Origin of the sequence: Pseudomonas sp. 478, from assembly GCF_003254125.1 — a bacterium.
Taxonomy (GTDB): domain Bacteria; phylum Pseudomonadota; class Gammaproteobacteria; order Pseudomonadales; family Pseudomonadaceae; genus Aquipseudomonas.
Genome location: NZ_QKZG01000014.1, coordinates 115,344 through 167,831, shown reverse-complemented (window position 1 = coordinate 167,831; position 52,488 = coordinate 115,344). Strand labels below are relative to the sequence as shown.

Here is a 52,488-nt window from a genome sequence, read left to right as displayed (position 1 = left end):
CCCACGGTCTGTACTGCGTCAACAGTCAGAATCGAGCCTTGTCCCTCCTCCTCCCTTCAAGTCCTACCATACAAGCGAGCCTGCTCGCGATAGCGGTGTATCAGTCAACATCAATATCGACTGATACACCGCTATCGCGAGCAGGCTCGCTCCCACATGGAAAAACAAAAGGCCGCTTGGCGGTTATGCCAAGCGGCCTTGAGAAGTGCTGACCAGACGCGTCAGCTCAAATCATTTAGTCCAATCTGCAACGCGTTCCGGGTGTTTGGCGACCCAATCCTTTGCAGCGGCTTCAGGTTTGGCACCATCCTGAATCGCCAGCATGACTTCGCCGATTTCGTCTTTCGACGCCCACTGGAAGTTCTTCATGAACTTGGCAACTTCCGGAGCCTTGGTTGCCAGTTCTTTACTGCCGATGTTGTTTACAGTTTCAGCCGCGCCATAAACGCCTTTCGGGTCGTCCAGGAAGCGCAGTTTCCACTTGGCGAACATCCAGTGCGGCACCCAACCGGTGACAGCAATGGATTCGTTTTTCTTCTCGGCACGGGTCAGCTCGGCAATCATGCCGGCGCCGGAACTGGCCTTGAGTTGATAGCCGGTCAGATCGTAGTCCTTGATGGCCTGCTCGGTCTTGAGCATCACACCCGAACCGGCGTCGATGCCGACAATGCGACCTTTGAAGCTGTCGTCGGTTTTCAGATCGGCAATACTTTTAGCTTTGACGTACTCCGGCACGATCAGGCCAATTCTTGCGTCCTTGAAGTTCGGACCGTAATCGACGACTTGATCCTTGTTCTTGGTCCAGTATTCACCATGAGTCACGGGCAGCCACGCAGACATCATGGCATCGAGCTTGCCTGTGGCCACACCCTGCCACATGATCCCGGTGGCGACTGCTTGCAGTTTCACGTCATAACCGAGTTTCTGCCTGATCACTTCAGCAGCCACGTTGGTCGTGGCAACACTGTCCGACCAGCCGTCAACATAACCGATAGTCACTGCCTTGCCTTCAGCGCTGGCCACAGTAGAACTGATCGCCAGCACCAAAGCGGCACCTGCGCCCAAGAGTCGTCGCATCTTCATCGTTACTTCCCCGAAAGTGCTGCGCTCGACGGATGCCGAGTCGCGTCAACGTATTGTTATGGTGCACAGCGCCCCCATCACGCCCACCGCAAACTCATCCGAACATCAGCGGAGTACTGACGTCTCGATAATCAACCTCAAGACAATGGCGACCTTCTCTGCCAGCGACCTCAAGGCATCGAGAAACGACATCAGAACGCCATTAATTTAGACCACCGGAAGTCTGCCCGCCAATCCGCCCAAACTTTGCATGTCAAAAGTATGCAGGCCACCAAGCACGCGGCAAATGAAGGTAACATGCGCGGCTTTGCTCCCAGACGGCCTGACCATGCCCGCGACATCCCGCTTTCCTTTTTTTGCTTATCTATTCGCCTGCCTGCTGGGGCTTTTTGCCCTGGGTGGCTTCTGGTACGGCCTCGGTAAACCGGTGGTGCTGCCGGATGTGGCCAGCGCGACGCACAAGCTGCAATGCGCCTCCTACACCCCGTTCGACAAGGACCAATCGCCGTTCGATCAGCCGTTCAAGCTGCGCCCCGAGCGCATGGACGCCGACCTCGCGCTGCTGGCCAAAAGCTTCGAATGCATCCGCACCTATTCCATGACCGGCCTCGAGGCCCTGCCCGACCTGGCGCGCAAGCACGGGCTGAAACTGATGATCGGCGCCTGGGTCAACAGCAACCCGGTTGACACCGCCAAGGAAGTCGACCTGCTGATTGCCTCGGCCAACGCCAACGCGGACGTGGTGACCTCGGTGATCGTCGGCAACGAAACCCTGTTGCGCAAGGAAGTCACTGGCGCGCAATTGGCCAAGCTCATTAATAAAGTCAAAAGCCAGGTCAAACAACCTGTCACTTACGCCGACGTCTGGGAGTTCTGGCTCAAGCACCCGGAAATCGCCCCGGCGGTGGATTACCTGACCATCCATTTGTTGCCGTACTGGGAAGATGACCCGTCGAATATCGACGCCGCCCTGCAGCATGTGGCCGAGGTACGTCAGGTGTTCGGCAACAAGTTCGCACCCAAGGACGTGATGATTGGCGAAACCGGCTGGCCCAGCGAAGGCCGTCAGCGTGAAACCGCCCTGCCGAGCCGGGTCAATGAAGCCAAGTTCATTCGTGCTTTTGTCATCATGGCGGAGCAGCAAGGCTGGCATTACAACCTGATCGAAGCCTTCGACCAGCCATGGAAACGCGCAAGCGAAGGTGCGGTCGGTGGCTACTGGGGGCTGTTCGATGCCGATCGCCAGGACAAGGGCGTGCTCGCCGGTCCTGTGTCGAACGTGCCTTACTGGACGCAGTGGCTGGTGGTGGGTGGTTTGATTTTCCTTGGCACGTTAATCCTCGGCGGCCGTGTCCGCAGCACTCGCGCAGCGCTGGTTCTACCGCTGCTCGGTGCGCTGGCCGCTTGCTCGATTGGCGCCTGGGGCGACCTGGCCCGTGTCACTACGCGGTTTACCAGTGAGTGGTTGTGGGTCGCTTTGCTGACGGCGCTGAATGTGTTGGTGCTGGCCCATGCGGCACTGACCCTGAGCGCTCGCACCGGCTGGCGCGGACGCGCGTTCAATGCATTGGAACGTCGGGCGGGCTGGTTGCTCGCGGTGGCCGGGTTTGCCGCTGCGGTGACGATGCTGGAGCTGGTGTTCGACCCGCGTTATCGCAGTTTCCCGAGTGTCGCGTTCATCCTGCCGGCGCTGGTCTATCTGTGCCGCCCGGTGAGCGTGCCGCGTCGGGAGATTGCCCTGCTGACCTTCATCATCGGTGCCGGCATTGCGCCGCAGCTTTATCGTGAAGGCTTGCAGAATCAGCAGGCCTGGGGTTGGGCGCTGGTGAGTGTGTTGATGGTTGCAGCGTTGTGGCGCAGTTTGCGGGTTCGTAAAAGCTGATCTTCATTGCGGCTGCCGGCCTCTTCGCGAGCAAGCCCGCTCCCACAGGGATCTTTGTCGTACACAAATTCTGTGTTCGCTGAAGAACCCTGTGGGAGCGGGCTTGCTCGCGAAGACTGACCATCAGACGCTACGGGAAGCCCGAACCAGACGCAATCCAGCAATGACCACCGCAAAAACAGCCAACGTCGTGTTGTACAACGCCAACGCCGGAAACCCGAACACCAGCGCCAGCACCGCCAACCACCACCCGGCCCGGCCCGGCAGCACAAACCCGATAACGGCCGCCGCCAATGCCGCTAAGCCCAAGACATTGAAGTGAATCATCAAGCCTAGGCTCGAACGAACCTGGCATTCCCAGCGGCTCGCTTCGTCCACGCAGATGCCGACCCATTGAGCATCCTCCATAAAGCCATAACGCGCGCCATAACTGGCGGCCAGCCATAACGGCAGGAGAACGAGCAGCAGAATCACAGGCAGACGGCGGGACATGAAGCACTCCAATAAACGAAAACGGCGGCCAGCTTAATCCCCCGCCAGCGCTAAGCAAACGCATGTGACAGATAATTGGCCACCAAATCGCTGCAAAGTGTATCGTCCAGCTACTATTACTCCGAATTTAGCCCTGATTGGTGCCGACCCATGGCACTTTGGCGCAAACCCCGTGGTCATAGCCTGCGAACTTCATTTGGCACCTTTCTCTAAGGGATCTAGTCATGCTCCGTTCCTTGCGCTTCGCCGCCCTGTTTGGCGGCCTTATTTTGAGTGCGTCCGCACTGGCGGCGGACATCGACGCCGCCAGTTATGGCTACCCCTTGACCAACCCGTTCGAGGCGACCATCGCGACGACACCGCCGGACCTGCGTCCGGACTTGCCGCTGGACGATGACATCAATCAGGAAACCCGCAGCGTCAGGTTACGCCCGGAGCGTGAATTCGATTTGCCGGACAACTTCTGGCCAGTGAAGAAACTCACCTACCGCATCGCCACCCAGGATAAAGCCGCTCCGCTGATTTTCCTGATCGCCGGCACCGGCGCGCGCTATGACAGCAGCCTTAACGAATACCTGAAGAAGCTCTACTACAAGGCCGGCTACCACGTGGTGCAACTGTCGTCGCCCACCAGCTTCGACTTCATGAGCGCCGCCTCACGCTTTGCCACACCCGGCATCACCAAGGAAGACGCCGAAGACATGTACCGGGTGATGCAGGCCGTGCGGGCACAAAACCCGCATGTGGACGTTACCGATTACTACCTGACCGGCTACAGCCTGGGCGCACTGGATGCGGCGTTCGTCGCGCACCTGGATGAAACCCGCCGCAGCTTCAACTTCAAGAAAGTCTTGCTGCTCAACCCGCCGGTCAACCTCTACACCTCGATCACCAACCTCGACAAGCTGGTCCAGACCGAGGTCAAGGGCATCAACAACAGCACAACGTTCTATGAGCTGGTGCTGAACAAACTGACTCGCTACTTCCAGCAGAAAGGCTACATCGACCTCAACGATGCCCTGCTCTACGACTTCCAGCAGTCCAAGCAGCACCTGAGCAACGAACAGATGGCCATGCTGATCGGCACTTCGTTCCGCTTCTCGGCAGCCGACATTGCCTTCACCTCGGACCTGATCAACCGCCGCGGTCTGATCACTCCCCCGAAATACCCGATCACCGAAGGCACCACCCTCACGCCGTTCCTCAAACGCGCGCTGCAGTGCGATTTCGACTGTTACATCACCGAACAGGTCATCCCGATGTGGCGCGCCCGCACCGACGGCGGCAGCCTGCTGCAACTGATCGACCAGGTCAGTTTGTACGCGCTCAAGGATTACCTGCACGACAGCCCGAAAATCGCCGTCATGCACAACGCCGACGACGTGATTCTCGGCCCTGGCGACCTTGGCTTCCTGCGCAAGACTTTTGGCGATCGTTTAACCGTTTATCCACTGGGCGGCCATTGCGGCAACCTTAATTACCGCGTCAACAGCGACGCCATGCTGGAGTTCTTCCGTGGCTAAATACCTCCTGCTTATCGCAGCGATACTCTGCGCAGGCGTCGCCAATGCCGACAACAGCAAAGCCAACGCACCGGTTGTGATTGACAGTGACGGCTTCAAGGAGCCGCTGAGCAAACTCAAATTCAACCCGGGGCTGGATCAGCGCGAGTTCGAACGCTCGACGCTTAGCGCGCTGGCCGTCTACGACCCGCTGGAAGAGTGGAACCGCCGCGTCTACCACTTCAATTACCGTTTCGACCAATGGGTGTTCCTGCCGGTGGTCAATGGCTATCGCTACATCACGCCAAGTTTCCTGCGCACCGGTGTCAGCAACTTCTTCAATAACCTCGGTGATGTGCCGAACCTGGTGAACAGCTTGCTGCAGTTCAAGGGGCAGCGTTCGATGGAAACCACCGCACGCCTGCTGCTCAACACCACCGTGGGCATCGCCGGCCTGTGGGACCCGGCCACCGCCATGGGTCTGCCGCGCCAGAGCGAAGACTTCGGCCAGACGCTGGGTTTCTACGGCGTGCCGGGCGGCGCTTACTTCGTGTTGCCGATCCTCGGCCCTTCGAACATCCGCGACACCGGGGGCCTGGCGGTCGATTTCACCGCAGAGTCGGCGATCAACTTCCTGAACGTCTCCGAAGTCAGCGAAAACCACCCGGAAATCTGGGTCCTGCGTGGCATCGACAAGCGCCACCAGAACAGCTTCCGCTATGGCCAACTGAACTCGCCATTCGAGTACGAGAAAGTGCGCTACGTCTACACCGAGTCGCGAAAGTTGCAGATCGCCGAGTAAGTCATCGGCAACAAAAAAGGCCATTCGATGCGAATCGAATGGCCTTTTTCATGCCCGATGGATCAGACACCACCCTCTCCTGTAGGAGCCTAGCTTGCTCGCGATAGCGGTGTAACAGCCAACATAGATGTTGAATGTTATGGCCTCATCGCGAGCAAGCTCAGCTCCTACAGGTTCAGTTTTTGACTGCACGCCAGATTTTGCTCGCCACCATGACGCCGGCCAACACCACCGCACCCGCGACAATCCCCGCCACCGCATTCAGCAACGTCGGCACGATAAACCCGGCACCGCCCGCCCCTGCGCTGACGCTCTCAATCCAGTGATGAACCAGCGGTACGCCGTGGGTGAGAATCCCGCCACCCACCAGGAACATCGCCGCCGTGCCGATCACCGACAGGCTTTTCATCATGTACGGCGCCGCACGCAGAATCCCGGTGCCGATACTTTTGGCCATCTGCCCAGGCTTCTGGGTCAGCCACAAACCGAGGTCGTCGAGCTTGACGATGCCGGCCACCAGACCATACACACCGATGGTCATGACGATGGCAATGCCCGAAAGCACGATGACTTGCTGGGTCAGCGAGGCATCTGCCACGGTCCCCAGAGTGATGGCGATGATTTCCGCCGACAGAATGAAGTCGGTGCGGATGGCGCCTTTGATCTTGTCCTGCTCGAACGCCACCAGATCGACCGCCGGATTGGCTACAGCCTCGACCAGCTCAGCATGTTCGGCTTGATCTTCAGCCTTGCTGTGCAGGAATTTGTGGGCCAGCTTCTCGAAACCTTCGAAACACAGATAGGCGCCACCGACCATCAATAGCGGCGTGACCAGCCACGGAATGAACGCGCTAATGGCCAACGCCGAGGGCACCAGGATCAGCTTGTTGAGAAACGAGCCCTTGGCCACCGCCCATACCACCGGGATTTCCCGCTCGGCACGCACGCCGGAAACCTGCTGGGCGTTGAGCGCCAGATCGTCACCGAGCACGCCGGCGGTCTTCTTGGCAGCCATTTTGGTCATCAATGCCACGTCGTCGAGTACCGCGGCAATGTCGTCGATCAGCAACAGCAAACTGCTTCCTGCCATGAATCAGGCTTCCTTCGAATAATGAATGCCGCGCAGCATAGCGCGGCCTAACGTGCCGTGGGGCATTCTTGAGCGTCGCGCGAGGCCGGTGCTACCATGCGCAACCGCCAGAACAGGCAAGGAACCCCCTGGTTTATGAGCACTATCCGCGAGCGCAACAAACAACTGATCCTGCGTGCCGCCAGTGAAGAATTTGCCGACAAGGGCTTCGCTGCGACCAAAACCAGTGACATCGCAGCCAAGGCGGGATTGCCCAAGCCCAACGTCTACTACTACTTCAAATCCAAGGAAAACCTCTACCGCGAGGTCCTGGAAAGCATCATCGAGCCAATTCTGCAGGCCTCGACACCGTTCAACGCCGACGGCGTGCCCAGTGAAGTGCTGAGCGGCTACATTCGCTCGAAAATCCGTATCTCCCGCGACCTGCCCTTCGCCTCCAAGGTGTTCGCCAGCGAAATCATGCACGGCGCGCCACACCTGAGCGCCGATCTGGTTGAACGGCTCAACGGCCAGGCCAAGCACAACATCGACTGCATCCAGACCTGGATCGACCGCAGCCAGATCGCCCCGATCGACCCCAACCACCTGATGTTCAGCATCTGGGCCGCGACCCAGACCTATGCCGACTTCGACTGGCAGATTTCTGCGGTGACCGGAAAGGCCAAGCTCGATGAGGCCGACTATGAAGCGGCGGCGCAGACGATTATCCGGTTGGTGTTGAAAGGGTGTGAGCCGGACCGTTAAACCGTGGTGCGCCTTTCGCGAGCAAGCCCGCTCCCACAAGGGATCTTCGGTGTGTTGGAGATCGAGTGTGGGAGCGGGCTTGCTCGCGAAGAAGGCGACTCGATATCGCCTCAAACCCAGATCGCATCCCACAGCGGATAGTCGCCAAGTTTCCCAACCAGTCCCGCCCGCAATGGGTTGGCGACAACATATCGGGCGAGCTTCACCAAATCCTCATCTCGGCGCAAAGCATGATCATGAAAACTCTGCTGCCAAAGGCTGCCTGTTCTCCCCGTGCCGGCATTGATAGTTCGAGTACTCAACGATTTGGCCTGACACATCAATTGACCCAATGACCCTTTTTGCAACTGGATCAACCAGTGAAAGTGATCGGGCATGACTACAAAAGCCAAGGTCTCGGCAAACCCGTGATCCTGTGCTTGTTTGAATTGGTGAACGACCATCCTGCCCAAGGTGTAATCCCTGAAAACAGGCTCTCGCTTGAGGGTGTTGGCAGTCAGAAGATAAATGCGGTTTTGCTCGGCATAGCGACCGATGCGCAAGCGGTGTGAAGCTGACAGCTCAGGCATTCCTTTGCCTCTCTCATGGATGAATTCATGAAAAGGCTAGATCAGCGAACCGGGAACTGAGGGGCGGACTTTTAGCTGGATGTGTCTGAAGGATCGCTTTCGCGAGCAAGCCCGCTCCCACAGTGGGTGAGCGGTGTTCAGACATTTTATGTCTTCCACCGAACCATTGTGGGAGCGGGCTTGCTCGCGAAGGCGTTAGATCAATCAACACATAATCAAGCAGTCACCCCCGCATCCGCCCGCAACCCCAGCGCCTCGATTGCGTTGATCGCACATTGCTCATCAACATCAGAAAGATCACCGCTGATACCAACAGCCCCCAGCACGTTCCCATCCTGATCCCGAATCAACACCCCACCCGGTGCCGGGACGACGCTGCCCTGCCCCAGACTGTTCAAAGCGGCGATAAACGCCGGTCGTTGTTGTGCGTCCAGCGCCAGCAGGCGTGAGCCCTTACCCAGGGCGATAGCGCCCCAGGCTTTGCCGATGGCGATCTGCGGGCGCAGCAGGCTGGCGCCGTCTTCACGCTGCAGGGTGACCAGGTGTCCGCCCGCATCCAGTACTGCAATGGTCAATGGAGCCGCCGAGATTGCACGCCCTGCGGAGATAGCCTGATTGGCCAGGTTGACTGCGACTTTCAAGGTTAAAGCGCTCATGGTGCCGTCCTCATTTTGTTATAGGGAAAGCTGCTGGACTGTGTTTTGTTCCGAAGTCCGATGCGACAAATAGAACACAATGAGTTATTTTTTTGTATACAATAATTCTCGAAAAGCGCCACATGCGACGAAAAGCCACAGTAGATTGGGCTTCCGACGAATGAAACGGCCGCTTGAGAAAATGGATTGACCTGCGCCGTCCGCCGTGAATACACTCTGCGCAAAGCCACTTGTATACAATTACAAAACGTAAGAGGCACCAAAACCATGAGCAAAATGAGAGCAATCGAAGCCGCCGTTCTGGTGATGCGCCGTGAAGGGGTTGATACCGCTTTTGGCATCCCGGGCGCCGCGATCAACCCGCTGTACTCCGCCTTGCAGAAGGTCGGTGGCATCGATCACGTCCTCGCTCGCCACGTTGAAGGCGCCTCGCACATGGCCGAGGGCTACACCCGCACCAAGGCCGGCAACATCGGCGTGTGCATCGGCACTTCGGGACCTGCCGGTACCGACATGGTCACCGGGCTCTACAGCGCCTCGGCCGACTCGATCCCGATTCTTTGCATTACCGGCCAGGCGCCCCGCGCCCGTATGCACAAGGAAGACTTCCAGGCGGTCGACATCACCTCGATCGTCAAGCCAGTGACCAAGTGGGCAACCACCGTCATGGAACCGGGTCAGGTGCCTTACGCGTTCCAGAAAGCCTTCTACGAAATGCGCTCCGGCCGTCCAGGCCCGGTGCTGATCGATCTGCCGTTCGACGTGCAGATGGCTGAAATCGAATTCGACATCGACGCCTATGAACCACTGCCGCTGGCCAAACCAACCGCTAACTGCGTGCAAATCGAGAAGGCCCTGGCCATGCTCGATCAGGCCGAGCGTCCGTTGTTGGTGGCCGGTGGTGGCATCATCAATGCCGACGCCAGCGAGTTGCTGGTGGAGTTCGCCGAGTTGACCGGTATTCCGGTGGTCCCGACCCTGATGGGCTGGGGCACCATTCCAGACGATCACCCGTTGATGGTCGGCATGGTCGGTCTGCAAACCTCGCACCGCTACGGCAACGCGACGATGCTCAAATCCGACCTGGTGCTGGGTGTCGGTAACCGCTGGGCCAACCGTCACACCGGTTCGATCGACGTTTACACCGAAGGCCGCAAATTCATTCACGTTGACATCGAACCGACCCAGATCGGCCGCGTGTTCACCCCGGACCTGGGCATCGTTTCCGACGCCGCTGCCGCGCTGACCGTGTTCATCGAAGTCGCTCGCGAATGGCAAGCCGCCGGCAAGCTGAAAAACCGCAGTGCCTGGCTGCAAGACTGCCAGCAGCGCAAGTCCAGCCTGCAGCGCAAGACTCACTTCGACAACGTGCCGGTCAAACCGCAGCGGGTTTACGAAGAGATGAACCAGGTGTTCGGCAAGGACACGTGCTACGTCAGCACCATCGGTCTGTCGCAGATTGCCGGCGCGCAGTTTCTGCACGTCTACAAACCGCGTCACTGGATCAACTGCGGTCAGGCCGGTCCGTTGGGCTGGACCATTCCGGCAGCGCTGGGTGTGGTCAAGGCTGATCCGACCCGCAAGGTTGTGGCGTTGTCGGGCGACTATGACTTTCAGTTCATGATCGAAGAGTTGGCGGTGGGCGCGCAGTTCAAGCTGCCGTACATCCACGTGGTGGTGAACAACTCGTACCTGGGGCTGATTCGCCAGGCTCAGCGCGGTTTCGACATGGACTACTGCGTGCAGCTGTCTTTCGACAACCTGAACGCTCCGGAACTCAACGGTTACGGTGTCGACCACGTCGCGGTCGCTGAAGGCCTGGGCTGCAAGGCGCTGCGTGTATTCGAACCGAGTCAGATCCAGCCTGCCCTGCGCAGGGCTCAGGAGCTGATCGAAGAGTTCAAGGTGCCGGTGATCGTCGAGATTATTCTGGAGCGTGTGACCAACATTTCCATGGGCACCGAGATCAACGCCGTCAACGAATTCGAAGACCTGGCGCTGGTCGGCAACGATGCGCCAACCGCGATTTCGTTGCTCGATTGATGATCGTTCCCCCTGTGGGAGCGGGCTTGCTCGCGAAGGCGTCGGCACAGTCAACATTGATGTCGCCTGATACACCGCTTTCGCGAGCAAGCCCGCTCCCACAGGGACCCCACACATATACGGGAGACCACCATGCCGCGTTTCGCAGCCAACCTGTCCATGCTGTTCACCGAGCAGGATTTTCTTGCCCGTTTTGAAGCTGCCGCCAAGGCCGGCTTCAGTGGTGTCGAATACCTGTTCCCTTACGACTTCAGCTCCGCCGAGATCAAAGCCAAGCTCGATGCCAATGGCTTGACCCAGGTGCTGTTCAACCTGCCGGCCGGTGACTGGGCCAAGGGCGAACGCGGTATCGCGTGCCTGCCGGACCGGGTTGAAGAGTTCCGCGCCGGTGTCGACCTGGCGATTGCCTACGCGAAAGTGTTGGGCAATACCCAGGTCAACTGCCTGGCCGGTATTCGTCCACAAGGCGTCGACGATGCCACCGTGGAAAAAACCTTCGTCAGCAACCTCAAGTACGCGGCCGACAAGCTGCAAGCGGCGGGCATCAAACTGGTGATGGAAGCGATCAACACCCGCGACATCCCGGGTTTCTACCTGAACAACACCGCGCAAGCCCTGTCGATTCGCGAACAGGTCGGCAGCGCCAACCTGTTCCTGCAATACGACATCTACCACATGCAAATCATGGAGGGCGACCTGGCCCGCACCATGGCTGCGCACCTGGGCGAGATCAACCACATCCAGTTGGCCGATAACCCAGGGCGCAACGAACCGGGCACCGGTGAGATCAACTACCACTTCCTGTTCGAACACCTGGACCGCATCGGTTATCAGGGTTGGGTTGGCTGCGAATATAAGCCGCTGACCACCACTGAAGCGGGTTTGGGCTGGCTCAAAACCCATAACGCAATCTGACGCAGATCCCTGTGGGAGTGAGCCTGCTCGCGATGAGGCCAGCACATTCAACGTTGACGTTGTCTGGCCTACCGCTATCGCGAGCAGGCTCACTCCTACAAAAAGCTATGCACCCATTTGCTTGAGCAACACAAAAACAAGAGGACTTTCTCATGGCTAAAATCGGATTTATCGGCACCGGCATCATGGGCCACCCAATGGCGTTGAACCTGCAGAAAGCCGGTCACAGCCTGTTCCTGTCGGCGCACCACGACGCTGCGCCTGCTGACCTGATTGCCGGTGGCGCCATCGCCCTGGCGAACCCGAAAGAAGTCGCGCAAGAAGCCGAGTTCATCATCGTCATGGTGCCGGATACCCCGCAGGTCGATGACGTGCTGTTCCGCGCCGACGGCATTGCGGCCGGTGTTGGCAAAGGCAAAGTCGTGATCGACATGAGCTCGATCTCGCCGACGGCCACCAAAGCCTTCGCCGCCAAAATCAACGAAAAAGGTGCTCAGTACCTCGACGCGCCAGTGTCCGGCGGTGAAGTCGGCGCCAAGGCTGCGACCCTGAGCATCATGGTCGGCGGCGAGGCCGATGCCTTCGAACGCGTTCTGCCACTGTTCCAGGCGATGGGCAAGAACATCACCCTGGTCGGCGGCAACGGCGACGGTCAAACCGCCAAAGTGGCGAACCAGATCATCGTGGCACTGAACATTCAGGCCGTGGCCGAAGCCCTGCTGTTTGCTTCGAAAAACGGTGCCGATCCGGCCAAGGTGCGCGAAGCACTGATGGGTGGTTTCGCGTCCTCGAAGATCCTCGAAGTGCACGGCGAGCGCATGATCAAAGGCACCTTCGACCCAGGCTTCCGCATCAGCCTGCACCAGAAGGACCTGAACCTGGCCCTGGCCGGCGCGCGCGAACTGGGCATCAACCTGCCGAACACCGCCAACACCCAGCAAGTGTTCAGCACCTGCGCGGCCATCGGCGGCAGCAACTGGGACCACTCGGCGCTGATCAAGGGCCTGGAACACATGGCGAATTTCTCGATTCGCGATAAGTAAGCCCTGCACAAAACCCTGTGGGAGCGGGCTTGCTCGCGAAGGCGGTGTGCCTGCCAATACAAATGGCGCCTGATACACCGCTTTCGCGAGCAAGCCCGCTCCCACAGGGGAACCGAGTCGCCCTCCAAATAACAAGAAATCCGGGAGCCCGCCATGTCGGTCAATCCGCAACAATTCCTGCGCGAGCTGTTTGCCACAGCCATCGACGCGGCCCATCCGCAGCAAGTCCTCGAAGCCCATTTGCCCAAAGACCGCAGCGGTCGGGTGATCGTCATCGGCGCCGGCAAAGCCGCCGCGGCCATGGCTCAAGTGGTGGAGCGTTGCTGGCAGGGTGAAGTATCCGGTTTAGTGGTGACGCGTTACGGTCACGGCGCCCCGTGTGAAAAAATCGAAGTGGTCGAAGCCGCTCACCCGGTGCCTGATGCTGCCGGCCTGGCGGTGGCCAAACGCGTACTGGAACTGGTCAGCAACCTGACCGAAGACGACCGTGTGATCTTCCTGCTCTCGGGCGGCGGCTCTGCCCTGCTGGCGTTGCCCGCGGCCGGCATCACCCTGGCCGACAAGCAATCGATCAACAAAGCCCTGCTCAAATCCGGCGCCACCATCGGCGAGATGAATTGCGTGCGCAAGCACCTCTCCGCGATCAAGGGCGGTCGTCTCGGCAAAGCCTGCTGGCCTGCCACTGTTTATACCTATGCGATTTCCGATGTACCGGGCGACCTCGCCACGGTCATCGCCTCCGGCCCCACCGTGGCCGACCCGAGCACTTCCGCCGAAGCTCTGGCGATCCTCAAGCGTTACGCCATTGAAGTCCCGGCCTCGGTGCGCAACTGGCTGCAGAACCCGGAATCAGAGACGGTCAAACCCGGCGACCCGAGCCTGGCGCGCAGTCACTTCCAGCTGATCGCCCGCCCACAACAGTCGCTTGAAGCCGCTGCGGTGAAAGCACGCCAGGCCGGTTTCAGCCCGCTGATCCTCGGCGACCTGGAAGGCGAATCCCGCGAAGTGGCCAAGGTTCACGCCGGCATCGCCCGTCAGGTCGTGCTGCACGGTCAACCATTGGCGGCGCCCTGCGTGATCCTCTCGGGCGGTGAAACCACGGTCACCGTACGCGGCAATGGCCGTGGCGGACGCAACGCCGAATTCCTGCTGAGCCTGACCGACAGCCTCAAAGGCCTGCCCGGCGTCTACGCGCTGGCCGGCGACACCGATGGCATCGACGGTTCCGAAGACAATGCCGGCGCAATCATGACCCCGGACAGCTACGTCCGCGCCGCCGCCCTCGGCCTGAGTGCCAGCGACGAGTTGGACAACAACAATGGCTACGGCTATTTCGAGGCGCTGGACGCGCTGATCGTCACTGAACCGACCCGCACCAACGTCAACGACTTCCGTGCCATCCTGATTCTCGAGAGCCCTAAAAATGACGCCTGACAAGAAGGTCAAAATCCTCGCCACCCTCGGTCCTGCCACTCACGGGATCGACGACATCCGTGAACTGGTGCAGGCCGGGGTCAATATCTTTCGCCTGAACTTCAGCCACGGCGATCACGCCGACCACGCTCAGCGCTATCAGTGGATTCGTGAAGTCGAGCGCCAGCTGAATTATCCGCTGGGCATCCTGATGGACCTGCAAGGCCCGAAACTGCGGGTCGGCAAGTTCGCCGAGGGCAAGGTGCAACTGCATCGCGGTCAGGCCTTGCGTCTGGATCTTGACCCGACGCCGGGGGATGAGCGCCGGGTCAACCTGCCTCACCCGGAAATCATCGCCGCACTCGAGCCGGGCATGGACCTGCTGCTGGATGACGGCAAGCTGCGTCTTCGCGTGGTGACAAAGTACGCCGACGCCATCGACACCACCGTGCTCAATGGCGGCGAACTCTCGGACCGCAAAGGCGTGAACGTGCCGCAAGCGGTGCTGGAACTGAGCCCGCTGACCGCCAAGGACCGTCGCGATTTGAGCTTTGGTCTGGAGCTGGGTGTGGACTGGGTCGCGCTGTCGTTTGTGCAGCGCCCGGAAGACATCCGCGAAGCGCGCGAACTGATCGGCGACAAAGCGTTTTTGATGGCCAAGATCGAGAAGCCTTCGGCGGTGACGCAACTGCGCGAGATCGCCGAATTGAGCGATGCGATTATGGTCGCTCGCGGTGACCTGGGCGTGGAAGTACCGGCCGAAAGCGTGCCGCAGATTCAGAAAAACATCATCACCATCTGCCGTCAGCTCGGCAAACCGGTGGTGGTGGCGACGCAGATGCTCGAGTCGATGCGCTTCTCCCCTGCCCCGACCCGTGCCGAGGTGACCGATGTTGCCAATGCCGTGGCCGAAGGTGCGGATGCGGTGATGCTGTCGGCGGAAACCGCGTCCGGTGAGTACCCGCTGGAAGCCGTGCAGATGATGAGCAAGATCATTCGTCAGGTGGAAAATGGTCCGGACTATCAGGCGCAACTGGACGTCAGCCGACCCAAGGCTGAAGCGACTGTTTCCGATGCGATCAGCTGCGCGATTCGTCGCATCAGCAATGTGCTGCCGGTGGCGGTCCTGGTGAATTACAGCGAATCCGGCACCTCGAGTTTGCGTGCGGCGCGGGAGCGGCCAACGGTGCCGATCCTCAACCTGACGCCGAACCTGCAGACCGCTCGCCGGTTGACGGTGGCGTGGGGCGTGCACTCGGTGGTCAATGATCGGCTGCGGCAGGTGGATGAGGTGTGCTCGACGGCGCTGGAGATTGCCCAGGCGCAGGGCATGGCCAAGCGTGGCGACACCTTATTGATCACTGCGGGTGTGCCGTTTGGGCAGCCGGGGTCGACTAACTCACTGCGTATCGAAACATTGATTTAGCGCCTGTACCGGCTTCTTCGCGAGCAAGCCCGCTCCCACATTAGTTTTGTGTCTATCACAGATTAAATGTGGGAGCGGGCTTGCTCGCGAATGGGGCGACTCGGTGCCCCAGACACACTACAGACCTCATCATGCCTGCCAACCACTTCAACACCCACTGCCCCGACTGGGCCACTGCCCTGCTCAACGGTTTCAGTCAGATCTTTCTCCAGCGCCATCCGCTGTGCGGTCTGCTGTGCCTGTTGGCCATTCTGTTCACCGCGCCCGCCCTGCTCGGCGGTGCACTGCTGGGCGGTGTCGCCGGGTTGCTCACCGCGCAACGACGCGGCTATGCCAAGGCCGATCGACAGGCCGGACTCTTCAGTTACAACGGTGTTCTGCTCGGTTTGCTGCTGAGCCTCTACTTCCCCTGGTCAGCGCTGTTACCGCCGCTGATCATCGCCGCTGGCGGCCTGAGCGCGATGTTCACTCAACAATGGCTCAAGCGCGTCCGGGTCAGCCACTACCTGCCTGCCTATACGGCGCCCTTCGTGGGGCTGGGCTGGTTGCTGCTGTGCTTCGCCACGCCCTCGACCAATGCGCACTTGATCGAAATCAATACGCTGAACATGCTCGCAGCGCCACTCAAAGGCCTCGGCCAGGTGATGTTCCTCGGTCATCCGCTGGCCGGTGCGATGATTGCCGTGGGTTTGCTGATCGCTGATCGCCGCGCATTCTGCTGGGCATTGTTGGCGTCTGTCGCGGGCATGGGCTGGAGCATGCTGCATCACGACTTCTACACCGCATTGATCGGCCTCGGTGGCTATAACGCCGTCCTCGCCGCCCTCGCCCTCAGCTCGCAGCGCCAGAAGCCTTGGCTGCCGCTGGCCGGTATTGCATCAGCGCTGTTGCTGACGCCGATGTTTGCCACCATCGGTCTGCCAACGCTGACCGCGCCGTTCATCCTCTCCTGCTGGCTGATCCGTGCCGGTAATCGAGTGCTACGCCAGACCGCTGTCGACAGTGCGCCTTGTGCTATTGAGCGCCAAACCAAGGGTGGCGCCTGATAGGGCTGAATCTGCATTCAGCGCAATGGATCAGTCTCGCAAGCCAATGGCAGATTCGATCGCGCGCCCCAGCTTTCATCGTATCCCTGATCGTGGGTGGCGAGGCTTTCGACGACTTCCAGGCAGTTGCCCTGAAGCTGCGTGGTATAGACCCGGAGCATTTGAGGCGGCACGACCTTGTCATTCAAACCGATGAAATGACGTTGCGGGAGCGCCCGCAACTTGTCGCGAAACGCCAGAGGTGTCACCGGCTTCGAGAATGGCGCGAGCTGCATCAGCTCCGCCCACTTTACCGGGTCGAGATTGCCGGCAATCGTTTGCACCTGAGTGACGTCGTTACGAGAACCCGCAAGGATCAAGGCAATCGCCGCGCCACCCGAGTATCCGACCAGTTCGAACTGCTCCACGGCAAAGCGGCTTTTCAGACGATCAAGGGCCGCGCTCATGGTCTCTATGACTGATGAGTTGAAACGACCGGAAGTCCACACATCAGGGTTGCAGCCTGGTGATGTCACGAACTGACAAGGGCGCGCCAGATAGGCACTGGGCCCTCGATCTCCAGCGGCCAATCTCGCCATCAAGGACACGCGAGGGGTCGGATCGATACTCGGTTGAGATCGTGTCGCCCACGCCCGACCATCGCCTTCAATGTAAACACGCAGATGCTTATAGCTCCCTGGTGGCGGGAGCAAGGCCATGAGTGTGTAAGGTGAACTATCGAGCGTTCCAGGAGTAAGCGAAGAACTGTGGCTTAGCGCCTGCAAATCGACTTTACCCGCGCACCCGCTGAGCCCGAGGAGCGCGAAGCCGATGGCGGCCAGTGCTTTAAACATGGTTTTAACCTGTTGATCAGACGCAACGGCCCACCCGCGCGAACCGTTGCAATCCAGTCGATCAAAAAGCGTAGCGCGCTTCAAGGGTAAAGGTGTCGGCGTTAAAACCGGTCTTCGCTTGATAGCTGTAATGGGTCCCCAGGGTTAGAGCATCAATTTGATACTTCACCCCTATGCGACCTTCATAACTATCACGTACCGGACCGGCTCCCGAGACAATGAAAGGCGAGCCCCCCAAGGTGAAACTGGAGGTCTGATTGATCCGGTCACCGATGAAGTCATGGTAAGCCATCACACTCGCTTCAGGTGTAAGGGTGCCATTGAGCAATGGCACGTCAGCGGCCATTCGCAACCCGGCACCCAGCTCGCCGATTTCGAAGCGCTGGGCATTGGAGTGCAGGGCGGCCGAAGAGCCATGCTCATTAAAGCTGTCCAGCTGAATATTGGTGTAACGTGCGGCAACACGGGGTTCGACAATCAGTTGGTCAGAGAGTTTGAAGGTATAACCGCTCAAGGCGCTCAGAGCCCATGCGTCACTGTTGTAGCTGCCTTTGGCCACGCTGTCGGCGATGTAACGTTTGCTGTCATTGTCATTGCGTCCGTAACTGAGGCTGCCATCGACAAACCAGTTGCGCAGATCCCAGCTACCGTACAGCGTCAATGCGCTGCCCTGTACATCGGTTTTATCTCCAGTATCGGAAGTGACGTTAGTGTTCAGATACGAATAGGCCAGACCCACGGTGGTATTAGTATTCAACTTGCCATCCGCCCCGACAGCAACACCGCTGCTGTTGGCCGAATAACCGGCGACCGCATCACGACTGTCCTGATCCTGGTTGCTGCTCAACCCCTGAATCCATACGCCGGTCTCTGCCAGCGAATCCCCTGATGAGAGCCCCGAGCGCAGACCGGAAACGCGGTTGCTGATCGCGCCATTCATCATCGCCTGACCCGACACTGTCGCATTGACCGCCCCACCGCTGACGTCCGGAGCCAGTTGCTCACCCAGCTTTGCCAGTTCCTCTTGGGAGGAGGCGTTGGCAAAGGCTTTGAAGACTGCATCATCACTGTTCAATTGCCCCAGCGGACCATTCTTGAAGCGATTGAGAATCTTGCGGGTGCTGCTGGAAGTACCGATGCTCCCCTGCTCTTCATCCACCTGACGGTCACTTTTCAGTGTGACCAGCGCGTTAACCGTCTGGGCATCGGTTGTATAGCTGGCGACATTCAACAACGAAGACGAACTGCTGACGCTCAACCCGTTGTTCTGCAGGCTACTGGCCTTGACCAGTGTGTATTGAGTGCCGGCAGCGGTCGGCGTGAAATCACCTGGTTTGGCATTCAATGTCACGTTGGAGGACTTGGCAAAGGTGGCCTTGCCGTCCACCGTCAAATAAGGCGTGGCGGGTGTGACGCGATCCGAAAGCAACATATCGATGCCACTGTTGGCACCGACGTTCAAGTCGCCAGTGATCACGACCCCCTGATTTTGCAGATTCAGAGAGCCCGACGTCACAGAAACCGTGCTGCCGATTTTGCTACCGGTGTAATTGGCCTGACCCGCGACATTCACCCCATTGAGGTTGAGCAGATCGCCCTTGATCGCACCGCCGGTCCAGTTCAGTTGCGCCAACCCTGCGCCATCGATGGCCGCCGCATGATTGCTGCGAATTTCACCACCTTGCTGGTTGATCTCGAACGCTGATGTCTGGTCCGCATCGACCCGGATCGCAACACCGTCTGCAGTGATATTGCCGGCGTTGATAATGCCCCGAGCGCCAGGCACAGCATTCTGCGTGAAAGTGGCCCCGCCGAGCTTGATGCCAACGGCGTCTTCACCCGATGCCTCAATAGTCCCGGTGTTGAGCAAATAATCGACTGAACCCTCCAAAAAACCGATGGCCTCGGAGTTCTTGCCGACGCTCATGATCGAGCCGCTGTTCTCGATCCTCAACGCGCCGGTTTGGGTTTCGACGTGAAAAGCGGAGGCGTTCTGACCCGTGGCACGAATCGTCCCTGAGTTGAGAAGCCTGCCGGCGATGCTCACGGGATGCCCGTAATGGGAATCCAGAATCAGCCCCACGGCATAGTTACCCTGCACATCGACAACACCACTGTTGATCAGATCGCCGCCAATAGTGGTCCCATGGAGGTAGATACCCTCAGGCGAGCCATAGATATTGGCTCCCGATGCCTGGGTGATGGAAACAGTCCCTGCGTTGATGACATTGCCGGTGAAAGTGGTATTACCGATCTCGATTCCCTCAGCGCTATTCACGTTGGAAAGAGAAAGCTTGCCGGCATTGAGGAAGTCACCCTGGATGTTGCTGCCGATGGAGTTCAAGCCATGGAAACCGGCATCCAGTCCAATCCCGGTCACCGTCGCGCCTTGAGCGTCGAAAGTGAAGTCGCCCCGGTTAATGAGTGAGCCCGCGACAGTGTTCTGAAAGAACGTGACACCCGTTTTGTCCGTGTTGCTCTGGCGGGTCCGTTGCCCGGTCAGGGTCAAGGTTTCACTAAGGGTTTGACCCGTCCAGTTCTTGAAACCCTGACCCAGGTCGTACTCGCTGGCAAATGCCTGAGCGGTCGAAGCGCTGATAACCATTGCCAGCAGGCTTTTCTTGAACAACTTACTATCCATATCGCTTCCGTGTGGTTTTGAAACCCCTCGCCTGAAATCCGGGCAGCACATCGAGACAAAGGTTCTTGTTCTGTGGGAAGTCGCTATATCGACGAGATCATCAATTTCTTAAGCCATGAACGACTAAAACCGGCTGAACATGGCCTACCCGGCGTCCCGCTTGCGCAATACTCGTCAATCACCCACGCTTCTCTGATTTTCGGCTTGGGCAAGACCTTATGGACAGTAACAACGACTGGCGCCAGCGCCTCTACGTCATGATTTTCCAGAGCGACACAGTGGCTGGGCGGCGCTTCGACGGCATCCTGTTGTTGATCATTCTCGCCAGTATTGTGATCGTGATGCTCGACAGCATCGACGCGGTTCACCAGAACTACGCCGACCTGCTGGCGTACATCGAGTGGGGCTTCACGGTCATCTTCGCCATCGAATACGGCCTGCGACTGTACTGTTCGCCCAAGCCGTTGCGCTACGCTTTCAGCTTCTATGGACTGGTGGATTTGCTGGCGATCGTGCCCGGCATTCTTGCGCTGTATTACGCCGATGCGCAGTACCTGCTGATTATCCGGATCATTCGAATGCTGCGGATTTTCCGCGTGCTCAAGCTGAGTCCGTACCTCAAGCAAGCCAACTATCTGATGTCCGCATTGCGCGGCAGCAAGCAGAAGATCGTGGTGTTTCTGGTCAGCGTCTGCACCCTGGTGACGGTGTTCGGTACGCTGATGTACGTGATCGAAGGCCCGGAGCACGGCTTCACCAGCATTCCCAAAGGCATCTATTGGGCTATCGTCACGCTGACCACCGTGGGCTTCGGCGACATCGTGCCTAAAACGCCGCTGGGCCAGGTGATTTCGTCACTGGTGATGATCACCGGTTACTCGATCATCGCCGTGCCGACGGGAATTTTCACCGCCGAACTGGCCAACGCCATGCGCGGCGAACACCTGCAACATGACTGCCCGGTGTGCAAGAAAAACAACCACGAGCATGGGGCGGCATTCTGCTCACAATGCGGGAATGCGTTGTTTAAGAAAATGGAATAAGCAAAGTATTTTTTAATCTTTAAGGGACTATGCGAGCCCCGTTATAGTCGCTGGCAAATTGCCTCACTTTTAAATAAAAACTTAAGAACACTCTTTATAAAACAAGGACTGCGCAGTGAAAAAACTCTTTGGCGCCTCACTTCTGGCCGCTGGCCTGGCTCTGTCCAGCGTGGCTCAGGCCGCACCGACCCTGCTTAACGTTTCCTACGACGTGATGCGCGATTTCTACAAGGACTACAACACTGCCTTCCAGAAACACTGGCAAGCCGAGCACAACGAAAACATCACCCTGCAGATGTCCTTCGGCGGCTCAAGCAAACAGGCGCGTTCGGTGATCGATGGCCTGCCGGCTGACGTCATCACCATGAACATGGCCACCGACATCAACGCACTGGCGGACAACGGCAAACTGATTCCGGACAACTGGGTTACCCGCCTGCCGAACAACAGCGCGCCGTTCACCTCGGCCACCGTGTTCATCGTCCGCAAAGGCAACCCGAAAGCTCTGAAAGACTGGCCCGACCTGCTCAAGGACGGCGTGCAGGTGATCGTGCCAAACCCGAAAACCTCGGGTAACGGCCGCTACACCTACCTCTCGGCCTGGGGTTATGTGCTGAAAAACGGTGGCGACGAAAGCAAAGCCAAAGACTTCGTCGGCAAGCTGTTCAAGCAAGCGCCGGTGCTCGACACCGGTGGCCGCGCCGCCACGACGACCTTCATGACCAACCAGATTGGTGATGTGCTGGTGACCTTCGAAAACGAAGCGGAAATGATTGCCCGTGAATTTGGTCGTGATCAGTTCGAAGTCATTTACCCAAGCGTCTCCGCCGAAGCCGAGCCGCCCGTGTCGGTGGTCGACAAAACCGTCGACAAGAAAGGCACCCGCGCGGCGGCCGAGGAATATTTGAAGTACCTGTGGTCGCCGGAAGGTCAGGAGATTGCTGCGGCGAACTACCTGCGTCCGCGTGATCCGGCGGTACTGGCCAAGTACACCGATCGTTTCCCGAAAGTGGATTTCCTGTCGGTCGAGAAGACCTTTGGTGACTGGCGAACTGTGCAGAAGACTCACTTCAATGATGGCGGGATCTTTGATCAGATCTACAGCGGTCAGTAATTCCTGAGTCCAATGAAAAAGGCGACCTGAGAAGGTCGCCTTTTTTTTGGCTCGTGTTCGCTGAAGATCCCCTGTGGGAGTGAGCCTGCTCGCGATTACATTTATCCATTCGATAAATTTGTTGCCTGACACGCCGCTATCGCGAGCAGGCTCACTCCCACAGGGTTTGCGCCAAGCAGTTACATCGGCGGTGTCACGCCATCCTTGCCGGCCGCGATCGATTGCGCGGTGAGTGTCCCGTCAGCACTTTGGGTCACAAACGTCACGATCTTCACCCCCACCTTCAGCAAGCTGCGATCCCCCGGCACCAGGTTCACGATCGGCACATCCTCCGGCACCAGAATCTTCTGCTGGCCGCCCTTGTAGTTGACGGTCAAGACCCGACCATTGCTGACCACCAGATCACCCACGCTGCCATTGGTCATGCTGCTGCCCTTGGCCAGGTCGAAGGGCCGATGGCCGTCGCCGCTGCCGGCCAGTTCCGGTGGAAAGACATGGACTTCCAGTGCCTTGAGGGTTCCGTCCTCCTGCGGTATGGCTGCCGAACCGATGTAGCTGCCGGGTTTGATGTCTTCGATATTGGCCAGGGTGACCGCGCGGACTTTGGTGTCCTGGGTCAGATTGATGACCACGTTTTCACCACTGTTGACGTGGACTTTCAGCACGTCGGGGCTGACCCCGGTGATCTCGCCGCGAACCCCGATACGCATGCCTGGCGCGTCAGCAGCCTGGGCAAGACCTGCCGTGAACAAGCCGATCAAGGTAACCACTGAAGTGCCGCGAATCAGGTGACGAAACATCGCATTCATGAAAGTGCCTTCCGTTTATGAAACGTGAAGAGAGAACATAAGCACGCTATCGAACAGGATGTAAGTGAATGTATCATCGGACCTCAATGTTTTGACGCCAGGTTCCTTGATGGACAACACACACGTCCGTCACTCATTCCGCAACGGAATGATTGCTATCACTCCAAACCCTCTTCTGCCCATTCCGATAGCCCTTTAGCCTGCGCGCATTCTCCTTTGCTCAGCGAGACCCGTTATGAACCCAGCGACCCCAGTGCCCCACGGCACCGCAACAATGACCCGAGGCATGGTGCTGCTGTTTGCCTTCTGCTGCGGCGCCATCGTTGCCAACATTTACTACGCCCAACCGATCATCGGCCTGATCGCGCCGGACATCGGCCTGACCAGCACCATGGCCAGCCTGATCGTTTCGCTGACCCAGATCGGTTATGCGTTGGGTTTGTTTTTCCTGGTGCCGCTGGGTGACTTACTGGAAAACCGCCGCTTGATGATCATCACGACCGTGGTGGCGATTGCCAGTCTGTTGGGTGCAGCGTTCACCGATCAGCCAAACGTGTTTTTGCTGATCTCGCTGCTGGTGGGTTTCAGTTCGGTGTCGGTGCAGATCCTGATTCCACTGGCTGCGCACTTGGCGCCGGAAGAGTCTCGTGGCCGTGTGGTCGGCGGGATCATGGGCGGTTTGCTGTTGGGGATTCTGTTGGCGCGACCGGTGTCCAGCGTGGTGGCTGACCATTTTGGCTGGCGTGCGATGTTTGTGATTGCAGCGGTGCTGATGGCGGCGATCAGCGTGGTGTTGGCGCTGACGATTCCCAAGCGCCAGCCTGATCACAGCGCTTCTTATGGCCAGTTGTTGGGCTCGCTGTGGACCCTGTTGCGTCAACAACCGGTGTTGCGTCAGCGCGCGTTTTATCAGGGGTGCATGTTCGCCACCTTCAGCCTGTTCTGGACCGCCGTGCCACTGGAACTCGCGCGCAATCATGGCTTGTCGCAAACCCAGATCGCGATCTTCGCCCTGGTCGGGGCCATCGGCGCCATCGCCGCCCCCATTGCCGGTCGACTGGCCGATGCCGGCCACACCCGCGTTGCTTCACTGCTGGCCCTGTTGTTCGCCAGCCTGAGTTTTCTACCCGCCTTCATTCATCCGGTCTACAGCGTCATTGGCCTCGCGGTCACCGGCGTGGTGCTCGACTTCTGCGTACAGATGAACATGGTCCTCGGCCAACGCGCGGTCTACGCCCTCGACGCCAAAAGCCGCAGCCGCCTGAATGCGCTGTACATGACCAGCATTTTTATCGGTGGGGCGTTTGGCTCCTCGGTGGCCAGTGCGGTGTATGAACACGGCGGCTGGTTGTGGATCGTGATTGTGGGTAGCGCGTTTCCACTGCTGGCGTTGATTCGGTTTTTGAGTGTTTCAGAGAAGCGTTCGTTGGCGACGGCGTGAAGCTTTAAAAGCATCGCGGGCAAGTCGGACCGCGGCACCGCTCGCTCCTACGGGAGCGAGGTTGCCTGCGATTGCTGTGTGACTGAAATCACTCAGTGCCGAACCAACTTCTCCATCGCCGCATCTGCCAGAAATGAAGAGCGGCTTTTGACATTGTGCTCACGCACATAACGATCAATACGCTGAATCACATAACCGGGCAGCGTCACATTGACCTTCTCGGTTTTGCCCATGTACGGCGCGATGTCCAGCTCCAGCATTCCCCAGCCCATATCGGCAAAGTCCGGATTCCCACGGTGGGCGGCAGCAGATGTAGGCATGGGAATCGACTCCCCGTCAGCCGCAATCTCCTGAAGCATGATGTGGGCAATCTCGACCGCCGCGTTGTAGGCGTCTTCAAACGTATCCCCGGCCGTTACGGCGCCTGGAATATCGGGGATCTGAATACCGATGGCGGTGTTCTCGTCGCCCCACTCGATACAGATTGGATATTGCATTATGGATCTCCTGCATAACTGGCTCCCGGGCAATACAGCCCGGCTCGCCTCCTGATGCTTTTGACCGTCCCGATCGGCAAATCCTTTTTCGGATGAGGGACGGGTATCGTGTACGGGTTGTATCGGTGTTTGAAGAGGTGATGACTGCCGGCAATCCGATCCAGCATCCAGCCAGCCTCCTCCAACTCCTTGATCAATAGCCTGCTCTGCACCAATAGCCTCCTTGCTCAGGCTCAAACAAAAGTAACCCTAGAGTTACCTTTACTCAAGCACAAAAATCCGGAATTCGACGCTCGGTTGTTTTACAGAGTGTGATCGCGGGCCGCGGCATTCTTCCCAAGAATGAATACTTTCGCTCAGCCTGATCCGTTACGCCGAGGTCAACCCGGATTACACTCAGCGTCCTGAGCCTGACGCTATGCGGGATGCGATTCGCGGCTGAACCGATCAAATGCCGCCTGAGCCGCGGCATGTTCTTTCAAGGAGTGTGCAATGACCCGACGTACCTTTCTCATCACCGGCGCCAGCAAAGGCATCGGCCGTGCGGTCGCCGAGCATCTGGATCGCGCGGGTCATCGGGTGGTCGGAATCGCCCGATCGCCCGACCTGAGCTTTCCCGGCATCCTGTTTCCGCTGGATCTGAGCGACAGGGCACTGACTCAGGAAGTGCTGGCTGATCTTGCCAGGACTTATGAGTTCGACGGGCTGGTGAATAACGTCGGTCTGGTGCGCCCGCAGGTGCTGGGGGAAATCGACCTCGACACGTTCGACGACGTGATGCGGGTCAACCTGCATTCGGCGTTGCAGGCCACTCAGGCATTGCTGCCGAACATGCGCGCCAAGGGCTGGGGTCGGGTGGTGAACATTTCCAGCCTGACCGTGCTGGGTATCACGCAGCGCACCGCCTACGCGGCGGCCAAAGCGGCGTTGATCAGCTTCACGCGATCCTGGGCGCTGGAACTGGCGCAAACCGGCGTAACGGTAAACGCCGTGGCCCCGGGCCCGACCGAAACCGAACTGTTTCGCGCCAACAATCCGCCGGGCAGTGAGGGTGAAGCGCGGTATCTGGCCGGTGTGCCGATGGGGCGGTTGGGGCAACCGCAGGAAATCGCAGCGGCGATTGCGTTTTTGTTGTCCGAGCAGAGCGGGTTTATCACCGGGCAAACCTTGTTTGTCGATGGCGGCGCCTCAATCGGCAAAGCTGCGTTCTAACCGACAACCCAAATCCCTGTGGGAGCGGGCTTGCTCGCGAAGACGGACTGTCAGTCACATTAATGCTGGATGTTCCGCCATCATCGCGAGCAGGCTCGCTCCCACAATTTGATCTTCACAAGGACTTCGGATGGACCGCCTCGGCGCAATGGAAACCTTCGTCTATGTGGTGGAAACCGGCTCGTTTTCCGCCGCTGCCCGGCGCTTGAATATCGGCCAGCCCGCCGTCTCGAAAGCCATCGCGCAGTTGGAGGCGCGCCTCGCGGTCAGGCTGCTGTTGCGCTCGACTCGAGGCCTGACCCCCACCGAAGCTGGCCTGGCCTTTTTCGAACGGTCCAAGCGTGCCATCGAAGAAGCGGACGAAGCCGACAATGCCGCTCGCGGTGCCGCCAGCGGCCTCACCGGCAATCTGCGCATCTGCGCCGCCGTGACCTTCGGCCGGCTGCACATCGTTCCGCACCTGGGGCCATTTCTCGATCAGAACCCGGGCCTGAACATCGATTTGATGCTGGACGATCGCAACGTCAATCTGGTGGAAGAAGGCGTCGACATCGCCTTGCGCATGGGCGCCTTGAGCGACTCCGGCCTCACCGCCCGCAAGATCGCCGAGTGTCGACGCGTGGTGCTGGGCACGCCCACCTATTTCGAAAAACACGGCGAGCCCACCTGCCCTGCCGATCTGAGCAAACACCAAGCGGTCATCTACACCTTGGGCGGTAATGCCAATTGGCAATTGCACAACGGGACAGATGATCAGTCCGTCATCATCAACGGGCGAATCCGCGTCAACGCCGCCGAAGGTCTGCGTGCAGCCGTGCTTGCCCATCAAGGGCTGACCATGGCGTCCGAATGGATGTTTGCCCCGGAACTGGCCAACGGCGCGGTCAGGGAAGTGATGAGGGATTGGACGTTGCCGAATCAGGACCTTTGGGCGGTGTTTCCCACGGGCAGAATGGCCAGTGCGAAGGCTCGGGCGTTTGTGCAGTATGTGCAGGGGTTGTTGGCCAAGGAGACCTGAAACCCACTCGTTTCGTTTATTGCGATTTTCGTTTGATTCGAATAGCCTTCCAGCATTGTTTTTTCAGAATGTCGGAAACCATCATGTCGCCAGTCATCCATCCACCGATCAATCTACCCATGGAGCGCGAAGTTCAGGCTGCTAGCGAAGGCCAACGCGCTCTGGCTGCCTACCTCGCCACTCAATTCGAAACTCAGCACATCCAGATTTTCGACGAGCAGAATGAAGCTCACACTGTCGAACTGCCCACCTCAGCCCTCAGGTTACTGGTCGACATTCTGGCTGAGCTAGCCGCGGGCAACGCTGTCAAAGTAGTCCCGGTTCACGCCGAATTGACCACCCAGGAAGCCGCCGACCTGCTTAACGTCTCACGCCCGCACCTGATCAAGCTGCTTGAATCCGGCGAGTTGTCCTACCACAAAACAGGCAAGCACCGACGTGTGCGCTTCGCCGATTTGATGGACTATAAAAACCGGCGCGACACTGCCAGCGAGCAAGCAATGACGCTTCTCGCCGAGCAGGCACAAGCGTTAAGGACAGGATACGAGTGAGGCAATCCTCTTTTACCGCTGTATATGACGCATGTGTGTTGTACCCCGCTCCCTTGAGAGATTTACTGATGTGGCTCGCGCTCTCCGGGCGTTTCAGAGCGAAATGGTCCTTGGAGATACACAACGAATGGAAACGCAATCTGCTGAGAAACCGTCCGGATCTAACCGTTGAGCAACTGGATCGCACATCCGGGCTGATGGATCAGGCCTTACCCGACGCTTGTGTAACGGGTTACGAAGACCTGGTCGAAGGGCTGAAGCTGCCAGACATCGATGATCGACATGTGCTGGCAGCCGCCATTCGCTGCAACGCCAGCGTCATTGTCACGTTCAATCAGAAAGACTTCCCCGGTGAAGCATTGGGCCCTTTCGGTATCGAGGCTCAGCATCCTGACGAGTTCGTCGACAACCTCTTCAACCTCGACCCTTCAGCAGTGGTCACGGCGGCGCAACGCCAACGCAAGCAATTGAAGATGCCACCGATGAATGTCAGCAGCTATCTTGATCTTCTATTGCGCCAAGGCTTGGTTCAGTCGAGCAAGGCATTGACCAAGTACCGCGCCATTCTCTGAACGACTTTCTCAGATTCCAAAAAGCAAAACAGCGATCCAAGGATCGCCGTTTCTGTTTACTCCCCGAATTGCCGTCCCAACCCGCCCGGCACGCCATGGATGTCTGTCTCTTCCCATGGCCCGTTCGGGCTGATCGACCGGCTCCAGCCGTTGTCCCAGCGGTAGTACGTGCGCTGGCGGTAGAAGGTGTTGGTCTGATCATCGAGAACGTACACGCCGAGCTTGGCGTCCCAATGGCTGTTGCCACCCGGCGGCGGCGCGAAGCTGGCGGAGGTGCGTGGCAGCGGTTTGGCGGGCTTGGCCGGGATGCTCGGCTTGCCCGGTGTCGGGGACGGCGTCGGACGTGGCTGCGACGGCGGGATCGGTGGCAGCCGTTCAGGCTGCTGCGGTTGGACCACGCAAGCGCTTAACCCCAAAACCATACTGAGCAGGGTGATACGGGCGATGGCGGTCATAGTGGCGTTTCCTGTCATTTGTCCGGGCTGTCGATGGTCAGTGTTTGCTGCGCAGTGGTGCTGCTGGCCAGAGGCTGGCTGCGACCGATCCATTCGCCGGCAGTGGGTTTGCCGGCGCGGGAGATGCGCGCAACCAGTTGGACTTCAGGGAAGTTCGACAGTTTCAACTGCGGCATCATTGCGTCGGCGTCGCCCAGCTCGACAGTCGCCGGCAAGTCGGCCACGGTCAGGCGCTTGGCGGCCAACGGCGCGGGAGGCCCTGCGGTGGCGCGGGCGAAGATGAATACGCTGTCGCCCGGCTGGACCTTGGCTTTGAGCTCTGGTGCCAGATCTACTCGCACCTTGAGCAGTGCCGCCACTTTGGCGGCAGGCGCCTGGGCGACCTTGCCGCCGCTGGCTTCGAGTTTCTCGATGGCCCGAGTGATGCCGCCTTGCAGCGCAGCGCGGGAACTGTCCTCCGGTGGCAGTTGCACCAGCAGGCGATTCCAGTAATCGATGGCGTCCTGATAACGCTGGCTTTCAAAGGCAGCAATACCGAGCAAGCCAAGGCTGGTGACTTCTTTCGGATCGGCTTTGAGTGCTTCGTCGGTCAGGGCCTGAACCTTGTCCGACCACTTTTTGCCGTCGGCGAAGTACTGAGCCTGCGCCCATTGACCCAACAGCTCCGGCTGACGACCGGCCAGGTTCACCGTGCGTTCGAAGATCTTCGCCGCATCGCCAGGGCGATCCTGAGCCATGTACGTGCGACCGAGGAAATACAGGCCTTCAGCCGAATCCGGCTGAGCCGCGACCGCACGTTCCAGGCGACGGGTCATCTCTTCCATCGACTGCGGCGCCTGGGAGAATTCGCGGGTCAGTTCGACCTTGTCGCTCGCCCCAAAATGCAGATACAGGCCAAGGCCCAGCACCGGCACCAGAATCGCCGCCAGCAAGGGCCACGGTTTGCCCAGGCGGGACACGCGTGGCGCCTCGACGCCTTCAGTGTCGGCGAGCAATTCACGGGCGGCTTCGGCGCGACCGGTGTCCATTTGCGTGGCGTCGAGAACGCCCTCTTCCTGCTGAGTCTGCAACTCAGCCACACGTTCCTGATACAGCGCGACGTTCAGGGCCGTACGATCCTCTTCAAGCTGGGCGCGACGACCACGCAGAACGGGAATCAGCAGAAAACTCAGGGCAACCAGAAGTAGCAGACCTGCAGCGAGCCAGAAATCAATCATTCTTGGTTTTATCCAACAGGTGGTCGAGGCGCTCACGCTCCTCGGCAGAGAGCTCATCCTTGGTGTCAGCGCGTTGCACGCGACGACGGCGGACGATCACGGCGATGATCACAAAACCGCCTAGCAGCAGGCCGGCAGGGCCGAACCAGAGCACAGCAGTCTTGGCGTTCAGAGCGGGTTTGTAGCGGACGAAATCACCGTAGCGGTCGACCATGAAGTCGATGATCTGCTGGTTGTCCTTGCCCTCGCCGAGCATGCGAAAAATCTCTTTGCGCAGGTCGGCGGCGATCGGTGCGTTGGAATCGGCAATGTCCTGATTCTGGCACTTGGGGCAACGCAGCTCTTTGGTCAGCTCGCGAAAACGCTCGCGATCACCTTCTTTGGCGAACTCGTAGGTGTCGATGGCCGCGTGCGCCACGCCGGCCATGCTCAAACCCAATACCGCGGCGGCTATCCAGCGCTTCATGGCTTGGCCTCATCAACCAGCGCCTGATACTTGGCCGCCAGTTTTTCGCGCCAGACCTGTTCGTCGATCACACCAACGAACTTGTCACGGATGATGCCCTTGGCGTCGATGAAGAAGGTTTCCGGAGCGCCGTACACACCCAGGTTCAAACCCAAAGTGCCTGCGTCGTCACGAATGTCCAGCTGGTACGGATTGTGGAATTCCACCAGCCACTTCAAGGCGTCAGCGTTTACGTCCTTGTAGTTGATGCCGTAGATCACCACGCCCTTCTCGGCCAGTTTATTCAGCACCGGGTGCTCGACCCGGCAGGAAATGCACCAGGTGCCCCAGACGTTGACCAGCGCTGGTTTACCCAGAATGTCAGCCTTGGTCAGGGTCTTGTCGCCCTGCACCGCCGGCAGGGAAAACTCCGGGAACGGCTTGTTGATCATCGCCGAAGGCAGCTCGGCCGGGTTCAGGAACAGACCGCGATAAAGGAAAACAGCCACCACCAGGAAAATCACCAGGGGCAACAGCATCAACCAACGTCTCATGCCGTGGCTCCCGTCATGCCCAGTGCTTCACGCACACGGCTGTTCACTTTGACCCGGTAACGGCGATCCAACGCCGCCAGCAAACCGCCCAAACCGGTGAGCAGACCACCGAACCAGATCCAGCGCACGAACGGTTTGACGTGGACGCGAACGGCCCAGGCGCCATCGCCCAACGGTTCGCCGAGTGCGACATAGAGGTCGCGGGTGAAACCGGCGTCGATCCCGGCTTCGGTCATCACCGAGTTCTGCACGGTGTAGAGGCGTTTTTCCGGGTGCAGCACGCTGACTTCCTTGCCGTCGCGGATCACCCGAACGGTGCCCTTGTCGGAGGTGAAGTTCGGGCCTTCGAAATGCTTGGCACCTTCGAACACGAAGTGGTAACCGCCCAGGTCCATGGACTCACCCGGCGCCAGACGCAGGTCGCGCTCGGCACTGTTCTGGCTCGACAACACGACGCCAAGGGCACACACGGCGATGCCGAGGTGAGCGACCTGCATGCCCCAATAACTGCGGGTCAGGGTCGGCAGGCCTTTGATCAGGCCTTTGTGGCGAGTCTTGTCGAAGATGTCACGCACACCGGCCAGTAATACCCAGGCGGCGAGCATGAAGGTCGCGATCACCGCCCAGTTGAAATCGCCGTAAGCGACACCGGCTATCACAGCCAGCGCGGCGCTGCCGAGCAACACCGGGGTCAGCATGCTCATCAGCCATTTGACCGGGGTGTCTTTCCAGCGCACCAGCATGCCGACCGCCATCACCATCATCAGCAAGGCCATCAACGGAATGAACAGTGCGTTGAAGTATGGCGGGCCGACCGACAGCTTGGCGCCGGTCATCGCATCGAGGATCAGCGGATACAACGTGCCCAGCAGAATCATCGAGGCCGCCACCACCAGCACCAGGTTGTTACCCAGCAGCAGGGTTTCCCGGGACCAGAGGTTGAAGCCAACGTGGCTCTTCACCACCGGAGCGCGCAGGGCGAACAACGTCAGCGAACCACCGACTACAAACAACAGGAAGATCAGGATGAACACACCGCGTTCAGGGTCGGACGCAAAGGCGTGAACCGAGGTCAGCACGCCGGAACGTACGAGGAAAGTCCCCAGCAAGCTCAACGAGAACGCGGCGATGGCCAGCAACACGGTCCAGCTCTTGAACACGCCACGTTTTTCCGTGACCGCCAACGAGTGAATCAGCGCCGTACCCACCAGCCAAGGCATAAAGGAGGCGTTTTCTACCGGGTCCCAGAACCACCAACCGCCCCAGCCGAGTTCGTAGTACGCCCACCATGAACCGAGGGTGATACCGATACCGAGGAAGGCCCAGGCGACGATGGTCCACGGACGGGACCAGCGAGCCCACGCCGCATCAAGACGACCGCCCAGCAGTGCAGCGATGGCGAAAGCGAAGGCCACGGAGAAACCGACATAACCCATGTACAGCATCGGCGGGTGAACGATCAGGCCGATGTCTTGCAGCAGTGGGTTGAGATCACGACCGTCCGCAGGAATCTGCGGCAGGATGCGGGCGAAAGGGTTCGAGGTGAGGATCAGGAACAGCAGGAAACCCGTGCTGATCATGCCCATCACCGCCAACACCCGCGCCAGCATCACTTGCGGCAACTGTCGGGAAAACACTGACACCGCAAAGGTCCAGCCACCGAGGATCAACGCCCAGAGCAGCAACGACCCCTCGTGCGCCCCCCACACCGCGCTGAACTTGTAGTACCACGGCAAGGCGCTATTGGAGTTGCTGGCAACGTAGGCGACGGAGAAATCGTCGGTCATGAAGGCGTAAGTCAGGCAACCGAAGGAGAACAGCAGAAACGCGAATTGCCCCCAGGCGGCCGGTTGAGCAAGGCTCATCCACAAGCGGTCACCGCGCCAGGCACCGAGCAACGGCACCACGGCCTGAACCAGCGCGAGACACAGCGCCAGAATCATGGCCAGATGGCCGAGTTCAGGAATATAGAGTCCAGACGTCATCGATCAACCCTCCTTCGCGGGCGTTGGAGCAGATTGACCACTGTCTTTCAAAGCCTTGGTCACTTCCGGCGGCATGTACTTTTCATCGTGCTTGGCCAGCACTTCGTCGGCCACCACCACGCCGTCGGCGTTGAGCTTGCCCAGGGCAACGATGCCCTGCCCTTCGCGGAACAGGTCCGGAAGGATGCCGCGATAAGTGATGGTTACGGATTTATTGAAGTCGGTGACGATGAATTTCACGTCCAGCGAATCGCCGGAACGTTGCAGCGAACCTTTCTCGACCATGCCGCCGGCGCGGATGCGCGTGTCTTGCGGGGCTTCGCCGTTGGCGATCTGGGTCGGGGTGTAAAACAGATTGATGTTTTGCTGCAGGGCGCTCAGGGCCAGGCCGACGGCAGCACCGACGCCGACCAGGATCGCGAGAATGATGATAAGACGCTTTTTGCGCAGCGGATTCACTTGCCGTTCTCCCGGCGCAGACGACGCGCCTCTTGTTGCAGATACCGCTTGCGGGCCAGGATTGGCGCCGCCACGTTGAGGGCCAGCACCGCCAGGCAGATGCCATAGGCTGACCAGACATACAGGGCATGATGGCCCATGGCGAGGAAGTCGCCGAATGAAGCAAAACTCATCGAGCGGCCTCCAGACTGTTCTGCACTTCGGCCTTGACCCAACTGGCGCGGGCTTCGCGCTTGAGCACTTCAAGACGCATGCGCAGCAGCAACACCGCGCCGAAGAAACAGTAGAAACCCAGCACCGTCAGCAGCAGTGGCAGCCACATCTCGGCGGGCATTGCCGGTTTTTCGGTGAGGGTGAACGTCGCGCCCTGGTGCAGGGTGTTCCACCACTCCACCGAGTATTTGATGATCGGGATGTTGATCACGCCGACAATCGCCAATACCGCGCAGGCCTTGGCGGCACTGTCACGATTGCTGATCGCATTGCCCAGCGCAATAAGACCGAAGTACAGAAACAGCAGAATAAGCATGGACGTAAGTCGTGCATCCCAGACCCACCACGAACCCCAGGTCGGTTTGCCCCAAATCGCACCGGTGACCAGCGCCACGGCGGTCATCCAGGCGCCGATGGGCGCTGCGCATTGCAGGGCGACGTCGGCCAGCTTCATCTTCCACACCAGCCCGACGATGCCACAGACCGCCAGCATCACGTAGATGGACTGGGCCAGCATGGCGGCCGGAACGTGGATATAAATGATGCGAAAGCTGTTGCCTTGCTGGTAGTCCGGCGGCGCGAAGGCCAGGCCCCACACTACACCAACGCTGATCAGCAGCAACGCCGCGACACTCAGCCACGGCAGCAGTTTGCCGCTGATGCCGTAAAACCATTTGGGCGAGCCGAGCTTATGAAACCAAGTCCAGTTCATTACTGTTTCCATCACGGTTGCTCTTCGCCATGAAGAGCCAAGGGTCTTTACTGATCAAATTTTGACCAGACCTCATTATTCGCCGACGCTGATCTTCAGGCCAGCAGCGATTGCAAAAGGTGTCAGCGTTATCGCCAGGGCGGTCAGGCTACCAAGCCACAAGAGATAACCGGTCGCCGGCATGCCCTGCAATGCCGCCTGCAAGGCACCACTGCCGAGAATCAACACCGGGATGTACAACGGCAGAATCAGCAGCGCCAGCAATAGACCACCGCGCTTCAATCCCACCGTCAGGGCCGCGCCCACCGCACCGAGCAGGCTCAGCACCGGTGTACCCAGCAACAAGGAAAGCAGCAACACCGGCAGACAGGCGGTTGGCAAACCGAGCATCAATGCCAGTAATGGAGCGAGCAAAACCAGTGCCAGGCCAGAGAAGGACCAGTGTGCCAGTACCTTGGCCAAAACCAGAAGAGGCAGGGGGTGCGACGAAAGGACCCACTGTTCAAGCGATCCGTCTTCGAAATCACTGCGGAAAAGCCCGTCCAGCGAGAGCAAAACCGATAAAAGGGCCGCTACCCAGACCAGTCCCGGAGACAAGGTTTGCAACAATTGAGACTCGGGTCCGACCGCCAACGGGAACAGGGAAACGACGATCGCGAAGAATACGAGCGGATTGGCCAACTCCGCCGGGCGACGGAACAACAATCGGGCTTCACGGGCGACCAACAGGCCGAAAACTCTCATACGGCCCAGTTCCCCAGATCAATATCGCGATAGCCGGCCGGCATCCGGGTCAGCGTGTGGTGAGTGGTCAAGACCACCATGCCGCCGCGCTCGCAGTGTGCGGCCAGGTGTTCTTCGAGTTGTGCCACGCCTTGTTTGTCGAGCGCAGTGAACGGCTCATCGAGGATCCATAGCGGCGGGCTTTCCAGGTACAACCGCGCCAACGCGACCCGGCGTTGCTGCCCGGCAGACAGCGTATGGCAAGGAACATCCTCGAAACCGCGCAGTCCGACAGCCGTCAGCGCCTGCCAGATCGCCTCATGGGAGGCCGGTTGATGCAAGGCGCAAAGCCAGCTCAGATTCTCTTCCGGCGTCAGCAAATCCTTGATCCCGGCGGCATGGCCGATCCACAGCAGGTTACGCGCCAGCTCAAAACGTTGCTCGTTCAATGGCTGGCCGTTGAGCAGCACCTGACCGGCAGTCGGCTGCATCAGCCCGCAAAGCAGACGTAAAAGGCTGGTTTTGCCACTGCCGTTGGGGCCGCTGATTTGCAACATTTCGCCACTGGCCAGTCTCAATTCGAGATTTTCGAAGAGCAGCCGAAGGTCTCGCTCACAAGCGAGGGCAACGGTTTGCAGGACAGGACTGGTCAAGAGATCACGGGCCTTTTGGGTTCAAGTCGGCAGTGGAGCGGCCGTTAAAGATATGCAGGATAAATGCATTGGCGGCCCGTTCTAAGGAGCTGGATCAAGTATTTGAAATGTTTTCAGCGCCCCGGATACAACGGGGCCGCATTATACATGCCATGCCCTACTCTCAAGAGGGCAATTTCCTCAGGTTGTGACCGCGTATGACAGGCGAAATGAACATCCTTCCGCTCCCGCAAACCACGCCCGCGACTTCGCGACCGCTGGTGGTGAGTGGCGACCTGCTGAAGTTACTGACGCCGATGGAGGGCCTGATCACTGCCGGTCAGACCGCCAAGGCCGAAGTGCTGTCGCTCAAGCAGGCGGATCAAACCTTTCAACTGTTACTCAAGGTCACCCTCGACAGCGGCCGTCAGACCACAGTCCAGGCCACCAGCAGCCAACCGCTGCCTCAGGGCACCAGCCTGGCGATCACTCAGCCGTCGGCGGGTAATCTGGCCGTCACCGTGCAACAGGCCATCGCCTCCAGCATCGCCACTCTCACCCGTATCGACACGGCACAACTGCCCGTCGGCACCCTGCTGCAAGGCAAAGTACTGACCTCTCAAGTGTTGCCGCAGGGGCCGGGCCAGCCGACGGTGTTTCGCTCGATGGTGAGCTTGCTCAACACCGCGTTGAGCGGCAGCACCCTGAACATCGACAGCCCGACGCCGCTGCGCATCGGCACCTTGCTGAGCGCGCTGGTGCAGGACACCCAGACATTGAAGTTCGTGCCATTGAGCAGCCGCCAGGAACAGTTGGCGGTAACCCAACAACTGGTCAACCAACAGAGCCGCCAAGGCTCGCTGGATGGCCTGCTCAAACTCCTGCAAAACCTGCCGGCCTCGGACCAGACGTCCAGTGATCTGCGTGCTGCCGTCGACAAGTTGCTCGCCGGCCTGCCCGATGTTCAACAACTCAGCACGCCAAAGGGGCTGGCCCAGGCTCTGGCCAATAGCGGCCTGTTCCTTGAAGCCAAATTGCTCAGCGGCCAGAACCCGACGCTGGCCCCGGACCTGAAAGGTGATCTGCTCAAGCTGATCGCACAATTGACGCCAGGCCTGCCGGCCAACACCAATCTCAACGCGATCATTGCCGCCAACACACTGGCCCAGGCCATGCCGAACTTCGTGCGCAGCGCCCTCGGCATGCTCGGTCAGGTCAGCGCCAAACCGCCGCCAACCCGCTTCCCGCTGCCCGAGCGCCTGCTCAAAAGCACGGACGGCGAAGGCGACCTCGAGCACTTGCTGCGTTTGGCAGCCGCGGCGGTTTCACGCCTGCAAAGCCATCAACTGTCGAGCCTGGAACAGACCGGCGTCACTGACGACGGTCGGTTGATGAGCACGTGGCAACTGGAAATCCCGATGCGCAATCTGCAGGACATCGTGCCGTTGCAAGTCAAGTTCCAGCGCGAAGAAGCGCCCGAGAAGGATCAGCAAAACGAACGCCGCGACGAGCGCGAACCCAAACAACAATTGTGGCGAGTGGACCTGGCGTTCGACATGGAGCCCCTGGGCCCATTGCAGATTCACGCACAACTGATCAAAGGCAGCCTGTCCAGCCAGTTGTGGGCCGAACGCCCGTACACCGCCAGCCTGATCGAAAGTCATCTGGCCGAACTGCGCCAGCGTCTGCTAGCGTCCGGCCTGAATGTCGGCGATCTCGATTGCCACCTCGGCACACCGCCACAAGGCCCTCAAACCCGTCTCGAACAACGCTGGGTCGACGAAACCGCATGAAAAACCCCAACACCCCGCGCCAGGCCATCGCCCTCAAGTACGACGGCAGCCACGCCCCTACCCTCACGGCCAAAGGTGACGAAGCACTGGCCGAAGCCATTCTGAAGATTGCCCGCGAATGCGAAGTACCGATCTACGAAAACCCCGAGCTGGTGAAACTGCTGGCGCGGATGGAATTGGGGGAGAGTATTCCGGAAGAGTTGTATCGGACGATTGCCGAGATTATTGCGTTTGCGTGGAATCTGAAGGGTAAGTTCCCGGCGGGGCATGATCCGGATGCGCCGATGGTCGAGAAGGATGTGACTGATCGCGGGGACGATTACTGAGGTTTCGAGGACGCCATCGCGAGCAAGCTTTGCTCCTACGGAATGAGGCGTTCGTGGGATGTTTGAACGACTCTAACCCGTAGGAGCAAGGCTTGCCCGCGATGGCGATCTCGGCTGAATAGCAACAATCAGTTCTTGTGCAACTTGCTCATCAACTCCGCTTCAGCCTGGGTCAAGCCACAGGACTGAGTCAGTTCATCGACGCTCGCGCCCATACCGACCAGTTTTGCCGCCTGGGCAAACGACAGGCTCGACGGATCGCGCTGTTCCAGCTGAGCCAGTTTGTCCGGCAACGGGCCAACCACCGCGCGCAGTTCGTGCAGGTCTTCACCCATGCGCACGTTGCCGCTTTGGTAGTCCTCGACGCGCCTGGCCAGGTCCTTGATGCGCTGATCGCGCAGCGCATCGCCCTGAGCCTGTTGCGCGGCGATCAGTCGTTGGCCTCGTATGTACGCCAGAAACATCGCCAGCGTGCCTGCCCAGAAGAGGAACAGGACAATGACCGCTACCTCAAGAATCAATCAGATGTTCTCCAGATCCGACCATTCTTCTTCGCTCATCATCTTGTCCAGCTCGACCAGGATCAGCAGTTCGTTGTTCTTGTTGCACACGCCTTGAATGAACTTGGCGGATTCTTCGTTACCGACGTTCGGCGCGGTTTCGATTTCCGACTGACGCAGGTAAACCACTTCGGCCACGCTGTCGACCATGATCCCGACGACTTGCTTGTCGGCTTCGATGATGACGATCCGGGTGTTGTCGCTGATCTCGGCATTCATCAGGCCGAAGCGCTGACGGGTGTCGATCACGGTGACCACGTTACCGCGCAGGTTGATGATGCCCAGCACGTAGCTCGGGGCACCCGGGACCGGGGCGATCTCGGTGTAACGCAGGACTTCCTGAACGCGCATCACGTTGATGCCGTAGGTTTCGTTGTCCAGTTTGAAGGTTACCCATTGCAGGATCGGATCTTCAGAACCTTTTGCATTCGTCGCTTGATTACTCATACCCTGACCCCTCGAAAAACCGCTTCTGGCGGTGTGTGTTCTTTAGGCGGCATTCAACAATGCCGTCGCATACTTGTTATGTCGGCAGCTATGTCGGTTTGTGTAGCGGCTTGCTGCCGCTCATGTGCTTTGCCCCGCCGCTGGCAATCAACTCGGCCAAGGCGGAAACGTCCAGCAGCGCACACATGTGCTCAATCACCGTGCCGGCAAGCCATGGCCGCTGACCGCGATGACTTCTCCATTTGATTTCGTTCGGGTCCAGGCGCAACGAGCGGCTGACCTGATGCACCGCCAGCCCCCATTCGTAGCCCTGAACCGAAATAACGTATTGCAGGCCCTGACGGAAATCGTCGCGGTAACGGTCGGGCATGACCCAACGCGCGGTGTCCAATACTTTCAGGTTGCCGGCCTGGCTCGGCAGGATCCCGAGAAACCATTCTGGCTGACCGAACAGCGGCGTCAGCTCGTGGCCGGTCAACGAATAAATCGAACCCAGACACACCAGCGGCACCGCCAGGGTCAACCCGGCAACATCGAACAACAGGCATTCGAACGGCTCGGCGGCCCAGGACGGGCGACCATCGGTTTCCACGGGTGGCGGCGTGTTGCTCGGCGGCCGATGGACTTCGACCACCGGCGGCACCAAGGCTTGCAGCAGCGGTGCGATGGTCGATACCGGCGCGAGAACCGGCGCGGGTGCTTCGATCAACGCCACTGGAACCTTCACCACAGGCGCTGCTACTGGCGCGGCAACCACGACGGGGTTTTGCGCATCGCGAGCCTGCTCTTCAAGCACCGCTGCCTGGAACTCGTCCAGCGCAGCTTCAACTTCGACCGCTTCAACAACCTCAACGATTTCAACCGACGCTTCGATTTCCGGCGGCAACTCTTCAGTCGCCTCCATCAGCAAGCTGTCCAGATAAGACTGCAGCGCCAGTTGCGGACGCGAGGTGACCTTCACCGGCCGGTTCATGCGCACACCGTTGTTGTAGGAGCAAGGCTTGCCCGCGATGAACGATAACTCGGTGTAGCTATGAAAACCGCAGTGAAGCTATCGCGGGCAAGCCTTGCTCCTACAGGTAATGAGTTCATCTCACGCCACCTGCGGGACAAGTTGTGCGGCCAGCAGATGCTTGAGCAGCGCGCGATACGCCAGCACCCCACGGCTCTTGCCGTCGAACTGCGAAGGCGTCACGCCGGCACGGCTGGCGTCGCGCAAGCGGGTATCGACCGGGATGTAGCCCTGCCAGATTTCTTCCGGGTATTTGTCGCGCAACACCCGCAGCGTGCTAAGGGACGCCTGTGTGCGGCGGTCGAACAGGGTCGGCACGATGCTGAACGGCAGCGCCTGTTTACGCGAACGGTTGATCATCGCCAGGGTATTGACCATGCGCTCCAGGCCTTTGACCGCCAGGTGTTCGGTCTGCACCGGGATCACCAATTGCTGGCTCGCCGCCAAGGCATTGACCATCAGCACGCCGAGCAACGGCGGGCTGTCGATCACAGCGTAATCGAAGTCTTGCCACAGTTGCGCCAGGCTCTTGGCAATCACCAGGCCCAAGCCACTCTGCCCCGGCGACTGGCGCTCGAGGGTCGCGAGTGCGGTGCTTGATGGCAACAGGGAAATACTCTCGTGGCTGGTAGGCAACAACAACTGACCGGGCAAACCTTGCGGCACACTGCCCTTGTGCAGGAACAGGTCGTAGCTGCTGTGTTCCAGGCTGTCGGGGTCGTAACCGAAGTAGCTGGTCATGGAGCCGTGGGGGTCGAGATCGACCACAACCACGCGCTTGCCCGCCTCGGCCAGTAAACCGGCTAAAGCGATAGAGGAAGTGGTTTTACCAACACCACCCTTTTGATTGGCAACGGCCCAGACTCTCATTCGGATTGTTCCTCCCGGTCGAAATGGCGGACCGAGAAATAGCTCAACGTATTAATGCGGGTGACGGAGAATTGACGGCACTCTCTCGTCCCGGCGACTTGACCGGGGTCGGTGCAGTTTGTGTGCCAGCACGCTTCAACGCGGCATCCGGTTTCGCATTGGCCGTTCCGGTACCCGTAAGGCTGCGGCGCACATCGAGATTTCGCGACACCACCAGCACCACGCGACGGTTACGCGCCCGCCCCTCGGCAGTCGCGTTGTTGGCCACTGGCTGGAACTCGCCGTACCCCACCGACGCCAGGCGACCGGGGTTTACACCCTGCATCGCCAGCATCCGCACGATGCTCGCCGAACGGGCCGAGGACAGCTCCCAGTTGGTCGGGTATTGCGCGGTGCGGATCGGTTGATCGTCAGTGAAACCTTCGACGTGAATCGGGTTGTCGAATGGCTTCAGAATCGCAGCGACCTTGTCGATGATGTTGAACGCGATGTCGCTGGGCATGGCGTCGCCGCTGCCGAACAACAGGCTGGAATTGAGTTCGATCTCGACCCACAGCTCGTTGCCGCGAATGGTCATCTGGTTGGAACTGATCAAGTCGCCAAACGCGGCGCTGATGTCGTCGGCGATGGTTTTGAGCGGATCGCTGGCACCCGCGATACCCGCGTCGACCTGCTCGGCGTCTTTAACCAGCGGCTTGGCCGGGGTCACGGTCTTCGGTCGCTCTTCACCGATCGGGATCGGCTTGAGGGCGCGGTCGGAGTCGGTAAAGACCCCGATCAACGCTTCGGAAATAACCTTGTACTTGCCTTCGTTGATCGAAGAAATCGAGTACATCACCACGAAGAAAGCGAACAGCAACGTAATGAAGTCGGCGTACGAAACCAGCCAACGTTCATGGTTTACATGTTCTTCAGGTTGCCGACGACGAGCCATAGTCCATTACCCCCATCAATCCATGAAGCCCTGAAGCTTCAACTCAATAGAGCGAGGGTTTTCACCTTCGGCGATCGACAGAATGCCTTCCAACAACATTTCGCGATAACGCGACTGCCGCAAAGCGATGGATTTGAGTTTGGCGGCAATCGGCAGCAGCACCAGGTTGGCACTGGCCACGCCGTAGATGGTCGCGACGAAGGCCACGGCAATGCCGCTACCCAGTTGCGAGGGATCCGCCAGGTTGCCCATCACGTGGATCAGGCCCATCACCGCACCGATGATGCCGATGGTCGGCGCGTAGCCGCCCATGCTTTCGAAGACTTTGGCGGCTTCGATGTCGCGGCTTTCCTGGGTGTAGAAATCCACTTCCAGAATGCTCCGAATCGCTTCCGGCTCGGCGCCGTCGACCAGCAGTTGCAGGCCTTTGCGCGAGTAGTTGTCAGGTTCGGCGTCGGCCACCCCTTCCAGACCCAGCAGGCCTTCCTTGCGCGCGGTCAGGCTCCAGTTGACGACGCGATCGACGCCACCGGCGAGGTCGATGCGCGGAGGAAACAGGATCCAGGCCAGAATCTGCATGGCACGCTTGAACGCGCTCATCGGCGCCTGCAACAGCGCCGCACCGATGGTCCCACCGAGAACGATCAACGCTGCCGGGCCGTTGGCCAGGGCACCGAGGTGACCGCCTTCAAGGTAGTTGCCGCCAATGATGGCGACAAACGCCATGATGATCCCGATAAGGCTTAAAACATCCATCAGATACAAGCCTCGACCAGATGCTTGCCAATATCGTCCAGGCCGTACACCGCATCGGCGAGTTCGGCTTTGACGATGGCCATCGGCATGCCGTAGATCACGCAGCTGGCTTCATCCTGAGCCCAGATTGCACTGCCGCCCTGCTTGAGCAGACGCGCGCCTTCGCGACCATCGGCGCCCATGCCGGTCAATACGACCGCCAGAACTTTGTCACCGTAAGACTTGGCCGCGGAACCGAAGGTGATGTCCACGCACGGCTTGTAGTTCAGACGTTCGTCGCCCGGCAGGATTTTCACCGCGCCACGGCCGTCGATCATCATTTGCTTGCCACCCGGCGCCAGCAACGCCAGGCCCGGACGCAGGATGTCACCATCCTCGGCTTCCTTGACGCTGATGCGGCAGAGCTTGTCCAGACGCTCGGCGAAAGCCTTGGTAAAGGCAGCCGGCATGTGCTGGATCAGTACGATCGGTGCGGGGAAATTGGCCGGCAACTGGGTCAGAACCCGCTGCAAGGCAACCGGGCCGCCAGTGGACGTGCCGATGGCGACCAGTTTGTAGGCTTTGCGTTTAGGCGCGGGCGACGACGAGGCTGGCACGTGGGTACGTGCCGGAATCGGGGCCGGTGCCGGACGCGCAGGCGCACTGCTGCCGTAGCTGCTGACGCTCGAAGGTGCAGGCGTCGGGGCAGGTGCGGCGACAGGTGCCGGAGCGCTGTAGGTGTTGGCGCGACGGTTACTGCGCGAGATGCTGAGAATCTTCTCGCACAGCAGTTGCTTGACCTTCTCCGGGTTGCGGGAGATGTCTTCGAAATTCTTCGGCAGGAAATCCACTGCGCCAGCGTCCAGCGCGTCGAGGGTTACCCGAGCGCCTTCGTGGGTCAGCGAGGAGAACATCAACACCGGGGTCGGGCAGCGCTGCATGATGTGCCGCACCGCCGTGATGCCATCCATCATCGGCATCTCGTAGTCCATGGTAATCACGTCTGGCTTGAGGGCCAGCGCCTGATCAATCGCCTCTTTTCCGTTGGTCGCCGTGCCGACGACCTGGATATTCGGATCCGCTGAAAGAATTTCCGAGACGCGGCGGCGGAAAAACCCCGAATCGTCCACCACCAGGACTTTAACTGCCATAAACACTCCGTTAGGGGGAGCGAGGCTCAGTCGCCCCGCCCCACCAGAATCAAATACGCCGTGCGGCGTAACGCTTGAGCATGCTCGGAACATCGAGAATCAGCGCAATGCGGCCGTCACCGGTGATGGTGGCGCCGGACATGCCCGGGGTTCCCTGGAGCATTTTGCCCAATGGCTTGATGACCACTTCTTCCTGGCCCACCAGTTGATCGACGACGAAGCCGATCCGCTGAGTGCCCACCGAAAGGATCACCACATGGCCTTCGCGCTGCTCTTCGTGAGCGGCGGAGCTGACCAGCCAGCGTTTGAGGTAGAACAAGGGCAGCGCCTTGTCCCGCACGATCACCACTTCCTGGCCGTCCACCACGTTGGTGCGCGACAGGTCGAGGTGGAAGATCTCGTTGACGTTCACCAGTGGGAACGCAAACGCCTGGTTGCCCAGCATGACCATCAGCGTCGGCATGATCGCCAGGGTCAACGGGACCTTGATGACGATCTTCGAGCCCTTGCCCTTGGTCGAATAGATATTGATGGTGCCGTTGAGCTGGGCGATTTTGGTTTTCACCACGTCCATGCCCACGCCGCGTCCGGAGACATCGGAAATTTCGGTCTTGGTCGAGAAACCCGGCGCGAAGATCAGGTTGAAGCAATCGGATTCGCTGAGGCGATCCGCTGCATCCTTGTCCATCAAGCCTTTCTTCACGGCAATGCCGCGCAGAACGTCGGCGTCCATGCCCTTGCCGTCATCGGAGATCGACAGCAGGATGTGGTCGCCTTCCTGTTCAGCGGACAGGATCACCTTGCCGCTGCGAGGCTTGCCCATCGCTTCACGCTCGGCCGGCTCTTCAATACCGTGGTCGACCGAGTTGCGCACCAAGTGGACCAGCGGGTCGGCGAGGGCCTCGACGAGGTTCTTGTCGAGATCGGTTTCTTCCCCGACCAGTTCCAGGTTGATCTCTTTCTTGAGCTGGCGAGCCAGGTCGCGAACCAGACGCGGGAAGCGCCCGAAGACCTTTTTGATCGGTTGCATCCGGGTCTTCATGACCGCGGTTTGCAGGTCGGCCGTGACCACGTCGAGGTTCGACACGGCCTTGGACATGGCTTCGTCGCCGCTGTTGAGGCCCAGACGGACCAAGCGGTTACGCACCAGTACCAACTCGCCGACCATGTTCATGATTTCGTCGAGACGCGCGGTATCGACCCGCACGGTGGTCTCGGCTTCGCTGGCCGGTTTTTCCGGTGGCGGCGCGGACGCGGCACGGGCCGGAGCCGGGGCAGAAGCAGCGGCAGGCTTCGGCGCTTCGGCTTTAGGCTCGGGCGCTTTGGCAACGGGTTTCGGTGCAACAGCCTTGGCCGCTGGCGCCGCAACCGGAGCGCTGGCGCCCGACGCGGTACCGACTTCAGTGAACTTGCCTTTGCCGTGCAATTCGTCGAGCAGCGATTCGAACTCATGATCGGAGATCAGATCGCCCCCAGCCGCTTTAGCGGTGGGCGCAGCCGGGGCCGGGACCGCAGCAATGGCCGATTCCAGCGCATCAACGGCAAAGTTGCCCTTGCCGTGCAGTTGATCGAGCAGTGCTTCGAACTCGTCGTCGGTGATATCGGAGCTGTCGCCTGCCGCTTTCGGGGCAGCCGGTGCGGCTGGCGCCGGGGCTACCGCATCGACGGCGAACTGGCCTTTACCGTGCAGTTGATCGAGCAACGACTCGAACTCGGCATCGGTGATTTCGTCGCTGGCCGCTGCATTGCTGCTCGGCGCTGGCACAGCGGCCGGGGCTTCTGCCTGAGCCTTGACGGCGTTCAGCGAGTCCAGCAGTTGTTCGAATTCGTTATCGGTGATGTCACCTTCAGCCGCCGGTGTTTCAACCACTTCGGCAACCGGTGCGGCTTCTTCAGTTTGCGGCTCGGCCAGACGGGCCAGTGCCGCCAGCAATTCCGGCGTGGCAGCCGTGATCGGGCTGCGCTCGCGGACTTCGGTAAACATGCCGTTCACCGCATCCAGCGCTTCGAGAACCACGTCCATCAGTTCCGAGTCGACGCGACGCTCACCCTTGCGCAGGATGTCGAACACGTTCTCGGCGATGTGACAGCACTCCACCAGCTCGTTGAGCTGGAGGAAGCCGGCGCCTCCTTTTACAGTGTGAAAACCGCGAAAAATTGCATTGAGCAAGTCCGCATCATCAGGTCGGCTTTCCAGCTCGACCAGCTGTTCGGACAGTTGCTCTAGAATCTCGCCGGCCTCAACCAGGAAATCCTGAAGGATCTCTTCATCGGCGCCGAAGCTCATGTGTAGGGGTGCTCCTAGAATCCAAGGCTGGAAAGCAAATCGTCTACATCGTCCTGACCGGACACAACGTCTTCTCTTTTATCGGCATGAATCTGCGGACCTTCACCCTGAGAGAGATGTTTTTGCGGATCTTTTTCTGCCAGCATCGCTTCACGGTCATGTTCGATGCCCGCAAAGCGGTCCACCTGACTGGCCATAAGCACGAGCTTGAGCAGGTTGCTTTCAACTTCGGTGACCAATTGGGTCACACGCTTGATCACCTGACCGGTGAGGTCCTGGTAATCCTGAGCGAGCAGAATGTCGTTGAGGTTGCTCGACACAACGCGATTGTCTTCGCTGCTGCGTGTCAGGAAACCGTCGACTCGCCGAGCCAGCTCGCGGAACTCTTCAGCCCCGACTTCGCGACGCATGAACCGTCCCCAGTCGGTGCTCAAGGCCTGGGCTTCGTTGCTCAGGCCATTGACCAGCGGCGTGGCGTTTTCCACCAGGTCCATGGTGCGGTTGGCAGCAGCCTCGGTCAGCTTGACCACATAACCCAGACGCTCGGTGGCGTCCGTGATCTGCGAGACTTCCTCAGCTTGCGGCATGTTCGGGTCAATCTGGAAATTGACGATCGCGCTATGCAGCTCGCGAGTGAGCTTGCCCACCTCTTGATACAGGCCACGGTCACGGGTCTGATTGAGCTCATGGATCAATTGCACAGCGTCGCCGAACCTGCCTTTTTCAAGGCTTTCGACCAGTTCGACCGCGTGTTTTTTCAGAGTCGATTCGAAATCGCCCTGTGAAGACTCGTAATGCTCCATAGCTCCCCCCGTGGCGCAGTGGCTTCGCACATCAACCGATGCGTTCGAAAATCTTCTCGATTTTTTCTTTTAACGCCTGGGCCGTGAAGGGCTTGACCACATAGCCGTTAACACCGGCCTGGGCTGCCTCGATGATCTGCTCGCGCTTGGCTTCAGCGGTCACCATCAGCACCGGCAGGTGCTTGAGCTTTTCATCGGCACGCACGTGGCGCAGCAGGTCGATACCGGTCATGCCAGGCATGTTCCAGTCTGTTACCAGAAAGTCGATGCTGCCGCTGTTGAGCACCGGAATGGCAGTAGTGCCATCGTCGGCCTCGACCGTGTTGGTGAACCCAAGGTCACGCAACAGGTTTTTAATGATCCGCCGCATCGTTGAGAAGTCATCAACGATGAGGATTTTCATGTTCTTGTCCAATTCGACCTCCAAGCAGTCTTAAACGCGCCCAGCACCTGGACGCGCCATTTCAATCAATCCGGCAAAGCACTCAATGACTGTCTGGAGCACAACAGATCGCGACCGGTGCAGCTAATCCCGCACCGGTCCCGCTCGCAGTGTCCCCACACTGCCTTCAGCGCGCTCGCCACTCCCCCAAACGCCCCCGCAAACGGGCCGCGCACTGGCTGTGTAACTGGCTGACCCGAGATTCGCTGACCCCCAGGACCTCACCGATTTCCTTGAGGTTCAACTCTTCGTCGTAGTACAGCGCCAACACCAGTCGCTCACGCTCCGGCAAATTGGCAATCGCGTCCGCCAGCGCCGCCTGGAAGCGTTCATCTTCCAGATCGCGTGACGGCTCCAGATGTGCACTGGCGCCATCCTCGTGCAGCCCTTCGTGTTCGCCGTCCTGCAACAGATCGTCGAAACTGAATAACCGGCTGCCCAGGGTGTCGTTCAAAATCCCGTAATAATCGTCGAGACTCAATTGGAGTTCGGCCGCAACCTCGTGATCTTTAGCGTCACGGCCAGTTTTAGCTTCAATCGAGCGAATGGCGTCGCTGACCATCCGGGTATTGCGGTGGACCGAACGTGGCGCCCAGTCCCCTTTGCGTACTTCGTCGAGCATCGCGCCGCGGATTCGTATGCCCGCGTACGTCTCGAAACTCGCGCCTTTGCTGGCGTCGTATTTGGTTGACACTTCAAGCAGGCCGATCATCCCGGCCTGGATCAGATCTTCAACCTGGACACTGGCCGGCAGACGCGCCAGCAAGTGGTAGGCAATGCGTTTAACCAGTGGCGCGTAACGCTCGATCAGCTCGTACTGCGCGTCACGTGCCGACTTCTTGTAGAGGTTGTAGCCACTGGCTGTCATAGCACCGGTCCTGCGGTTTGTTGCACGAGGCGCTCGACGAAAAACTCCAGGTGCCCACGCGGGTTGGCAGGCAGCGGCCAGGTATCGACCTTCTGTGCAATGGCCTTGAACGCCAGTGAGCACTTGGACCGCGGGAAGGCCTCGTAAACGGCGCGCTGTTTCTGCACAGCCTTGCGCACGCTTTCGTCGTAAGGCACCGCACCGACGTATTGTAAGGCGACGTCCAGGAAGCGATCCGTGACCTTGGTCAACTTGGCGAACAGGTTGCGCCCTTCCTGCGGGCTCTGGGCCATGTTGGCCAGGACGCGGAAGCGGTTCATGCCGTAATCGCGGTTCAACAGTTTGATCAGTGCGTAGGCATCGGTGATCGAGGTCGGCTCGTCGCAGACCACCAGCAAGACTTCTTGCGCTGCGCGGACGAAACTGACGACCGAGTCACCAATGCCCGCTGCGGTGTCGATTACCAGCACGTCGAGGTTGTCGCCGATATCGCTGAACGCCTGGATCAGGCCGGCGTGTTGAGCCGGGCTCAAATGAACCATGCTCTGTGTGCCGGACGCGGCCGGGACGATGCGGATGCCGCCAGGGCCTTGCAACAGTACGTCGCGCAGCTCGCAGCGGCCTTCGATCACGTCGGCCAAAGTACGTTTGGGTGTCAGTCCCAGCAGGACGTCGACGTTCGCCAGCCCCAGATCGGCGTCCAACAGCATGACGCGCCGACCGAGCTCAGCTAGAGCCAGGGACAAGTTCACTGACACGTTAGTCTTCCCGACGCCACCTTTGCCGCCGGTCACCGCGATCACCTGTACGGGATGCATGCTGCCCATGAATTTCTTTACCTTGTCTTACTTAGACGGAGGCCACATTACTGGCTGCGCGTTCACAAACGGAACAATGCATGGCAGACCATCGATGTAGGTACAAAACTGTCATTAGTACCTCAGCCGACCTGCTTGGTCGGGCTGTGGTAAATATCAGCGAACATATCAGCCATGGCTTCTTCGCTGGGTTCTTCTTGCATTTGCACGCTTACGGCGCGACTGACCAACTGATGACGACGCGGTAGATGCAAATCATCCGGAATCCGCGGGCCATCGGTCAGGTAGGCCACCGGCAATTCATGACTGATGGCCAGGCTCAACACCTCGCCCAGACTTGCCGTTTCATCCAGTTTAGTCAGGATGCAGCCAGCGAGCCCACAACGCTTGTAACTGTGATAAGCGGCCGTTAGAACCTGTTTCTGGCTGGTGGTTGCCAAAACCAGATAATTTTTCGATTTGATGCCACGACCGGCCAGGCTTTCGAGCTGCATGCGCAGTGCCGGATCGCTGGCCTGCAGGCCGGCAGTATCGATCAGCACCACGCGTTTGCGCAGCAAGGGCTCCAGCGCCTGTACCAGTGACTGCCCCGGATCGACGTGAGTCACCGACACATTGAGGATCCGGCCCAACGTCTTGAGTTGTTCCTGAGCACCGATACGGTAGCTGTCCATACTGACCAGCGCGATATTTTGCGCTCCGTACTTGAGCACGTAACGGGCCGCGAGTTTGGCCAGGGTGGTGGTCTTGCCCATGCCGGCGGGGCCGACCATGGCAATCACGCCGCCCTCTTCCAGAGGCTCGACTTCCGGTGTGGCGATCATCCGCGCCAGGTGGGCCAGCAACATGCGCCAGGCCTGACGAGGTTCTTCAATATCGGTAATCAGTGCCAGCAAATCCCGCGACAACGGGCCGGACAGGCCGATGCGTTGCAGGCGGCGCCAAAGATTGGCCTGGGCCGGACGGCTGCCTTGCAGCTGATTCCAGGCCAGGGAGCCGAGTTGCACTTCCATCAGTTCGCGCAGGCTGTTGAGCTCGAAACGCATCGAGTCGAACGCCCGTGGGTCGACGCCGCCGGAGGCAGGTGCCGCAGCCGGTGCAGGACGACGGGGTTCGGTGTAGGTCGGTTCGATCAGCGGCTCGGCGGCGGTCAGTGGCAGGCCGGCGAACAATTGGCGATTGGTGGACTTATCGCTTTCGCCATCGCTGCGCAGGCTCAGTTCGGCCTGGGCGGTGACGATCCGCGATTGGGTCTTGCGCAGCTCGTCTTCAAGTTCCATGTTCGGAACGCGCGGAGCCAGCGCCGACAACTTGTAATCCAGAGCAGCCGTCAGCTCGACACCACCGGCGATCCGACGGTTGCCAATGATGGCGGCATCAGCGCCCAGCTCATCACGAACCAGCTTCATGGCCTGACGCATATCGGCGGCGAAAAAACGCTTAACTTGCATAAACCACTACCTCAGCCGTTGGGCCCTACTGTCGCAACAATGGTCACTTGCTTGTTGTCAGGAATTTCCTGGTAAGCCAACACATGCAAACCCGGGACTGCCAATCGGCCGAATCGCGACAGCATCGCGCGAACCGGACCGGCTACCAGCAGAATCACCGGTTGACCTTGCATTTCCTGACGCTGCGCCGCATCGATCAACGAGCGTTGCAGTTTCTCAGCCATGCTTGGCTCCAGCAGAACGCCCTCTTCCGAGCCTTGTCCTGCCTTCTGAAGACTATTGAGCAATATTTGTTCCAACCTTGGCTCCAGGGTGATCACTGGCAGCTCGGAGTCAGTCCCTACAATGCTTTGGACGATTGCGCGGGATACACCGACGCGCACCGCGGCCACCAGCGCGGCAGTATCTTGACTCTTGCTGGCATTGTTGGCGATGGCCTCGGCAATGCTGCGAATGTCCCGTACTGGCACCTGTTCGGCCAACAACGCCTGCAATACTTTGAGCAGCTGGGACAGCGACACCACGCCCGGCACCAGCTCTTCGGCCAGTTTTGGCGAGCTTTTGGCCAGCAATTGCATGAGTTGCTGCACTTCTTCGTGACCGATCAACTCGCTCGAGTGCTTGTACAAAATCTGGTTCAAGTGGGTTGCCACTACCGTACTAGCATCGACCACGGTGTAACCGAGGGATTGAGCCTGGGCACGCTGGCTGATTTCGATCCAGACCGCCTCCAGACCGAAAGCCGGATCTTTGGCGGTAATGCCGTTGAGCGTGCCGTAGACCTGCCCCGGATTGATTGCCAGTTCGCGGTCCGGGTAAATCTCCGCTTCAGCCAGGATCACCCCCATCAGGGTCAGGCGGTAGGCGCTCGGCGCCAGGTCGAGGTTGTCACGGATATGCACCGTCGGCATCAGGAAGCCCAGATCCTGGGACAGCTTCTTGCGCACACCCTTGATCCGCGCCAGCAACTGACCACCCTGATTGCGGTCCACCAGCGGAATCAGCCGATAGCCGACTTCCAGGCCGATCATGTCGATCGGCGTCACGTCATCCCAGCCAAGCTCCTTGGTTTCCTGAGCGCGAGCCGGCGATGGCAGCAGCTCCTGCTGACGCTTGACCTCTTGCAAGGCCTGAACCTTGACCACGTTCTGCTTCTTCCAGAACAGGTACGCACCGCCCGCCGCCAGGGCTGCCATGCTGAGAAAGGAAAAGTGCGGCATGCCCGGCACGAGGCCCATCACCGCCATCAAACCCGCCGCCACGGCCAACGCTTTGGGCGAGGCGAACATCTGGCGATTGATCTGCTTGCCCATGTCTTCCGAACCGGAAGCACGGGTCACCATGATCGCTGCAGCTGTCGATAAAAGCAGTGATGGCAATTGCGCCACCAAACCGTCACCGATGGTCAACAAGGCGTACACCCGACCGGCATCGCCGAAGGACATGCCGTGCTGGAAGATACCGACCGCCATGCCGCCGATCAGGTTGATGAACAGAATCAGCAGGCCGGCAATGGCGTCACCACGAACGAACTTGCTGGCACCGTCCATGGAACCGTAGAACTCGGCTTCCTGGGCCACTTCCATCCGGCGCAGTTTGGCCTGGTTCTGGTCGATCAGGCCAGCGTTCAAGTCGGCGTCGATGGCCATTTGTTTACCGGGCATCGCATCGAGGGTGAAACGGGCGCTCACCTCGGAAATCCGCCCGGCACCTTTGGTCACCACGACGAAGTTGATGATCATCAAAATTGCGAAGACGACGATACCGACCACGTAGTTACCGCCGATCACCACCTCGCCGAAGGCCTGGATCACCTTACCCGCGGCGGCATGACCGTCCTGACCGTGGAGCATCACCACCCGCGTGGAGGCCACGTTCAGCGCCAGTCGCAACAGGGTCGCCACCAGCAGAATGGTCGGGAACACCGCAAAGTCCAGCGGCCGCAACGCGTAAACACAGACCAGCAACACGACAATCGACAACGCGATGTTGAAGGTGAAGAACACGTCCAGCAGGAACGGCGGCACCGGCAACATCATCATCGCCAGCATGACCAGCAGCAACAACGGCACACCCAGATTGCCTCGACTCAGGTCGGCAACGTTTGTGCGTGCAGTGTTGAATAACTGAGAGCGATCCACCGGTTTTCCCCGTTCCTT

General features: G+C 59.4%; 53 protein-coding genes. 19 read left to right on the top strand and 34 right to left on the bottom strand.

What is annotated here, in order from left to right:
* Window positions 1-231: 231 nt before the first annotated feature.
* Entirely contained in the window at window positions 232-1,083 is an 852-nt protein-coding gene (locus DFS28_RS25325; RefSeq protein WP_111451923.1) for a glycine betaine ABC transporter substrate-binding protein, read from the bottom strand.
* 286 nt (window positions 1,084-1,369) lie between these two features.
* Here DFS28_RS25325 and DFS28_RS25315 point away from each other — a divergent pair, with 286 nt between their 5' ends.
* Window positions 1,370-2,965, top strand: coding sequence for a beta (1-6) glucans synthase (locus DFS28_RS25315; RefSeq protein WP_111451922.1), 1,596 nt, complete (start codon window positions 1,370-1,372; stop codon window positions 2,963-2,965).
* Window positions 2,966-3,088: 123 nt separating this feature from the next.
* Here DFS28_RS25315 and DFS28_RS25310 read toward each other — a convergent pair whose 3' ends face one another.
* Window positions 3,089-3,457, bottom strand: a complete 369-nt coding sequence (locus DFS28_RS25310; protein WP_111451921.1) for a hypothetical protein — start codon at window positions 3,455-3,457, stop codon at window positions 3,089-3,091.
* A gap of 224 nt (window positions 3,458-3,681) precedes the next feature.
* On the opposite strand from DFS28_RS25310, the gene DFS28_RS25305 reads away from it, so the two are divergent.
* Together DFS28_RS25305 and DFS28_RS25300 are read left to right on the top strand one after the other, a co-directional pair.
* Window positions 3,682-4,980 (top strand): hypothetical protein, encoded by a 1,299-nt coding sequence (locus DFS28_RS25305; protein ID WP_008145579.1) that lies wholly within the window; start codon window positions 3,682-3,684, stop codon window positions 4,978-4,980.
* The gene (locus DFS28_RS25300) at window positions 4,973-5,761 is read left to right on the top strand and encodes a VacJ family lipoprotein (protein ID WP_111451920.1); all 789 of its coding nucleotides are present in this window, start codon (window positions 4,973-4,975) and stop codon (window positions 5,759-5,761) included. The genes DFS28_RS25305 and DFS28_RS25300 overlap by 8 nt, the downstream gene beginning before the upstream one ends.
* 175 nt (window positions 5,762-5,936) lie before the next feature.
* Here the strand turns inward: DFS28_RS25300 and DFS28_RS25295 are convergent, their stop codons facing one another.
* Complete coding sequence (locus tag DFS28_RS25295; protein ID WP_111451919.1) at window positions 5,937-6,851, bottom strand: DUF808 domain-containing protein; 915 nt, start codon at window positions 6,849-6,851, stop codon at window positions 5,937-5,939.
* Between the two features lie 135 nt (window positions 6,852-6,986).
* On the opposite strand from DFS28_RS25295, the gene DFS28_RS25290 reads away from it, so the two are divergent.
* Window positions 6,987-7,595, top strand: coding sequence for a TetR/AcrR family transcriptional regulator (locus tag DFS28_RS25290; protein ID WP_111451918.1), 609 nt, complete (start codon window positions 6,987-6,989; stop codon window positions 7,593-7,595).
* A 110-nt stretch (window positions 7,596-7,705) separates the two neighbouring features.
* Here DFS28_RS25290 and DFS28_RS25285 read toward each other — a convergent pair whose 3' ends face one another.
* A complete protein-coding gene (locus DFS28_RS25285) occupies window positions 7,706-8,164 on the bottom strand; it encodes a transposase (protein ID WP_111451917.1) in 459 nt (152 codons plus the stop codon).
* Between the two features lie 215 nt (window positions 8,165-8,379).
* Entirely contained in the window at window positions 8,380-8,820 is a 441-nt protein-coding gene (locus tag DFS28_RS25280) for a heme-binding protein (RefSeq protein ID WP_008145573.1), read from the bottom strand.
* Between the two features lie 267 nt (window positions 8,821-9,087).
* Between DFS28_RS25280 and gcl the strand changes: the two genes are divergently transcribed.
* From gcl to DFS28_RS25240, 6 genes are all read left to right on the top strand, one after another.
* Window positions 9,088-10,863: a glyoxylate carboligase gene (gcl, locus tag DFS28_RS25275; protein WP_111451916.1), complete on the top strand. Its 1,776-nt coding sequence runs from the start codon at window positions 9,088-9,090 to the stop codon at window positions 10,861-10,863.
* 132 nt (window positions 10,864-10,995) lie between these two features.
* Window positions 10,996-11,778, top strand: coding sequence for a hydroxypyruvate isomerase (hyi, locus tag DFS28_RS25265; RefSeq protein ID WP_111451914.1), 783 nt, complete (start codon window positions 10,996-10,998; stop codon window positions 11,776-11,778).
* A 152-nt stretch (window positions 11,779-11,930) separates the two neighbouring features.
* On the top strand, window positions 11,931-12,821 hold the full coding sequence (locus tag DFS28_RS25255; protein ID WP_111451913.1) for a 2-hydroxy-3-oxopropionate reductase: 891 nt from the start codon (window positions 11,931-11,933) through the stop codon (window positions 12,819-12,821).
* A gap of 153 nt (window positions 12,822-12,974) precedes the next feature.
* Window positions 12,975-14,255, top strand: a complete 1,281-nt coding sequence (locus DFS28_RS25250; protein ID WP_111451912.1) for a glycerate kinase — start codon at window positions 12,975-12,977, stop codon at window positions 14,253-14,255.
* Window positions 14,245-15,660, top strand: a complete 1,416-nt coding sequence (gene pyk, locus DFS28_RS25245) for a pyruvate kinase (RefSeq protein ID WP_111451911.1) — start codon at window positions 14,245-14,247, stop codon at window positions 15,658-15,660. Before DFS28_RS25250 ends, pyk begins: the two co-directional genes overlap by 11 nt.
* 131 nt (window positions 15,661-15,791) lie before the next feature.
* Window positions 15,792-16,706, top strand: coding sequence for an urea transporter (locus tag DFS28_RS25240; protein ID WP_111451910.1), 915 nt, complete (start codon window positions 15,792-15,794; stop codon window positions 16,704-16,706).
* Window positions 16,707-16,723: 17 nt separating this feature from the next.
* Here DFS28_RS25240 and DFS28_RS25235 read toward each other — a convergent pair whose 3' ends face one another.
* Window positions 16,724-17,539 (bottom strand): alpha/beta hydrolase, encoded by an 816-nt coding sequence (locus tag DFS28_RS25235; protein ID WP_111451909.1) that lies wholly within the window; start codon window positions 17,537-17,539, stop codon window positions 16,724-16,726.
* Between the two features lie 61 nt (window positions 17,540-17,600).
* The gene (locus DFS28_RS25230) at window positions 17,601-20,180 is read right to left on the bottom strand and encodes an autotransporter outer membrane beta-barrel domain-containing protein (protein ID WP_111451908.1); all 2,580 of its coding nucleotides are present in this window, start codon (window positions 20,178-20,180) and stop codon (window positions 17,601-17,603) included.
* A 218-nt stretch (window positions 20,181-20,398) separates the two neighbouring features.
* On the opposite strand from DFS28_RS25230, the gene DFS28_RS25225 reads away from it, so the two are divergent.
* Window positions 20,399-21,223, top strand: a complete 825-nt coding sequence (locus DFS28_RS25225) for an ion transporter (RefSeq protein ID WP_111451907.1) — start codon at window positions 20,399-20,401, stop codon at window positions 21,221-21,223.
* A 115-nt stretch (window positions 21,224-21,338) separates the two neighbouring features.
* On the top strand, window positions 21,339-22,337 hold the full coding sequence (locus tag DFS28_RS25220; protein WP_111451906.1) for a sulfate ABC transporter substrate-binding protein: 999 nt from the start codon (window positions 21,339-21,341) through the stop codon (window positions 22,335-22,337).
* Between the two features lie 179 nt (window positions 22,338-22,516).
* On the opposite strand, the gene DFS28_RS25215 is transcribed toward DFS28_RS25220, so the two are convergent.
* Entirely contained in the window at window positions 22,517-23,146 is a 630-nt protein-coding gene (locus DFS28_RS25215) for a hypothetical protein (RefSeq protein ID WP_178082232.1), read from the bottom strand.
* A 235-nt stretch (window positions 23,147-23,381) separates the two neighbouring features.
* Between DFS28_RS25215 and DFS28_RS25210 the strand changes: the two genes are divergently transcribed.
* Entirely contained in the window at window positions 23,382-24,587 is a 1,206-nt protein-coding gene (locus tag DFS28_RS25210; RefSeq protein ID WP_111451905.1) for an MFS transporter, read from the top strand.
* Between the two features lie 92 nt (window positions 24,588-24,679).
* On the opposite strand, the gene DFS28_RS25205 is transcribed toward DFS28_RS25210, so the two are convergent.
* The gene (locus DFS28_RS25205; RefSeq protein ID WP_056742059.1) at window positions 24,680-25,084 is read right to left on the bottom strand and encodes a type II toxin-antitoxin system HicB family antitoxin; all 405 of its coding nucleotides are present in this window, start codon (window positions 25,082-25,084) and stop codon (window positions 24,680-24,682) included.
* Window positions 25,084-25,296, bottom strand: a complete 213-nt coding sequence (locus DFS28_RS25200) for a type II toxin-antitoxin system HicA family toxin (protein ID WP_111451904.1) — start codon at window positions 25,294-25,296, stop codon at window positions 25,084-25,086. Before DFS28_RS25200 ends, DFS28_RS25205 begins: the two co-directional genes overlap by 1 nt.
* Before the next feature lie 280 nt (window positions 25,297-25,576).
* Between DFS28_RS25200 and DFS28_RS25190 the strand changes: the two genes are divergently transcribed.
* The 4 genes from DFS28_RS25190 (at window position 25,577) to DFS28_RS25175 (ending at window position 28,437) form a co-directional block, all read left to right on the top strand.
* On the top strand, window positions 25,577-26,296 hold the full coding sequence (locus DFS28_RS25190; protein ID WP_111451903.1) for an SDR family oxidoreductase: 720 nt from the start codon (window positions 25,577-25,579) through the stop codon (window positions 26,294-26,296).
* A 130-nt stretch (window positions 26,297-26,426) separates the two neighbouring features.
* On the top strand, window positions 26,427-27,314 hold the full coding sequence (locus DFS28_RS25185; RefSeq protein WP_111451902.1) for a LysR family transcriptional regulator: 888 nt from the start codon (window positions 26,427-26,429) through the stop codon (window positions 27,312-27,314).
* An 83-nt stretch (window positions 27,315-27,397) separates the two neighbouring features.
* Window positions 27,398-27,865, top strand: a complete 468-nt coding sequence (locus tag DFS28_RS25180; RefSeq protein ID WP_111451901.1) for a helix-turn-helix domain-containing protein — start codon at window positions 27,398-27,400, stop codon at window positions 27,863-27,865.
* Window positions 27,862-28,437: a PIN domain-containing protein gene (locus tag DFS28_RS25175; RefSeq protein WP_111451900.1), complete on the top strand. Its 576-nt coding sequence runs from the start codon at window positions 27,862-27,864 to the stop codon at window positions 28,435-28,437. Before DFS28_RS25180 ends, DFS28_RS25175 begins: the two co-directional genes overlap by 4 nt.
* A 56-nt stretch (window positions 28,438-28,493) precedes the next feature.
* Here the strand turns inward: DFS28_RS25175 and DFS28_RS25170 are convergent, their stop codons facing one another.
* From DFS28_RS25170 to ccmA, 10 genes are all read right to left on the bottom strand, one after another.
* Window positions 28,494-28,892 carry a hypothetical protein gene (locus DFS28_RS25170; RefSeq protein WP_111451899.1) on the bottom strand — a complete coding sequence of 133 codons (399 nt, stop codon included), beginning with the start codon at window positions 28,890-28,892 and terminating at the stop codon, window positions 28,494-28,496.
* A 14-nt stretch (window positions 28,893-28,906) separates the two neighbouring features.
* Window positions 28,907-30,109 carry a c-type cytochrome biogenesis protein CcmI gene (ccmI, locus tag DFS28_RS25165; protein ID WP_111451898.1) on the bottom strand — a complete coding sequence of 401 codons (1,203 nt, stop codon included), beginning with the start codon at window positions 30,107-30,109 and terminating at the stop codon, window positions 28,907-28,909.
* On the bottom strand, window positions 30,102-30,575 hold the full coding sequence (locus DFS28_RS25160) for a cytochrome c-type biogenesis protein (RefSeq protein ID WP_008145552.1): 474 nt from the start codon (window positions 30,573-30,575) through the stop codon (window positions 30,102-30,104). Before DFS28_RS25160 ends, ccmI begins: the two co-directional genes overlap by 8 nt.
* Complete coding sequence (locus DFS28_RS25155; protein ID WP_008145551.1) at window positions 30,572-31,108, bottom strand: DsbE family thiol:disulfide interchange protein; 537 nt, start codon at window positions 31,106-31,108, stop codon at window positions 30,572-30,574. The genes DFS28_RS25160 and DFS28_RS25155 overlap by 4 nt, the downstream gene beginning before the upstream one ends.
* Window positions 31,105-33,093, bottom strand: a complete 1,989-nt coding sequence (locus tag DFS28_RS25150; RefSeq protein ID WP_111451897.1) for a heme lyase CcmF/NrfE family subunit — start codon at window positions 33,091-33,093, stop codon at window positions 31,105-31,107. The genes DFS28_RS25155 and DFS28_RS25150 overlap by 4 nt, the downstream gene beginning before the upstream one ends.
* Window positions 33,094-33,096: 3 nt before the next feature.
* Window positions 33,097-33,552: a cytochrome c maturation protein CcmE gene (gene ccmE, locus DFS28_RS25145; protein ID WP_054596313.1), complete on the bottom strand. Its 456-nt coding sequence runs from the start codon at window positions 33,550-33,552 to the stop codon at window positions 33,097-33,099.
* Window positions 33,549-33,725: a heme exporter protein CcmD gene (gene ccmD, locus DFS28_RS25140; protein WP_008145547.1), complete on the bottom strand. Its 177-nt coding sequence runs from the start codon at window positions 33,723-33,725 to the stop codon at window positions 33,549-33,551. Before ccmD ends, ccmE begins: the two co-directional genes overlap by 4 nt.
* On the bottom strand, window positions 33,722-34,477 hold the full coding sequence (locus tag DFS28_RS25135) for a heme ABC transporter permease (protein WP_111451896.1): 756 nt from the start codon (window positions 34,475-34,477) through the stop codon (window positions 33,722-33,724). The genes ccmD and DFS28_RS25135 overlap by 4 nt, the downstream gene beginning before the upstream one ends.
* Before the next feature lie 75 nt (window positions 34,478-34,552).
* Window positions 34,553-35,221, bottom strand: a complete 669-nt coding sequence (gene ccmB, locus DFS28_RS25130; protein ID WP_111451895.1) for a heme exporter protein CcmB — start codon at window positions 35,219-35,221, stop codon at window positions 34,553-34,555.
* Window positions 35,218-35,853 carry a cytochrome c biogenesis heme-transporting ATPase CcmA gene (gene ccmA, locus DFS28_RS25125; RefSeq protein ID WP_007894233.1) on the bottom strand — a complete coding sequence of 212 codons (636 nt, stop codon included), beginning with the start codon at window positions 35,851-35,853 and terminating at the stop codon, window positions 35,218-35,220. The genes ccmB and ccmA overlap by 4 nt, the downstream gene beginning before the upstream one ends.
* A 197-nt stretch (window positions 35,854-36,050) precedes the next feature.
* On the opposite strand from ccmA, the gene DFS28_RS25120 reads away from it, so the two are divergent.
* Window positions 36,051-37,625: a flagellar hook-length control protein FliK gene (locus DFS28_RS25120; RefSeq protein WP_111451894.1), complete on the top strand. Its 1,575-nt coding sequence runs from the start codon at window positions 36,051-36,053 to the stop codon at window positions 37,623-37,625.
* On the top strand, window positions 37,622-37,951 hold the full coding sequence (locus tag DFS28_RS25115; protein ID WP_111451893.1) for an EscU/YscU/HrcU family type III secretion system export apparatus switch protein: 330 nt from the start codon (window positions 37,622-37,624) through the stop codon (window positions 37,949-37,951). Before DFS28_RS25120 ends, DFS28_RS25115 begins: the two co-directional genes overlap by 4 nt.
* 128 nt (window positions 37,952-38,079) lie before the next feature.
* Here DFS28_RS25115 and DFS28_RS25110 read toward each other — a convergent pair whose 3' ends face one another.
* The 14 genes from DFS28_RS25110 to flhA all read right to left on the bottom strand — a co-directional run bounded on the left by DFS28_RS25110 (window position 38,080) and on the right by flhA (window position 52,470).
* Window positions 38,080-38,472 (bottom strand): DUF2802 domain-containing protein, encoded by a 393-nt coding sequence (locus DFS28_RS25110; protein ID WP_074874590.1) that lies wholly within the window; start codon window positions 38,470-38,472, stop codon window positions 38,080-38,082.
* The gene (locus tag DFS28_RS25105) at window positions 38,473-38,958 is read right to left on the bottom strand and encodes a chemotaxis protein CheW (RefSeq protein ID WP_008155806.1); all 486 of its coding nucleotides are present in this window, start codon (window positions 38,956-38,958) and stop codon (window positions 38,473-38,475) included.
* A gap of 88 nt (window positions 38,959-39,046) precedes the next feature.
* On the bottom strand, window positions 39,047-39,931 hold the full coding sequence (locus tag DFS28_RS25100; protein WP_111451892.1) for a CheW domain-containing protein: 885 nt from the start codon (window positions 39,929-39,931) through the stop codon (window positions 39,047-39,049).
* A gap of 120 nt (window positions 39,932-40,051) precedes the next feature.
* Window positions 40,052-40,840 (bottom strand): ParA family protein, encoded by a 789-nt coding sequence (locus DFS28_RS25095; RefSeq protein ID WP_008155810.1) that lies wholly within the window; start codon window positions 40,838-40,840, stop codon window positions 40,052-40,054.
* A 43-nt stretch (window positions 40,841-40,883) separates the two neighbouring features.
* Entirely contained in the window at window positions 40,884-41,774 is an 891-nt protein-coding gene (gene motD, locus DFS28_RS25090) for a flagellar motor protein MotD (RefSeq protein ID WP_111451891.1), read from the bottom strand.
* Between the two features lie 15 nt (window positions 41,775-41,789).
* Window positions 41,790-42,530, bottom strand: coding sequence for a flagellar motor protein (locus DFS28_RS25085; RefSeq protein WP_111451890.1), 741 nt, complete (start codon window positions 42,528-42,530; stop codon window positions 41,790-41,792).
* Entirely contained in the window at window positions 42,530-43,660 is a 1,131-nt protein-coding gene (locus DFS28_RS25080) for a chemotaxis response regulator protein-glutamate methylesterase (protein ID WP_111451889.1), read from the bottom strand. Before DFS28_RS25080 ends, DFS28_RS25085 begins: the two co-directional genes overlap by 1 nt.
* A 49-nt stretch (window positions 43,661-43,709) precedes the next feature.
* Window positions 43,710-45,947 carry a chemotaxis protein CheA gene (locus DFS28_RS25075; RefSeq protein ID WP_111451888.1) on the bottom strand — a complete coding sequence of 746 codons (2,238 nt, stop codon included), beginning with the start codon at window positions 45,945-45,947 and terminating at the stop codon, window positions 43,710-43,712.
* Between the two features lie 14 nt (window positions 45,948-45,961).
* A complete protein-coding gene (locus DFS28_RS25070) occupies window positions 45,962-46,750 on the bottom strand; it encodes a protein phosphatase CheZ (RefSeq protein WP_111451887.1) in 789 nt (262 codons plus the stop codon).
* 31 nt (window positions 46,751-46,781) lie between these two features.
* The gene (locus DFS28_RS25065; protein WP_003183998.1) at window positions 46,782-47,153 is read right to left on the bottom strand and encodes a chemotaxis response regulator CheY; all 372 of its coding nucleotides are present in this window, start codon (window positions 47,151-47,153) and stop codon (window positions 46,782-46,784) included.
* A 166-nt stretch (window positions 47,154-47,319) separates the two neighbouring features.
* The gene (gene fliA, locus DFS28_RS25060) at window positions 47,320-48,060 is read right to left on the bottom strand and encodes an RNA polymerase sigma factor FliA (protein WP_007894214.1); all 741 of its coding nucleotides are present in this window, start codon (window positions 48,058-48,060) and stop codon (window positions 47,320-47,322) included.
* Window positions 48,057-48,887 (bottom strand): flagellar synthesis regulator FleN, encoded by an 831-nt coding sequence (gene fleN, locus DFS28_RS25055; protein WP_008001746.1) that lies wholly within the window; start codon window positions 48,885-48,887, stop codon window positions 48,057-48,059. Before fleN ends, fliA begins: the two co-directional genes overlap by 4 nt.
* Before the next feature lie 113 nt (window positions 48,888-49,000).
* Window positions 49,001-50,329: a flagellar biosynthesis protein FlhF gene (gene flhF / locus DFS28_RS25050; protein WP_008155822.1), complete on the bottom strand. Its 1,329-nt coding sequence runs from the start codon at window positions 50,327-50,329 to the stop codon at window positions 49,001-49,003.
* A gap of 11 nt (window positions 50,330-50,340) precedes the next feature.
* Window positions 50,341-52,470: a flagellar biosynthesis protein FlhA gene (flhA, locus tag DFS28_RS25045; RefSeq protein ID WP_111451886.1), complete on the bottom strand. Its 2,130-nt coding sequence runs from the start codon at window positions 52,468-52,470 to the stop codon at window positions 50,341-50,343.
* Window positions 52,471-52,488: the final 18 nt, after the last annotated feature.

What these genes read in the sequence shown, in the direction of transcription:
- DFS28_RS25305 (WP_008145579.1), top strand. Translation starts at nt 3,682, where the DNA reads ATGCTCCGTTCCTTGCGCTTCGCCGCCCTGTTTGGCGGCCTTATTTTG.
- DFS28_RS25315 (WP_111451922.1), top strand. Translation starts at nt 1,370, where the DNA reads ATGAAGGTAACATGCGCGGCTTTGCTCCCAGACGGCCTGACCATGCCC.
- DFS28_RS25190 (WP_111451903.1), top strand. Translation starts at nt 25,577, where the DNA reads ATGACCCGACGTACCTTTCTCATCACCGGCGCCAGCAAAGGCATCGGC.
- DFS28_RS25215 (WP_178082232.1), bottom strand. Translation starts at nt 23,146, where the DNA reads ATGAATGCGATGTTTCGTCACCTGATTCGCGGCACTTCAGTGGTTACC.
- DFS28_RS25100 (WP_111451892.1), bottom strand. Translation starts at nt 39,931, where the DNA reads ATGAACCGGCCGGTGAAGGTCACCTCGCGTCCGCAACTGGCGCTGCAG.
- DFS28_RS25115 (WP_111451893.1), top strand. Translation starts at nt 37,622, where the DNA reads ATGAAAAACCCCAACACCCCGCGCCAGGCCATCGCCCTCAAGTACGAC.
- DFS28_RS25065 (WP_003183998.1), bottom strand. Translation starts at nt 47,153, where the DNA reads ATGAAAATCCTCATCGTTGATGACTTCTCAACGATGCGGCGGATCATT.
- pyk (WP_111451911.1), top strand. Translation starts at nt 14,245, where the DNA reads ATGACGCCTGACAAGAAGGTCAAAATCCTCGCCACCCTCGGTCCTGCC.
- DFS28_RS25180 (WP_111451901.1), top strand. Translation starts at nt 27,398, where the DNA reads ATGTCGCCAGTCATCCATCCACCGATCAATCTACCCATGGAGCGCGAA.
- DFS28_RS25310 (WP_111451921.1), bottom strand. Translation starts at nt 3,457, where the DNA reads ATGTCCCGCCGTCTGCCTGTGATTCTGCTGCTCGTTCTCCTGCCGTTA.
- DFS28_RS25255 (WP_111451913.1), top strand. Translation starts at nt 11,931, where the DNA reads ATGGCTAAAATCGGATTTATCGGCACCGGCATCATGGGCCACCCAATG.
- DFS28_RS25285 (WP_111451917.1), bottom strand. Translation starts at nt 8,164, where the DNA reads ATGCCTGAGCTGTCAGCTTCACACCGCTTGCGCATCGGTCGCTATGCC.
- DFS28_RS25080 (WP_111451889.1), bottom strand. Translation starts at nt 43,660, where the DNA reads ATGGCAGTTAAAGTCCTGGTGGTGGACGATTCGGGGTTTTTCCGCCGC.
- DFS28_RS25295 (WP_111451919.1), bottom strand. Translation starts at nt 6,851, where the DNA reads ATGGCAGGAAGCAGTTTGCTGTTGCTGATCGACGACATTGCCGCGGTA.
- DFS28_RS25095 (WP_008155810.1), bottom strand. Translation starts at nt 40,840, where the DNA reads ATGAGAGTCTGGGCCGTTGCCAATCAAAAGGGTGGTGTTGGTAAAACC.
- DFS28_RS25070 (WP_111451887.1), bottom strand. Translation starts at nt 46,750, where the DNA reads ATGGAGCATTACGAGTCTTCACAGGGCGATTTCGAATCGACTCTGAAA.
- DFS28_RS25170 (WP_111451899.1), bottom strand. Translation starts at nt 28,892, where the DNA reads ATGACCGCCATCGCCCGTATCACCCTGCTCAGTATGGTTTTGGGGTTA.
- DFS28_RS25155 (WP_008145551.1), bottom strand. Translation starts at nt 31,108, where the DNA reads ATGAGACGTTGGTTGATGCTGTTGCCCCTGGTGATTTTCCTGGTGGTG.
- hyi (WP_111451914.1), top strand. Translation starts at nt 10,996, where the DNA reads ATGCCGCGTTTCGCAGCCAACCTGTCCATGCTGTTCACCGAGCAGGAT.
- DFS28_RS25280 (WP_008145573.1), bottom strand. Translation starts at nt 8,820, where the DNA reads ATGAGCGCTTTAACCTTGAAAGTCGCAGTCAACCTGGCCAATCAGGCT.
- gcl (WP_111451916.1), top strand. Translation starts at nt 9,088, where the DNA reads ATGAGCAAAATGAGAGCAATCGAAGCCGCCGTTCTGGTGATGCGCCGT.
- ccmD (WP_008145547.1), bottom strand. Translation starts at nt 33,725, where the DNA reads ATGAGTTTTGCTTCATTCGGCGACTTCCTCGCCATGGGCCATCATGCC.
- DFS28_RS25085 (WP_111451890.1), bottom strand. Translation starts at nt 42,530, where the DNA reads ATGGATGTTTTAAGCCTTATCGGGATCATCATGGCGTTTGTCGCCATC.
- DFS28_RS25225 (WP_111451907.1), top strand. Translation starts at nt 20,399, where the DNA reads ATGGACAGTAACAACGACTGGCGCCAGCGCCTCTACGTCATGATTTTC.
- fleN (WP_008001746.1), bottom strand. Translation starts at nt 48,887, where the DNA reads ATGGGCAGCATGCATCCCGTACAGGTGATCGCGGTGACCGGCGGCAAA.
- DFS28_RS25150 (WP_111451897.1), bottom strand. Translation starts at nt 33,093, where the DNA reads ATGACGTCTGGACTCTATATTCCTGAACTCGGCCATCTGGCCATGATT.
- DFS28_RS25120 (WP_111451894.1), top strand. Translation starts at nt 36,051, where the DNA reads ATGACAGGCGAAATGAACATCCTTCCGCTCCCGCAAACCACGCCCGCG.
- DFS28_RS25075 (WP_111451888.1), bottom strand. Translation starts at nt 45,947, where the DNA reads ATGAGCTTCGGCGCCGATGAAGAGATCCTTCAGGATTTCCTGGTTGAG.
- DFS28_RS25230 (WP_111451908.1), bottom strand. Translation starts at nt 20,180, where the DNA reads ATGGATAGTAAGTTGTTCAAGAAAAGCCTGCTGGCAATGGTTATCAGC.
- motD (WP_111451891.1), bottom strand. Translation starts at nt 41,774, where the DNA reads ATGGCTCGTCGTCGGCAACCTGAAGAACATGTAAACCATGAACGTTGG.
- DFS28_RS25250 (WP_111451912.1), top strand. Translation starts at nt 12,975, where the DNA reads ATGTCGGTCAATCCGCAACAATTCCTGCGCGAGCTGTTTGCCACAGCC.
- DFS28_RS25325 (WP_111451923.1), bottom strand. Translation starts at nt 1,083, where the DNA reads ATGAAGATGCGACGACTCTTGGGCGCAGGTGCCGCTTTGGTGCTGGCG.
- DFS28_RS25185 (WP_111451902.1), top strand. Translation starts at nt 26,427, where the DNA reads ATGGACCGCCTCGGCGCAATGGAAACCTTCGTCTATGTGGTGGAAACC.
- DFS28_RS25205 (WP_056742059.1), bottom strand. Translation starts at nt 25,084, where the DNA reads ATGCAATATCCAATCTGTATCGAGTGGGGCGACGAGAACACCGCCATC.
- ccmB (WP_111451895.1), bottom strand. Translation starts at nt 35,221, where the DNA reads ATGAGAGTTTTCGGCCTGTTGGTCGCCCGTGAAGCCCGATTGTTGTTC.
- DFS28_RS25105 (WP_008155806.1), bottom strand. Translation starts at nt 38,958, where the DNA reads ATGAGTAATCAAGCGACGAATGCAAAAGGTTCTGAAGATCCGATCCTG.
- DFS28_RS25235 (WP_111451909.1), bottom strand. Translation starts at nt 17,539, where the DNA reads ATGTTTAAAGCACTGGCCGCCATCGGCTTCGCGCTCCTCGGGCTCAGC.
- DFS28_RS25160 (WP_008145552.1), bottom strand. Translation starts at nt 30,575, where the DNA reads ATGAAGCGCTGGATAGCCGCCGCGGTATTGGGTTTGAGCATGGCCGGC.
- DFS28_RS25290 (WP_111451918.1), top strand. Translation starts at nt 6,987, where the DNA reads ATGAGCACTATCCGCGAGCGCAACAAACAACTGATCCTGCGTGCCGCC.
- fliA (WP_007894214.1), bottom strand. Translation starts at nt 48,060, where the DNA reads ATGACAGCCAGTGGCTACAACCTCTACAAGAAGTCGGCACGTGACGCG.
- flhF (WP_008155822.1), bottom strand. Translation starts at nt 50,329, where the DNA reads ATGCAAGTTAAGCGTTTTTTCGCCGCCGATATGCGTCAGGCCATGAAG.
- DFS28_RS25210 (WP_111451905.1), top strand. Translation starts at nt 23,382, where the DNA reads ATGAACCCAGCGACCCCAGTGCCCCACGGCACCGCAACAATGACCCGA.
- DFS28_RS25135 (WP_111451896.1), bottom strand. Translation starts at nt 34,477, where the DNA reads ATGAACTGGACTTGGTTTCATAAGCTCGGCTCGCCCAAATGGTTTTAC.
- ccmI (WP_111451898.1), bottom strand. Translation starts at nt 30,109, where the DNA reads ATGATTGATTTCTGGCTCGCTGCAGGTCTGCTACTTCTGGTTGCCCTG.
- DFS28_RS25240 (WP_111451910.1), top strand. Translation starts at nt 15,792, where the DNA reads ATGCCTGCCAACCACTTCAACACCCACTGCCCCGACTGGGCCACTGCC.